Annotated in this window: 57 protein-coding genes and 2 tRNA genes (2 of these 59 cut by a window edge); 23 read left to right on the top strand and 36 right to left on the bottom strand. The window is 56.8% G+C overall.

Annotated features, from left to right (window positions below; all coding sequences use genetic code 11):
- The 9 genes from CHR62_RS13420 to CHR62_RS13460 form a co-directional block, all read left to right on the top strand.
- Window positions 1–1047 carry the 3' portion of a murein L,D-transpeptidase gene (locus tag CHR62_RS13420; protein ID WP_123661264.1) on the top strand. 786 nt of this gene lie to the left of the window's left edge, so only the last 1047 of its 1833 coding nucleotides appear in the window; the start codon falls outside the window, past its left edge; it ends in the stop codon at window positions 1045–1047.
- Window positions 1048–1127: 80 nt separating this feature from the next.
- The gene (locus CHR62_RS13425; RefSeq protein ID WP_093970325.1) at window positions 1128–1688 is read left to right on the top strand and encodes a DUF882 domain-containing protein; all 561 of its coding nucleotides are present in this window, start codon (window positions 1128–1130) and stop codon (window positions 1686–1688) included.
- A gap of 310 nt (window positions 1689–1998) precedes the next feature.
- The gene (locus CHR62_RS13430) at window positions 1999–4941 is read left to right on the top strand and encodes a monovalent cation/H+ antiporter subunit A (protein WP_123661265.1); all 2943 of its coding nucleotides are present in this window, start codon (window positions 1999–2001) and stop codon (window positions 4939–4941) included.
- Window positions 4941–5285 carry a Na+/H+ antiporter subunit C gene (locus CHR62_RS13435; RefSeq protein ID WP_093970327.1) on the top strand — a complete coding sequence of 115 codons (345 nt, stop codon included), beginning with the start codon at window positions 4941–4943 and terminating at the stop codon, window positions 5283–5285. The genes CHR62_RS13430 and CHR62_RS13435 overlap by 1 nt, the downstream gene beginning before the upstream one ends.
- Complete coding sequence (locus tag CHR62_RS13440; protein WP_123661266.1) at window positions 5282–6916, top strand: monovalent cation/H+ antiporter subunit D; 1635 nt, start codon at window positions 5282–5284, stop codon at window positions 6914–6916. The genes CHR62_RS13435 and CHR62_RS13440 overlap by 4 nt, the downstream gene beginning before the upstream one ends.
- The gene (locus tag CHR62_RS13445; protein WP_093970329.1) at window positions 6913–7407 is read left to right on the top strand and encodes a Na+/H+ antiporter subunit E; all 495 of its coding nucleotides are present in this window, start codon (window positions 6913–6915) and stop codon (window positions 7405–7407) included. The genes CHR62_RS13440 and CHR62_RS13445 overlap by 4 nt, the downstream gene beginning before the upstream one ends.
- Window positions 7404–7688 (top strand): K+/H+ antiporter subunit F, encoded by a 285-nt coding sequence (locus tag CHR62_RS13450; RefSeq protein WP_173862518.1) that lies wholly within the window; start codon window positions 7404–7406, stop codon window positions 7686–7688. Before CHR62_RS13445 ends, CHR62_RS13450 begins: the two co-directional genes overlap by 4 nt.
- Entirely contained in the window at window positions 7685–8008 is a 324-nt protein-coding gene (gene mnhG, locus CHR62_RS13455; RefSeq protein ID WP_093970330.1) for a monovalent cation/H(+) antiporter subunit G, read from the top strand. Before CHR62_RS13450 ends, mnhG begins: the two co-directional genes overlap by 4 nt.
- A gap of 112 nt (window positions 8009–8120) precedes the next feature.
- Complete coding sequence (locus CHR62_RS13460; protein ID WP_123661267.1) at window positions 8121–8573, top strand: hypothetical protein; 453 nt, start codon at window positions 8121–8123, stop codon at window positions 8571–8573.
- 47 nt (window positions 8574–8620) lie between these two features.
- On the opposite strand, the gene CHR62_RS13465 is transcribed toward CHR62_RS13460, so the two are convergent.
- From CHR62_RS13465 to CHR62_RS13495, 7 genes are all read right to left on the bottom strand, one after another.
- Window positions 8621–10522, bottom strand: coding sequence for a potassium transporter Kup (locus CHR62_RS13465; protein ID WP_123661268.1), 1902 nt, complete (start codon window positions 10520–10522; stop codon window positions 8621–8623).
- A gap of 10 nt (window positions 10523–10532) precedes the next feature.
- Window positions 10533–11537: a HAMP domain-containing sensor histidine kinase gene (locus CHR62_RS13470; RefSeq protein ID WP_233575016.1), complete on the bottom strand. Its 1005-nt coding sequence runs from the start codon at window positions 11535–11537 to the stop codon at window positions 10533–10535.
- 76 nt (window positions 11538–11613) lie between these two features.
- On the bottom strand, window positions 11614–12285 hold the full coding sequence (locus CHR62_RS13475; protein WP_093970334.1) for a response regulator transcription factor: 672 nt from the start codon (window positions 12283–12285) through the stop codon (window positions 11614–11616).
- Window positions 12266–12718 carry a biopolymer transporter ExbD gene (locus CHR62_RS13480; RefSeq protein ID WP_093970335.1) on the bottom strand — a complete coding sequence of 151 codons (453 nt, stop codon included), beginning with the start codon at window positions 12716–12718 and terminating at the stop codon, window positions 12266–12268. Before CHR62_RS13480 ends, CHR62_RS13475 begins: the two co-directional genes overlap by 20 nt.
- A 46-nt stretch (window positions 12719–12764) precedes the next feature.
- The gene (locus CHR62_RS13485; protein WP_093970336.1) at window positions 12765–13613 is read right to left on the bottom strand and encodes a MotA/TolQ/ExbB proton channel family protein; all 849 of its coding nucleotides are present in this window, start codon (window positions 13611–13613) and stop codon (window positions 12765–12767) included.
- Window positions 13614–13621: 8 nt separating this feature from the next.
- Entirely contained in the window at window positions 13622–14434 is an 813-nt protein-coding gene (locus CHR62_RS13490; RefSeq protein ID WP_233575003.1) for an energy transducer TonB, read from the bottom strand.
- A gap of 271 nt (window positions 14435–14705) precedes the next feature.
- The gene (locus CHR62_RS13495; RefSeq protein ID WP_123661269.1) at window positions 14706–15164 is read right to left on the bottom strand and encodes a MarR family winged helix-turn-helix transcriptional regulator; all 459 of its coding nucleotides are present in this window, start codon (window positions 15162–15164) and stop codon (window positions 14706–14708) included.
- 170 nt (window positions 15165–15334) lie between these two features.
- Between CHR62_RS13495 and CHR62_RS13500 the strand changes: the two genes are divergently transcribed.
- The gene (locus CHR62_RS13500) at window positions 15335–16480 is read left to right on the top strand and encodes an ABC transporter substrate-binding protein (protein ID WP_123661270.1); all 1146 of its coding nucleotides are present in this window, start codon (window positions 15335–15337) and stop codon (window positions 16478–16480) included.
- 129 nt (window positions 16481–16609) lie between these two features.
- Here CHR62_RS13500 and CHR62_RS13505 read toward each other — a convergent pair whose 3' ends face one another.
- The 6 genes from CHR62_RS13505 to rnr form a co-directional block, all read right to left on the bottom strand.
- A complete protein-coding gene (locus CHR62_RS13505) occupies window positions 16610–17308 on the bottom strand; it encodes a potassium channel family protein (RefSeq protein WP_233575004.1) in 699 nt (232 codons plus the stop codon).
- Between the two features lie 126 nt (window positions 17309–17434).
- A tRNA-Val gene (locus CHR62_RS13510) sits at window positions 17435–17510 on the bottom strand.
- A gap of 138 nt (window positions 17511–17648) precedes the next feature.
- Window positions 17649–17921: an HU family DNA-binding protein gene (locus tag CHR62_RS13515; protein ID WP_093970339.1), complete on the bottom strand. Its 273-nt coding sequence runs from the start codon at window positions 17919–17921 to the stop codon at window positions 17649–17651.
- A 301-nt stretch (window positions 17922–18222) separates the two neighbouring features.
- Window positions 18223–19461 carry a cystathionine gamma-synthase family protein gene (locus tag CHR62_RS13520; protein ID WP_123661271.1) on the bottom strand — a complete coding sequence of 413 codons (1239 nt, stop codon included), beginning with the start codon at window positions 19459–19461 and terminating at the stop codon, window positions 18223–18225.
- A 24-nt stretch (window positions 19462–19485) separates the two neighbouring features.
- On the bottom strand, window positions 19486–20232 hold the full coding sequence (rlmB, locus tag CHR62_RS13525) for a 23S rRNA (guanosine(2251)-2'-O)-methyltransferase RlmB (RefSeq protein WP_123661272.1): 747 nt from the start codon (window positions 20230–20232) through the stop codon (window positions 19486–19488).
- Window positions 20233–20263: 31 nt separating this feature from the next.
- Window positions 20264–22717, bottom strand: coding sequence for a ribonuclease R (gene rnr / locus CHR62_RS13530; RefSeq protein ID WP_233575005.1), 2454 nt, complete (start codon window positions 22715–22717; stop codon window positions 20264–20266).
- Window positions 22718–22870: 153 nt separating this feature from the next.
- Here rnr and CHR62_RS13535 point away from each other — a divergent pair.
- Window positions 22871–22955, top strand: a tRNA-Leu gene (locus tag CHR62_RS13535).
- 127 nt (window positions 22956–23082) lie between these two features.
- Here CHR62_RS13535 and gspF read toward each other — a convergent pair.
- From gspF to gspG, 11 genes are read right to left on the bottom strand one after another with little or no spacing between them, the layout of a single operon-like run.
- The gene (gspF, locus tag CHR62_RS13540; RefSeq protein ID WP_123661273.1) at window positions 23083–24288 is read right to left on the bottom strand and encodes a type II secretion system inner membrane protein GspF; all 1206 of its coding nucleotides are present in this window, start codon (window positions 24286–24288) and stop codon (window positions 23083–23085) included.
- A gap of 37 nt (window positions 24289–24325) precedes the next feature.
- Window positions 24326–25747, bottom strand: a complete 1422-nt coding sequence (gspE, locus tag CHR62_RS13545; RefSeq protein ID WP_123661274.1) for a type II secretion system ATPase GspE — start codon at window positions 25745–25747, stop codon at window positions 24326–24328.
- Window positions 25744–28143 carry a type II secretion system secretin GspD gene (gene gspD / locus CHR62_RS13550; RefSeq protein WP_123661275.1) on the bottom strand — a complete coding sequence of 800 codons (2400 nt, stop codon included), beginning with the start codon at window positions 28141–28143 and terminating at the stop codon, window positions 25744–25746. Before gspD ends, gspE begins: the two co-directional genes overlap by 4 nt.
- 31 nt (window positions 28144–28174) lie before the next feature.
- Window positions 28175–28942, bottom strand: a complete 768-nt coding sequence (gspN, locus tag CHR62_RS13555; RefSeq protein ID WP_123661276.1) for a type II secretion system protein N — start codon at window positions 28940–28942, stop codon at window positions 28175–28177.
- On the bottom strand, window positions 28939–29535 hold the full coding sequence (gene gspM / locus CHR62_RS13560; protein ID WP_123661277.1) for a type II secretion system protein GspM: 597 nt from the start codon (window positions 29533–29535) through the stop codon (window positions 28939–28941). Before gspM ends, gspN begins: the two co-directional genes overlap by 4 nt.
- On the bottom strand, window positions 29532–30557 hold the full coding sequence (locus tag CHR62_RS13565; RefSeq protein ID WP_123661278.1) for a type II secretion system protein GspL: 1026 nt from the start codon (window positions 30555–30557) through the stop codon (window positions 29532–29534). The genes gspM and CHR62_RS13565 overlap by 4 nt, the downstream gene beginning before the upstream one ends.
- Before the next feature lie 2 nt (window positions 30558–30559).
- Window positions 30560–31462 carry a type II secretion system minor pseudopilin GspK gene (gspK, locus tag CHR62_RS13570; protein ID WP_233575006.1) on the bottom strand — a complete coding sequence of 301 codons (903 nt, stop codon included), beginning with the start codon at window positions 31460–31462 and terminating at the stop codon, window positions 30560–30562.
- The gene (locus tag CHR62_RS13575; protein WP_123661279.1) at window positions 31459–32094 is read right to left on the bottom strand and encodes a type II secretion system protein J; all 636 of its coding nucleotides are present in this window, start codon (window positions 32092–32094) and stop codon (window positions 31459–31461) included. Before CHR62_RS13575 ends, gspK begins: the two co-directional genes overlap by 4 nt.
- Entirely contained in the window at window positions 32091–32462 is a 372-nt protein-coding gene (gene gspI, locus CHR62_RS13580) for a type II secretion system minor pseudopilin GspI (RefSeq protein ID WP_123661280.1), read from the bottom strand. Before gspI ends, CHR62_RS13575 begins: the two co-directional genes overlap by 4 nt.
- Window positions 32459–32974, bottom strand: coding sequence for a type II secretion system minor pseudopilin GspH (gene gspH, locus CHR62_RS13585; protein ID WP_158609133.1), 516 nt, complete (start codon window positions 32972–32974; stop codon window positions 32459–32461). Before gspH ends, gspI begins: the two co-directional genes overlap by 4 nt.
- Entirely contained in the window at window positions 32946–33386 is a 441-nt protein-coding gene (gene gspG / locus CHR62_RS13590; RefSeq protein ID WP_123661320.1) for a type II secretion system major pseudopilin GspG, read from the bottom strand. The genes gspH and gspG overlap by 29 nt, the downstream gene beginning before the upstream one ends.
- 198 nt (window positions 33387–33584) lie before the next feature.
- Here gspG and CHR62_RS13595 point away from each other — a divergent pair, with 198 nt between their 5' ends.
- Window positions 33585–34049 (top strand): type II secretion system protein N, encoded by a 465-nt coding sequence (locus CHR62_RS13595; RefSeq protein WP_123661282.1) that lies wholly within the window; start codon window positions 33585–33587, stop codon window positions 34047–34049.
- An 84-nt stretch (window positions 34050–34133) separates the two neighbouring features.
- Here the strand turns inward: CHR62_RS13595 and CHR62_RS13600 are convergent, their stop codons facing one another.
- From CHR62_RS13600 to CHR62_RS13620, 5 genes are all read right to left on the bottom strand, one after another.
- A complete protein-coding gene (locus CHR62_RS13600; protein ID WP_123661283.1) occupies window positions 34134–34808 on the bottom strand; it encodes an A24 family peptidase in 675 nt (224 codons plus the stop codon).
- A gap of 53 nt (window positions 34809–34861) precedes the next feature.
- Window positions 34862–36001 carry a formylglycine-generating enzyme family protein gene (locus CHR62_RS13605; protein ID WP_123661284.1) on the bottom strand — a complete coding sequence of 380 codons (1140 nt, stop codon included), beginning with the start codon at window positions 35999–36001 and terminating at the stop codon, window positions 34862–34864.
- The gene (locus CHR62_RS13610) at window positions 35988–38219 is read right to left on the bottom strand and encodes a sulfatase-like hydrolase/transferase (RefSeq protein WP_233575007.1); all 2232 of its coding nucleotides are present in this window, start codon (window positions 38217–38219) and stop codon (window positions 35988–35990) included. The genes CHR62_RS13605 and CHR62_RS13610 overlap by 14 nt, the downstream gene beginning before the upstream one ends.
- 223 nt (window positions 38220–38442) lie before the next feature.
- Window positions 38443–38751 (bottom strand): hypothetical protein, encoded by a 309-nt coding sequence (locus CHR62_RS13615; RefSeq protein ID WP_123661286.1) that lies wholly within the window; start codon window positions 38749–38751, stop codon window positions 38443–38445.
- Between the two features lie 39 nt (window positions 38752–38790).
- On the bottom strand, window positions 38791–39705 hold the full coding sequence (locus CHR62_RS13620) for a pirin family protein (protein ID WP_123661287.1): 915 nt from the start codon (window positions 39703–39705) through the stop codon (window positions 38791–38793).
- A gap of 375 nt (window positions 39706–40080) precedes the next feature.
- On the opposite strand from CHR62_RS13620, the gene CHR62_RS13625 reads away from it, so the two are divergent.
- On the top strand, window positions 40081–42915 hold the full coding sequence (locus tag CHR62_RS13625) for an MHYT domain-containing protein (RefSeq protein WP_123661288.1): 2835 nt from the start codon (window positions 40081–40083) through the stop codon (window positions 42913–42915).
- 2 nt (window positions 42916–42917) lie between these two features.
- Window positions 42918–43916: a two-component system response regulator gene (locus CHR62_RS13630; RefSeq protein WP_093970344.1), complete on the top strand. Its 999-nt coding sequence runs from the start codon at window positions 42918–42920 to the stop codon at window positions 43914–43916.
- On the opposite strand, the gene CHR62_RS13635 is transcribed toward CHR62_RS13630, so the two are convergent.
- A complete protein-coding gene (locus CHR62_RS13635) occupies window positions 43917–44786 on the bottom strand; it encodes a LysR substrate-binding domain-containing protein (RefSeq protein ID WP_123661289.1) in 870 nt (289 codons plus the stop codon).
- A gap of 111 nt (window positions 44787–44897) precedes the next feature.
- Between CHR62_RS13635 and CHR62_RS13640 the strand changes: the two genes are divergently transcribed.
- The 5 genes from CHR62_RS13640 (at window position 44898) to CHR62_RS13660 (ending at window position 47253) form a co-directional block, all read left to right on the top strand.
- The gene (locus CHR62_RS13640) at window positions 44898–45602 is read left to right on the top strand and encodes an SDR family oxidoreductase (RefSeq protein WP_123661290.1); all 705 of its coding nucleotides are present in this window, start codon (window positions 44898–44900) and stop codon (window positions 45600–45602) included.
- A 91-nt stretch (window positions 45603–45693) separates the two neighbouring features.
- On the top strand, window positions 45694–45903 hold the full coding sequence (locus tag CHR62_RS13645; protein ID WP_093970346.1) for a cold-shock protein: 210 nt from the start codon (window positions 45694–45696) through the stop codon (window positions 45901–45903).
- A gap of 181 nt (window positions 45904–46084) precedes the next feature.
- Window positions 46085–46405 (top strand): multidrug efflux SMR transporter, encoded by a 321-nt coding sequence (locus CHR62_RS13650; protein ID WP_093970347.1) that lies wholly within the window; start codon window positions 46085–46087, stop codon window positions 46403–46405.
- Between the two features lie 31 nt (window positions 46406–46436).
- Complete coding sequence (locus CHR62_RS13655) at window positions 46437–46775, top strand: hypothetical protein (RefSeq protein ID WP_093970348.1); 339 nt, start codon at window positions 46437–46439, stop codon at window positions 46773–46775.
- Window positions 46776–46848: 73 nt separating this feature from the next.
- On the top strand, window positions 46849–47253 hold the full coding sequence (locus tag CHR62_RS13660; RefSeq protein ID WP_093970349.1) for a group II truncated hemoglobin: 405 nt from the start codon (window positions 46849–46851) through the stop codon (window positions 47251–47253).
- 22 nt (window positions 47254–47275) lie between these two features.
- Here the strand turns inward: CHR62_RS13660 and CHR62_RS13665 are convergent, their stop codons facing one another.
- Both CHR62_RS13665 and CHR62_RS13670 read right to left on the bottom strand, forming a co-directional pair.
- Entirely contained in the window at window positions 47276–48115 is an 840-nt protein-coding gene (locus tag CHR62_RS13665; RefSeq protein WP_123661291.1) for a DMT family transporter, read from the bottom strand.
- Complete coding sequence (locus tag CHR62_RS13670; RefSeq protein ID WP_093970350.1) at window positions 48112–48777, bottom strand: cupin domain-containing protein; 666 nt, start codon at window positions 48775–48777, stop codon at window positions 48112–48114. Before CHR62_RS13670 ends, CHR62_RS13665 begins: the two co-directional genes overlap by 4 nt.
- A 283-nt stretch (window positions 48778–49060) precedes the next feature.
- On the opposite strand from CHR62_RS13670, the gene CHR62_RS13675 reads away from it, so the two are divergent.
- From CHR62_RS13675 to rsuA, 3 genes are read left to right on the top strand one after another with little or no spacing between them, the layout of a single operon-like run.
- A complete protein-coding gene (locus tag CHR62_RS13675; protein ID WP_093970352.1) occupies window positions 49061–50704 on the top strand; it encodes a diguanylate cyclase domain-containing protein in 1644 nt (547 codons plus the stop codon).
- A 53-nt stretch (window positions 50705–50757) separates the two neighbouring features.
- On the top strand, window positions 50758–51597 hold the full coding sequence (locus tag CHR62_RS13680) for an SAM-dependent methyltransferase (RefSeq protein ID WP_123661292.1): 840 nt from the start codon (window positions 50758–50760) through the stop codon (window positions 51595–51597).
- Window positions 51598–51606: 9 nt separating this feature from the next.
- Window positions 51607–52302 carry a 16S rRNA pseudouridine(516) synthase RsuA gene (gene rsuA, locus CHR62_RS13685; protein WP_093970354.1) on the top strand — a complete coding sequence of 232 codons (696 nt, stop codon included), beginning with the start codon at window positions 51607–51609 and terminating at the stop codon, window positions 52300–52302.
- On the opposite strand, the gene CHR62_RS13690 is transcribed toward rsuA, so the two are convergent.
- Both CHR62_RS13690 and CHR62_RS13695 read right to left on the bottom strand, forming a co-directional pair.
- A complete protein-coding gene (locus CHR62_RS13690) occupies window positions 52299–52760 on the bottom strand; it encodes a GNAT family N-acetyltransferase (RefSeq protein ID WP_233575009.1) in 462 nt (153 codons plus the stop codon). The genes rsuA and CHR62_RS13690 overlap by 4 nt on opposite strands.
- Window positions 52761–52821: 61 nt before the next feature.
- Entirely contained in the window at window positions 52822–53019 is a 198-nt protein-coding gene (locus CHR62_RS13695; RefSeq protein WP_123661293.1) for a hypothetical protein, read from the bottom strand.
- 164 nt (window positions 53020–53183) lie between these two features.
- On the opposite strand from CHR62_RS13695, the gene CHR62_RS13700 reads away from it, so the two are divergent.
- Window positions 53184–54836 (top strand): FMN-binding glutamate synthase family protein, encoded by a 1653-nt coding sequence (locus CHR62_RS13700; RefSeq protein WP_123661294.1) that lies wholly within the window; start codon window positions 53184–53186, stop codon window positions 54834–54836.
- A gap of 219 nt (window positions 54837–55055) precedes the next feature.
- Here CHR62_RS13700 and CHR62_RS13705 read toward each other — a convergent pair whose 3' ends face one another.
- Window positions 55056–56255: an acetate/propionate family kinase gene (locus CHR62_RS13705; protein WP_123661295.1), complete on the bottom strand. Its 1200-nt coding sequence runs from the start codon at window positions 56253–56255 to the stop codon at window positions 55056–55058.
- Window positions 56256–56323: 68 nt separating this feature from the next.
- Window positions 56324–56665, bottom strand: the final stretch of a protein-coding gene (locus tag CHR62_RS13710; protein WP_123661296.1) for a bifunctional enoyl-CoA hydratase/phosphate acetyltransferase. The gene runs 1089 nt beyond the window's last position; 342 of the gene's 1431 nt are visible here — the last part of the coding sequence; its start codon lies beyond the right edge, outside the window; the stop codon is at window positions 56324–56326.

Genomic DNA, 56665 nt, shown 5'->3' on the forward strand with positions numbered 1-56665 from the left:
GGCGCCCCGCTATTGGCCCAACGTTTAACGTTACTGGGCGACATGCCTGCGAGCAATACCGCCGCGGCGCAAGCGCCTCAAGCCATAAGTAACGCGTCGGCCTCCAACGCGTTGCCGGGCTCGGGCCCGGCAACCACCGGCCCAAATACACCCGCTTTATACGACACGGCGCTTGAAGCCGCGGTCAAGGCCTTTCAGAAGCGTCATGGCCTAACTGACGACGGCATCATCGGGCCGGCAACATTGGCCCAGCTTAACGTCACACCCGCCCAACGCGTCAAACAAATGGCGCTGACGCTAGAACGACTGCGCTGGACACCGCTGGTCAGCGCACCACGCATGATCGTGGTCAACATCCCCGAATTCATGCTGCGCGCGTACGACGTCATGCCGGACGGCAATATCGATATCAGTTTGCAAATGCGCGTCATCGTGGGTCGCGCCCTTGACACCAGCACCCCGCTGTTCGACGAGAACATGCGGTTTATTGAATTCAGCCCCTACTGGAACATACCGCCGTCGATTGCGCGTGGCGAAACACTGCCGCGCCTGCGCCGCGACCCAGCCTATTTCGACCGCCAGGGTTTCGAGTTTGTCTTGAAAGACGGTTCTGTATCTACCCAGCTTACGCCGGCCAACCTCGAGGCCGTGCAAAAAGGCGCTGCGCGCATTCGACAACGCCCTGGCCCGCAAAATGCACTGGGCGACATCAAGTTCATCTTCCCCAATAACACCAACATCTATCTGCATCACACGCCATCGCCGCAATTATTTGAACGTAGCCGACGCGATTTCAGTCACGGCTGCATCCGTGTCGAAGCCCCAGTGGCGCTGGCGCAGTTTGTGCTTAAAAATGAGCCCCAATGGACGCAATCGCGCATAGAAGCCGCCATGACCGCCGGAAAATCGCAAACCATCCGGCTGGCTGCTCCCATTCCTGTGGTGCTGGCCTACAGTACTGTCGTCGTGCTTGACGGCACGGTCTATTTTTATGACGATCTTTACGGACACGACAAGACGCTGGCAAAAGCACTGAAAATGGGGTAAAAATACCGCCACGTTTAACGCTTTTAAACGAAATTTTCTTATAGGCCGTATTCCTACGGCCCAGTTTCAGGTTTTTGCCTATGACCGCACCACCACAGCCCGCGCGCCGCAGTTTTTTGCGTCGTGCGGCATCAATCGCCTTGGCCACCGGCCTGCCCGCTTTATCTGCACCCGCACTGGCCGGCATCCGTATCTACCCCCGCCACGTCGCTTTTAACCATACCCACCGCGACGACCGTCTGTCGCTGGTATATGCCAACGGCGACCGCTACCTGCCCCCCGCCCTTGAGCGCCTGAACGTATTTTTGCGCGACCACTATACGCAGGCGGTTGGCACGATGGACCCGCTGCTGTACGACCAGCTTGACCGCATCCGTAAGCTGCTGAACACCGACATCCCTTACGATGTGATTTCCGCCTACCGCGACCCGCAAACCAACGAGCGCTTGCGCACGACGCGGGGCGGCGGCGTGGCCAAGCGCAGTCTGCACATGGACGGCAAGGCTATCGACATCCGTCTACCCGGCATTCCACTGGCCGAAGTGCGCGACGCCGCGCTGTCGCTCAACGCAGGCGGTGTAGGCTTCTATCCGCGCGACCAATTCGTCCATATCGACACGGGCCGGGTTCGAAGCTGGTAATAAGTCGTCGACACCAAGCCGCAGCACAACACACAAGTCTCATCAAATACAGATCTAGCCGCCTGATTTATTTAAGGTTTTTGTCAGGTTAGGCCTGTGCAAGCTCCCCAGATCCGGTTCGCTAGTCGCGAACCGGCGTACAAAATCATCGCCTGCGGTCAGCTGCCATGATTTAAAAATCTGGCCCACCCTGTTCATTTTTTTACACAAAAAAGCGGCTAAGTTCGGCCTTTTTTGCGTTTCTGTCCCAAAAAGCGACACAAAGTATCGTATTATTTAATGCAATAAAACAACACTTTGGCCAGACTTGATGTCGCTTCTCCTGATCCTAGCCCTGCCGTTTCTTGGAAGCATTGTTGCAGCACTGCTGCCTAGTAACGCGCGTAACCTTGAAGCCTGGCTGGCCGGGCTGGTTGCGCTTGGCTGTGCCGTCATGCTGGCGTCGTACTACCCCGCCATCAGTTCGGGGCTGGTCATCAAAGAAGTCATGCCCTGGATCCCAGCGGCCATGGAAATCGACTTCACCTTGCGTATCGACGGCTATGCCTGGCTGTTTGCCATGCTGGTGTCCGTCATGGGCGCTCTGGTCGTGCTGTACGCCCGGTACTACATGTCACCCGAAGACCCGGTACCGCGCTTTTTCTCGTTCTTCCAACTCTTCATGGGCTCGATGCTCGGCGTCGTCATGTCGGGCAACCTGGTGCAACTGGTCGTTTTCTGGGAACTGACCAGCTTGTCCTCGTTCATGCTCATTGCATACTGGAACCACCGGCTCGACGCACGGCGAGGCGCGCGCATGGCCTTTACCATTACGGGGGCGGGTGGCCTGTGCTTGCTGGCGGGCATGCTCATGATGGGCCACATTGCCGGCAGCTACGATATCGACGATGTTTTGCACTCGGGTGAAATCATTCGCAATCACCCGTGGTACACCGCAACGCTGGTGCTTATCGCCTTGGGGGCGCTGACCAAAAGCGCGCAGTTCCCCTTCCATATCTGGCTCCCCAACGCCATGGCGGCGCCAACGCCCGTATCGGCTTACCTGCATTCGGCCACGATGGTCAAGGCCGGCGTGTTCTTACTGGCACGCTTCTGGCCCGTGCTGGCCGGCACCGAAGAATGGTTCTGGATCATCAGCTCGGCCGGCCTTATCACCCTGCTACTTGGCTCATACGCAGCCATTTTTCAGCAAGATCTCAAAGGTGTCTTGGCCTACTCCACCATCGGTCACCTCGGCCTGATCACGCTGCTGCTGGGCATGAACAGCGCGCTGGCGCTCGTGGCTGCCGTGTTTCACATGATGAACCACGCCACGTTCAAGGCTTCGCTGTTCATGGCGGCGGGTATTGTCGACCACGAAACCGGCACACGCGACATGAGCCGGCTGTCGGGGTTGCGGCACGCCATGCCCATCACCACCACGCTGGCTATAGTCGCAGCGGCCTCGATGGCCGGCGTACCGCTGCTTAACGGCTTTTTGTCCAAAGAAATGTTCTTTGCCGAGGCCGTTGTGGCCGACCAGGATCGCTTTGTCGAAATTGTATTGCCATTGGCCGCCGTCATGGCCGGCGCATTGGCGGTCGCTTATTCGCTACGGCTGGTCATGACCGTATTTTTCGGGCCGCCAGCTACCGACTTGCCTCAAAAGCCCCACGAGCCACCGTTTTGGATGCTGGTGCCCAGCGGCTTGCTGGTACTCACGTGCTTGGTCGTCGGCATTTTCCCGCGCTACACCCTGGGCCCGCTGCTGCACTCGGCCAGCTTGTCTTTACTGGGGCCCAACAACCCCGAATACAGCCTGAAGATCTGGCACGGGTTCAACATGCCCCTGGTCATGAGCCTGGTGGCGCTGGCTGGCGGCGTCTTGCTATGGCATTTGCTCGGCCCCAACCACAACAAGCCGGTCGACCCCGACACCATAGAAGAAAAACCGCTGATTTTCCGGCTTAATGGTCGTCACACCTTCGAGACCTTGCTCGAAAAACTGGATGCCGGCGCGTCGTACGCCATGGAATGGATCGCGACGACCCGATTACAACTTCAGATGCTGCTGATAGTAGCTGTATCGATTGCGGTTGCCGCCCTGCCCTTAATGGCGCCGGGCTGGTTCGACCCGCAGTTGTCGACCCCGCTCAACCTGTTCTTCCTGATGCTTTGGGTAGCCGGCGGGGCCTGTGCCATTGGCACGGCCATTCAGGCAAAATATCACCGGCCAGCCGCGCTGGCCATGTCGGGCGGCGCCGGGCTGACAACCGCCATGACCTTTGCTTGGTTCTCTGCACCCGATCTGGCCTTAACCCAACTGGCTGTCGAAGTCGTCACTGTCGTGCTTATTCTGCTGGGCCTGCGCTGGCTGCCACCACGCATCCGGGCCGAAGAAAACTACGTCATCGACAAGTTCAAAGCCACGACACGACGCGCACGAGACTTGATCGTTGCCGTGTTGGGCGGATTGGGCATGACGGCGCTGTCATACGCCGTCATGACGCGCGGTTTCGACAACGAAATTGCGCGCTTCTTCGTTGAGAACGCCCTGCCGGAAGGCGACGGCAGCAACGTGGTAAACGTCATTCTGGTCGACTTCCGGGCCTTCGACACGATGGGCGAAGTCGTGGTGCTGGGCATCGTGGCGCTGACTGTATTTGCCTTGCTCCGGCGCTTCCGTCCGCCACCAGAAACCATCAAAGACGGCCCGCTGCGTCGACAAAAAGGGGCCGGCCCGAACATCCCTGCCGACGTCGAACAGCCCGACCCCAAGACAGCGCTGGTGCCCACCGGGGCCTTAAAAGTACCCGCCGTACTGGCACGCCTGCTGCTTCCCATGGCCGCGCTGGTATCCGTCTTCTTCTTGCTGCGCGGCCACAACCTGCCGGGCGGGGGCTTTATCGCAGGGCTTATTTTTGCCACGGCCATTATTTTGCAATACGTCGTCGGCGGCGTCTTGTGGGTCGAAGCGCGCCAAAATATCAAGCCCCAGTACTGGTTGGCCTTGGGCATGCTTATCGCCGGCGGCGCAGCACTGTCCGCCTGGTGGATGTCGCGCCCCTTCTTGGCCGCCTTCAAGTTTGAAGTCGCCCTGCCTTTATTGGGCACGATCAAACTGTCTACCGTCCTGATTTTCGATATTGGCGTTTACATGCTGGTTATTGGCTCAACCGTTCTGATTCTGGTCGCGCTGGCTCACCAATCGCTGCGCTTCCGTCGCAAACCGGCAGCGCAACGCACTGAACCCGCCACCGAGGGAGCTCTCTGATGGAAATCGTGTTGTCTCTGGCCATCGGCGTACTGGCAGGCTCCGGCATCTGGCTGCTGCTGCGTCCACGCACCTTCCAGGTCATCATGGGCTTGTCGTTACTGGCATATGCCGTCAATTTGTTTATTTTCTCCATGGGACGTCTGACCATCGGTGCTCCACCGGTCATCGACGCGGCCAAAGGCTCCGACCCATCGCTTTACGCCGATCCAGTCCCGCAAGCATTGGTGCTTACCGCTATTGTCATCAGTTTTGCCACTACAGCGCTCTTTCTGGTCGTTTTATTGGCGTCACGCGGCCTGGCCGGCAATGACCACGTCGATGGGCGGGAGGCCGACCTGTGATTGACTGGATGGTCCACCTCCCTATTTTGCCGGTCGTCATTCCGCTGTTCGCGGGCGGCCTGCTCATTCTCATCAAAGAATCGCATCGCCGCCTCAGGCTGACCATCGCGTTCGCCTCTGTCTTGTTGCAACTGTTCGTCGCCATCAAATTGTTGTCGGTAACGGCCGGCGCCGAACCCGATCTCTGGCCCAACCAGATTGCCGTTTACCTGCTGGGCGACTGGCCAGCGCCCTTTGGCATCGTCGCGGTAGCCGATCGACTGTCGGCCATCATGCTCACGCTCAGTGCGTTCCTGGGCCTGACAACCCTCATGTATTCGACGGCGCGCTGGGAGCGTGCAGGCGTCTACTTTTTGCCCTTGTTCCAGTTCTTGCTTATGGGGCTGAACGGCGCCTTCCTTACCGGCGATCTGTTCAACCTCTTCGTGTTCTTCGAAGTCTTGCTGGCCGCATCCTACGGGCTCATGCTGCATGGCTCGGGCGAAAACCGTGTGACCTCCGGCATGCACTACATCGCCGTCAATTTGGTGGCGTCACTGCTGTTGCTCATTGCCATTGCACTTATTTATGGCGTTACCGGCACGCTTAATATGGCCGACCTGGCCGCACGGGCGGGCCATCTGGGCGGCGGTGATCGTCGCCTATTTGAGGCGGCGGCAGCTATTCTGGGCGTCGCCTTCCTTATCAAAGCCGCCGCGTGGCCGCTCAACTTCTGGCTGGCGCCTGCGTACGCCAACGCTTGCCCCCCAGTTGCTGCCGTATTTGCCATCATGACCAAGGTCGGCATCTATGCCCTGGTGCGGCTGGGTTCGCTGCTATTGCCCACAGGCGCCCCGGCTGCCTTCGGCGGCGACTGGATGTTTCCGGTCGGGCTGGCCACCTTGCTGTTCGGCACCATCGCCCTGGTGGCCGCCTACCAAACCGAGCGCATTGTTGCCTATTGCGTCATTATTTCGTCCGGCACACTGCTATCGGCACTAGGCATGCCAGGCGTTACCATGACCGGCCCGGCACTGTTTTACCTGGTCAACTCGGTACTGGCCACAGGCGCCTTCTTTTTATTGATTGAAATGGTTGAGCGCACCCGCAGCTTTGGGGCCGACGTACTCGCCGTCAGTATGGACTTGTTCGACCTGGACGACCCCGAAGAGTCATTTACCGAAACACAAACGCCTGTCGGGGTGGCTATCCCAGCGGCCATGGCCTTTTTGGGCATGAGCTTTATCGCCTGTGCCTTGCTGATCACCGGGTTGCCACCGCTGTCGGGTTTCGTCGCCAAGTTCTCATTGCTGTCGGCCGCACTGCAAACTTCTGAAACCACCCCTGATATCGAAGCCTGGCTGTTGATGTCAGTCGTGTTGTTATCTAGCCTGGCCGGTATTATTGCGCTGGGCCGCACCGGCATCAGGTTGTTTTGGGCCAACGAAACCCAAACACCACGGCTGCGCATCAGCGAGGCCACACCGGTTGCCGCGCTTATTCTCGCCTGCGTCGGGCTTGCGATATGGGCCGGCCCAGTGCTTAATTTCATGAACGACACGGCTGTGTCGCTCAGCGTGCCCGAAAGCTATATCAATGCCGTACTTAACCACGACACGGTGCGTACGCTAGGCAACGGAGGCAAACCATGAAGCGCATCAAACGCGTCGTCAACTGGTTGATGCTGCCGACCTTGCTGCTGGTGCTGTGGCTGCTGCTCAACCAAACCCTTGCATCGTCGCAAATTGTATTGGGTGCGGTGGTATCGCTTTTACTGGCCTGGGCCGCCATGCGCTTGCGCCCGTTGCGCTCGACCCCGAAAAAGCCGTTAACCATTATCCGGCTCTTCTTCAGCGTGGTCGCCGACATCACCCTGTCCAATATCGAAGTCTTCAAAATCATCTGGTTCAAGCCACAAAGCCACACGCCGGGGTTTATCCGCATCCCCCTCGACATGAAAGACCCGCATGGCCTGGCTGCATTGGCGTGTATCCTGACCTACACCCCAGGCACAGTGTGGTCCGGGTACTCCGACGAAAGCGGCGTACTGACCCTTCACGTACTTGACCTTGAAGACGCGCAACACTGGATCGACCTGGTTAAAAACCGCTACGAACGCCCTCTCATGGAGATTTTCGAATGATGGACACCGTACTGATTTGGGCCGGCACTTTTGCCCTGTTCTGTTTTGCGCTGGCATTTGCCGCCGCCACGCTACGCCTGATGCTGGGGCCGACACCGCAAGACCGCGTTCTGGCCGTCGACACCATGTTCATTAACGGCATTTCAATTGTCTTGGTGCTGGGGGTCCATTTTGCGACCAGCGTGTATTTCGATATCGCCCTGCTGATGGCGCTGTTCGGTTTCATCAGCTCAACGGTCATGGCTAAATTCCTGTTTAAAGGCGAGGTCATCCAACCATGAATTCTTTACCTTTATGGGCCTCTATCCCGGCCACCTTGTTATTGATTGTCAGCGGTGTGCTTACCCTGTCCGGGTCGTTGGGTCTGCTTCGCTTCAAGCGGTTTTATTCACGCATGCATGCGCCCACGCTTGGCAATACGCTTGGCATTACGTTTGTGTTGTGCGCCTCGGCACTTGTGTCCAGTGCGTTACAACAGCGTCCGGTTATTCACGAATTGTTAATCACCTTCTTCCTTATCGTGACTTCGCCCATTACCGCTATCGTGCTTATGCAAGCCGGTGTGCGGCGCGATCCACGTCAACCGGTATCTGAAGAATAGGTTTCAGGCTGCCTTCCAGGTAGTAGGGCACCCACGTTCGGTTACATTTTTGCTTTACGAGGCGCAAGCCATGTGCAAAGATCAATACCGTGTTCAACTTGCGGAGACACCCATGCGTATCAAACGCCTTTTGCTGATTATGCTGACAGCCGCCGCTGGTAGCGCCCTTAACCCGGCCGCTGCACAGGGCCTTAGCCCCGAGGCGCAATATCAGCAAGATCTGCTGCGTTGCGAACAAGAACAGTCAATGGTCGACATTGAAGCCTGCAAAAAAGAAGCGGGTGCGGCGTTGCAAGCGACGAAAACCAATGCACTAGGCAACGGCCAAGGCGCCAACTATCAGGCCAACGAGCGTGCCCGCTGCATGGCGCTACCCGAAAGCCAGCGCCAAGACTGCCTGTTGTTGTTATCGGGGCAAAACACGCAGGTTAAAGGCAGTGTGACCGGGGGTGGCGTACTGCGGGAAACCACCATTACGATTCCGGCCCAGCCTTCAACGCCCACGCAGGCCCCCATGCCGCCTGCCGCTCCCGAAGCGGCCACGCCCAGCGCTATCCGGCCTTAATACAGTACAACCCAAGTAAATGGGCGGGGGCCTGCATGCGCAGGCCCTTATAGTTCCAGCTGCATACCCATTTCAACCACCTGGTTGGGCGGGATTTTATAAAACCGGGTACTGCGCGCGGCATTGCGCGCCATCAGTGCGAACAACAGTTGGCGCCAGCGTGCATACAGTGGCTGCTTGCGCACCACAATAACCGTCTGGCGCGACAAGAAATACGACGTCAGCATGGGCTCGAGCTGGATTTCGGGGTGTTCGCCGGCCAACTGGGCCAATAACTGGGGCACATTGGGCTCTTGCTTAAAGCCCCAGCGTGCAATCACCTCGTACGAACTGCGACTCAGCTTGTTCAGGGTGTAGCGTTCGGTATACGACACGTACGGCACATCGGCGGCGGCTACGGTAACAAACAACACTTGCTCGTGCAGCACTTTATTATGCTTAAGGTTGTGCAACAGTGCCGGTGGCACCGTATTCACAATCATGCTCATGAACACTGCGGTGCCCGGCACACGCGTGGGTGGGTACTGCTCCAACCCTTCCATAAAAGCTTTCAGGGGCTGCTGATCACCGGCCAAAGTCCGATGAATCTGGTCTCGTCCGGTTTTCCAGGTCAGCATCAAGGTCAGCAATACCAACGCCACGCCCAGCGGCAACCATCCACCGTCAAAGATTTTCTGAGTGTTCGCGGTAAACAGCAAAATATCAAGCAACAAGAACAGCGTCAGCAATACCAGCCACAACACACGCCGACCACCGCTGGCTTTACCTGGCAACACCGCAAAAGCAAGCAACGACGTCACCAGCATGGTTGCGGTGACAGCAAAACCGTAAGCACTGGCCAGGCTGGCCGACGAGCCAAACCCAATAATCAGTACCAGCACAGCAAGAAATAGGGCCTGATTAACGCGAGGCAGATAGATCTGCCCTTCTTCTCGGGCCGAGGTGTGCAAAATTTCCATGCGCGGCCAGAAACCCAGCTGAATCGCTTGGCGCGTGACAGAAAAAGCACCCGAAATCACCGCCTGCGAAGCAATGACGGTCGCCGCCGTTGCCAAAACCACTAACGGAATCAGCGCCCAGGACGGCGCCATCAGGAAGAAAGGATTACGAATGGCTTCGGGCTGGGCAATAAGCAAGGCACCTTGCCCAAAGTAGCACAGCAAAAGCCCGGGCAACACCACCATAAACCAGGCGCGCCGTATGGCCGGCCGCCCATAATGGCCCATGTCGGCGTACAGAGTTTCGGACCCTGTCAGGGCCAGCACAACGGCTCCCAGCAACAAGTAGGTGGCCAACGGAGCCTCGCCAATCAGATTCCAGGCATAAATCGGGTTGATGGCCAGCAATATTTCGGGGGTTTGTGCAATACGCCAGGCGCCCATCGTGCCCAATACCGTAAACCAGAACAGCATGATGGGCCCGAAAAACTTGCCTATAGCGCCAGTGCCGCGACGTTGCACCATGAACAAGCCCACAATAAGGCCGACAGAAATGGGTACAACCCAATCGTCGAGTGTGTGTGACACAACCCCCACGCCTTCGATAGCGGAAAGTACCGAAATGGCAGGCGTGACGATGCTATCGCCATAAAAAAGACAGGCGCCGAACAAACCCATGACCGTCAATACCCAGCGCTTTCGCCCGGTGGCGCCGCGCAAGGCCAGTTCCATCAGGGCCAGCGTACCGCCCTCACCCCGGTTATCGGCCCGCAGCATCAGCGTGACATACTTAAGCGACACCACGAACATCAACAGCCAGAACAACAGCGACAGGACACCCAGGACTTCAGTAGCGCCAAAACGGTCAAACCGCGAAACGGATTCGCGAATGGTATATAACGGGCTGGTGCCAATATCACCATAGACAACGCCGAGGGCGCCAATAATAAGCGCGGCGCCCGGCGAGTGCTTGCCTTGAGACAAACTTTCTTCTTGAATTGGCTGAGTCATAAATTAAAAACTAGTCGTGACGGCTTAAGTTGGCCCCTTTGCGCGGCCCAGGAAAGACGACCCCGATCCGCGTGCCCGCAAAGTCGGGGCGACTGCTCAGGCTCAGCCAGGCGCCGTGCGCAGAAGCAATTTCTCGCACGATGGCCAACCCCAGGCCGGAGCCCTCGGTGGTGGCACTATCAGACCGATAAAACGCCTCGAACACTCTGGCCTGATCGACGAGGGCGATCCCGGGGCCGTCGTCTTCGACAGAAAAAGACGGTGGGTTTGCCGTAACGTGCAAAGTAATCTGGGTTGCCCCTTTGCCATACCGTAAGGCATTATCGATCAGATTCCCCAGCAGCTCTTCAAGCAACAGCGGGTCACCATCAATCCATACCGGTGTATCCGGTGCGTGTAAGTTTAATTCAATTTTATGTTGCAGTGCAGCAGGAACCCATTCGCCCGCCGTTTCACGCACCCACTCGGCCAGGTTAATGCGCTGAAAAGACTCGTGCACGGCCAGCGTCGAATCGGCTCGCGCCAGCACCAGCAACTGTTGACCCAACCGAATCATGCGGTCGGTAACGGCTTTGATGCGTTCGGCGCGCTGGCGAACATCAGGCGGCAATTCTCCCGCCAGCATCAGTTCACATTCGAGTTTAAGCCCACTGAGCGGCGTTCGCAGCTGATGCGCAGCCGAACCAATGAACCGCTTTTGCGCCTGCATCGACGCATTCAACCGCAACAACAAATCGTTAATGTGATTGACGACGGGCGCAATCTCGGTGGCCACCCCGTCTACCCGTAAGGGCTGCAAGTCGTCTATTGAGCGTTCGCGAATTTCTTCGGACAATGCATTAAATGAGCGCAACCCGCTTCGGACACCCGACACCAGCACCCACGCAATAAGCGCAACCAGCAACACCTGGCCGGCCAGCATCATCCAGAAAATGTCGCGCAAGACCCAGACCGCCAGATTGATGCGGCTGGTAATCACCCAGGTTACGGTAAGGTCGACGGCCACCAGGGCCATGATAGGCGGGAGCAGCCTGAGAGTAAGGTGCCGCGCCAGCGAACCGCGCGGCAAAATACGACGAAAGAGAAGCTGTTCAGGCCGCTTCAACGTCAAGCAGATAGCCGAAGCCGCGTACCGTCTGGATACTGACGCCTGTACCCTCGAAGCGCTTACGCAGACGGTAAATATAGACTTCGACAGCATTCTCGCTGAAATCGGCATCCCAGGCCGACAGCGAATTGACGATCTGGCGCTTGGTCACAACACGGCCGGCACGCGCCATCAGCATTTCGAGTACGGAAAGCTCGCGTACCGACAGGTTAATTCGGTCGCCACGGATGCGTACTTCGCGCCCCACCGTGTCGAACGTCATGGGCCCAACCTCGAGCTGAGGCTGCGCCTGCCCGGTACGACGCCGCGCAAAAGCCCTGACGCGTGCGGCCAGTTCAGCCAGCTCGAAGGGCTTGGTCACGTAATCGTCGGCGCCGGCGTCCAGGCCGGCGACCCGGTCTTCAAGGCCGTCTCGGGCCGTAAGAATAAGCACCGACACCTGGTTGCCGCGCGCCCTTAACTGACGTAAAACGTCGAGCCCGCTGATATCGGGCAAATTCAGGTCAAGCAGCAGCAAGTCGTAATCTTGCTTGTCTAGGGTTTCGAGTACCGTACCGCCGGCCGAAAGCCAGTCAACGGCATAACCCTGCCCTGCCAAAAACTCGTGCAGGGCATGACCTAATGTGGTGTCGTCTTCAATTACCAGAACTCGCATGCGCAGATTCTAGCCCTTTTTCGGATGGACGGGTAACGAAACCGACCTTTTGAAGACCTGCTTGCTTGGCGCCCGCCATTACTTTGGCCAGCACTTCGTAGCGTGTGTCAAGGTCGGCGCGGATGTGCAGATTGGGCTGCGGATCTTTGCGCGCCTGCTCGGCCATCAGCTCGGGCAGGGCCTCGAGGCCAACGGGCGACTCGTTCCAGAACACCTGACCGACACCATCAATGGCCAGGTCAATAGCGTCTGGACGCTGCTCTACCGGTTGCGACGACGCCTGCGGTACGTTGATTTTGATCGAGTGACTGAGCAATGGCGCGGTCACGATAAAAATTACCAGCAACACCAGCATGACGTCGATCAACGGCACCATATTGATTTCGGACAGCGTTTGCCCACCACCCTTGTTGTCGAAACTGCCAAACGCCATGATCAGGCTCCTTGGTGACCAGAATGAGAACTGACGAGCGCCATACTTAGATACCCTTGCCCTTGACCTGCTGCCCTGTCGACAGGAATGTGAACAGATCATGTGCGAAAGCGTCGAGCTGTGCCAGATACACCCGATTAGTGCGCACAAATGCGTTATAGGCCAACACAGCAGGGATCGCCACCGCCAGGCCCAGGCCTGTCATGACCAGCGCCTCGCCCACCGGGCCTGCGATACGATTCACCGACACGCCATCAGACAAGCCAATGCCAATCAAGGCGTGGTACACGCCCCATACCGTACCAAACAGGCCAACAAACGGCGCGGTTGAGCCAATCGAGGCCAGAACAGTCAGACCGTTTTCCAGTTTGGCGGTCTCTTCGTCGATGACTTTGCGTATGGTACGCGTGACAAATGCGCTGGTCGAACCCTTTTCTTCGAGCCGAACCGCACCGTATTTAACGTGGTGATTACGTGCATGAATGGCATGGCTGGCCAAATGCGAAAACGGCTCGGCGGCACCATGCGTGGCGATCTCGTTTTCGACTTGCTCTAGCGAACTGGCAGCCCAGAACTGTTGCAGGAACCGGCTGGACAACCGACGAATGCGCCAGTTAGACAGCGACTTCACAAAAATAAGATACCAGCTGACCAAGGACATCAACACCAGAATGGCAAACAGCGTCTTGCCGACGACGTCGGTTTGCGCCACAAAATGCAGCATGCCTGGCGGCTCGGCGGCGACCGGCGCTGCGCCGCCGCTTTGCAAAAGTTGCGCGGTGCCCTCAATGATAGCGGCCCCTTCTTGTGCCGCCTGGCCCGCACCGGTCACGGTCGCAGCGTCTTGCGCCACCTGCGCAAGCAGTACCCATGCGGTTTGCAGTAAATCAGACATACGTGTTCCTATAGGACAAAATCAAAAGGGATATCGGCCAGCGCCGGCAAAGCAACGCCGTTTTCTTTGTAGGGTTTGAAGCGTGCTGACTTGGCGGCTTGCAAGGCCGCATCGTCAAGCCGGCTATGACCGGAGGACTTCCGCACACTGACCTGATCGACACTGCCGGACGGCGAAATCAGCACCCGAACAATGACGCGCCCCGTTTCACCCCGGCGCACAGAAAGGCGCGGGTAATCGGGAACAGGCCGGCGCCCGGCGTAATCGACCTGGCTGACAAAGCGAGGACGATCTGGATCGACAGGTGCAGCAGGCGCTTTGGGGGCTGCGGCATCGGGCGCTTTGCCTGTGGCAGGCGCAGGGGCTGCGGGCTCAGCCACCGGCTTGGGTTGTGGCTTGGGCTGTGGTTTAGGTTGCGGCTTGGGCTCGGGTTTAGGCTTGGGCTTTGGTTTAGGTTCGGGCGCGACCATTTCAGGCTCAGGAACCGGCTCGGGCTCGGGCTCTGGAATAGGTTCTGGCTCCGGCTCTGGAATAGGCTCCGGTTCTGGTTCTGGTTCTGGAATAGGCTCGGGCTCTGGCTCGACAACGGGCTCTTGCACCGGTTCGGTCATAGCGACGTCTGTGGGTGCCGGCTCGACAAACTCTTCGGCAATTTCAACAAACTGAATCGCTGCCGTATCAGGCAGCTCGATGTCGGGCTCGTGATCGGATGACAGCCATATGGCCGCAGCAACAGCCAAATGCACGCCCACCATACCGCCAATGGCAGCGACTTTCAGGAAAGCGGAGTGATATTCAGGACCAGCGGAACGCAGCGGCATTGGCGACAACAACGGTAAACGAAATAGGAACAACCTGAAAAGTACAACAGGTTAAATCGACGAAAACACGACGATTCGCACACAAGCCAATAACAATAACAAAAATGCGAATTATTCGCAATAAAAATATTGGCAAATTCCTGTGATCAACAACGCTTTCAATTCATCTTTGACATGGCGCTATTTTGCACTAACGACCAAGGCAATCCCTTGCGGGCGTCTCTTCACCTGCCAAACGGGAAACCTGCACCGCCGTACTGAACCAACCCGGTCAACCGCTTGACGTCGTCTTCAACACACGCACCAAACCTTTCAGTTGCGTTTGCAGATGTGCGACCTCTTCGTCGCTAAAACCATCCAACATTTCGGCCTCGATACGCGCAACGTCATGGTCGCACTGCCGCATCAAGGCCAACCCAGCGTCGGTCAGGCCAATAGGTATCACCCGCCCCTGCACGGCTTCGGCCTGGCGTGCGATCCAACCTTTATTGACCATGACATTGACCATTTCGTTAGCAGACTGCGGCGAGACCAGCGACCGCTCGGCCAACTGCGCGTTAGACAAATGGCCATGCGTGCGAAACACAGAAAGCGCCGTATATTGAGCAGCGGTGATGCCATGGTCTGCCAGACGCTCACGAATTTTCCGACTGAGCATGCGATCGAGACGGCCGATTAAATAAGCAATGCCGGTGGGCCGCTCTGCAGCCCCCAATTTATTTGTACTCATTATTGTTCTTCTGCTGGTTAATGAGAGTTGCCGGTTGGATTAACAAAATGTAGTATAAGACCTATGTCAGGTAATCTGATATACCGCCAACTGGTTTACGCACTAAAAATCAGTTGGCAAGACATCATAAAGCACAGGGACAACCCTGCTCATCCTCGAGGAGACACAACATGAAACGTATGCTTAAAGGCACCCTGCTGGCTACCGCACTGGGTATGGCATTGGCCACTGGCCCCGCACTGGCCGAAATTAAAATTGGCGTCGTATTGTCGCTCACAGGCCCAGCCTCTGGCCTGGGCATCCCCGTAAATACGGGCTTTGCGCTCTGGCCTGACAACATTGCCGGCGAAAAAATCAACTTTATCACCCTGGACGACGGCAGCGACCCAGCCAAAGCCCAGAAAAACGCCGAAAAACTCATCACCGAAGATAAAGTCGACCTGATCATCGGCTCCAGCACAACCACACCAGCCATTGCCATGGGCGAAGTCGCTGCAGCCGGTAAAACGGTTCAGCTGGCAGCTGCGCCTGCCGAATTCCCCGAAGGCAAAGGCAGCTGGACATTCCGCCTGCCCCAATCAACCTCCGTCATGGCGGGTGGCGTCATCGAGCACATGAAAGCCAATGGGGTTAAATCATTTGCGTTCATTGGCTACAACGACGCTTATGGCGACCTGTGGCTGCGCGACTTAAGCCGCCTGGCCGAACAAGCCGGCATCAAAATCACCACAGCCGAGCGCTACGCCCGCGCCGACACCAGCGTTACCGCGCAAGCACTTAAGGCTATTGGCACGAAACCCGACGCCATTCTTATTGTGGCCTCGGGTAGCGGTGCAGCCATGCCCCACACCACTGTGGTCGACCGCGGCTTTAAAGGCAAGGTCTACCAAACCCATAGCGCGGCCTCGCGCGACCTGATCCGTCTGGGCGGTAAAGCTGTCGAAGGCTCTTTCGTAGTGTCGGGCTTGGCAGTACTGCCCGAAGGCTTGCCCGCAGACCACCCTTCCAAGAAATTGGCCACTGACTTTGTCAACGCCTACGAGGCCAAGAACGGCCCCGGCACACGCAACCAGTTTGCAGCGCACGCCTACGACGCTTATCTCGTCTTGGATAAAGTCGTACCCGTTGCAATGAAAAAGGCCAAACCAGGCACGCCAGAGTTCCGTACGGCACTCAAAGACGCACTTGAAAACTACGGCAGCATTCCGGTTACTCAAGGTGTACTTACTTACACCAAAAACGACCACTTTGGCTTTGACGACAAAGCCCAAATGATGCTGACCATCAAAGACGGCGCCTATGCCGCAGCCAAGTAAGGCGTGCTGGCTTTGCAATGCCAGAATCACTCCTGGCAACTTGCGGGCGGTAGTTAAAACCGCCCGGCTTTAAAAGGTGCGCTTCGCGCGGCCTAACCACCCCATAAGCTAATAGCTTATGGGGTTTTTTCATGGCCTCACGCGTTTCTTTTCACGCTCGTTGAAGTTATGCACCAACGCCGTAATATAGGCCGTAAAGATCGGAAACGTCGTCATGCCCACGACCGCCAACACGGCAGTGCAAATCTTGCCAATCGTTGTGACTGGAATAATATTTGAGCCCACCGTAGTCACGGTCATAGACGCCCACCACAAGGCGTCAGGATACGACTTGACCAATGGGTTAACCCGGGCCTCGAACACATAAAATATAAGCGTCTGGAAGTAGCTGATGGCAAAAAACAAGGCCAGGTACACAATGAACAGGCCAGAAATACGGTTGCTGACCACCATTTTCACCAATACCGCCAACGCAATCCCGCCCCGCACTATCGGCAGGAAGTGGATCACATACAGGGTTTCGCTCGAAAAATCGAACGCAAAGTAATCCACCAGCCATGCATAAGGCACCGACAACAAGATAAGTATGAAATTTCTGGAGAAAAACCGCCACCGATCGCGTGCCGTGACCAGCAACAATAAAAAATCAAGCAGGAAGTAAAGACACACCCCCAACTGAATACGGGTGTAAATAGTCTCCCCCGAGAAGGTGGCATTGGTCAGCGCCTCGAACGAAATACTGGTAATCAAGATCAGCGAGGCCGCCACACCCAGTAAATTCAACACCTTGGTCATGACGGTTTTCCAGCGAGGTTCTGTGACGTTCATGGCAAGATAAATTTCAAGCGCAAAACAAGCCAAACCGAAAAGCAGCCCATGGCTTTGTTGCAAATTAAACGGGCATAAAAAAACCACTTGGTAACCCAAGTGGTTTTATTTTTTACAACGAAGTATTGGTGGGTGCTACAGGGGTCGAACCTGTGACCTACGCCTTGTAAGGGCGCCGCTCTACCAACTGAGCTAAGCACCCCTTTGTGCCTGCCAACCTGCTCAAACTTTACTGCCTGAACCTGCTGGCCTTGGGGCCACTTCACTTCGTGTAACGCGAAAAGAATTATAGCCAACTTTTTTTTGTTTTGCAAATGACTTTGCTGGCTATTTTCAACAATTAGTTGACGGCGTCTTTAAGCGCTTTACCAGGACGGAACTTAGGCACGCGAGCTTTCTTGATTTTGATGGCTTCGCCAGTGCGGGGGTTGCGGCCTGTGCGCGCAGCGCGCTCGGAAACAGCAAAAGTACCGAAACCAACCAACGTAACGGTGCCCTTCTTTTTGAGCGTAGTTTTTACCGCACCAATAAAGGCCTCAAGTGCGCGGCCGGCGTCGGCTTTGGACAGGTCGGCTTTGGTGGAAATGTGCTCGATAAGCTCTGTTTTGTTCATTAAGGAGTACCCCTGAAAATTATTATCGCCGGGCGGCAAAATGTCCTGCCCGACACCCCGTTGAAGAAGACAGCACCTGGGCGCTGTTTACCGCATCTGCGTACTGCCAGACACCAAAGCGCAAGGCTTTGGCAAGACCAAACTGCATTAGGCCTTTGAAAAATAGGCATGTCAAGAAGAAAATACCCGAAAACCCGCACGGACATTGACTTTCAGGACAGTATTTATGCACCGTAATATAAAACCAGCCTTCGCCAAATACAAGACCTGAAACGGCCCATACGCATAAAAATTTTCGCAGTTACTTGCCGGCCAATGCCTGTTCGAAATCCTGAATCAGATCGGCAGTATCTTCAATACCCACCGAAATACGCAACAGGTTGTCTGCGATGCCCATCAAGGCGCGCCGCTCCGGCCCCATCTCGTAGTAAATGGTGTGCGCCACGGGCAAAACCAGCGTACGGGTATCGCCCAAGTGGGTTGCCAGAACAAGTACACGCAACCTGTTCAAAAACTCGAACACATCCAGATCATCTGATAATTCGACGGCAAGCAACGCCCCAAAGTGCTTGCCACCGAATAGATCGGCGGCCCGATTATGCTGGGCATGCGAGGCCAGCCCGGGGTATTGCACGCGATTGACGAGCGCATGCCCTTCTAAATAGGACGCCAGCGCCATGGCATTGGCACTGGCTTTTTCCATACGCAACGCCAGGGTTTCAGCGCCCACCGCAATACGGTGCGCCGCATCGGACGACAATGTCGCACCCATATCGCGCAAACCCTTTTTCTTGATTTGCGTCAGGCCCCACGAGGTAGGGTTACCTTTGCGATAGGGCTCGGCGATGTTGGGGTAGGCAGACCAATCGAACAACCCGGTGTCGGTAACAGCACCACCCAAGGCGTTACCGTGGCCACCGGTGTATTTGGACAACGAGTTCACCACCAGCGACGCGCCAACATCAATACCTCGGCACAGCCAGGGCGTTGACAGGGTACTGTCGAGCACGTACACCAAATTCTGTTCGCGACACCACTGCCCAACCCCCCTAAGATCGGCAATTTGAGTGCCCGGGTTGGCAATAGACTCGGTGAACACCATTCGGGTCTCGGGGCGGCGCGCGGCCTTGACCTGTTCAATATCGGTAGCGTCAACCAGCGTCACGATGACACCGAGGTCAGACAGCGTCCCCAGCAAGCTGTTGGTATTGCCGAAAATATACTGGCTGGAAATAAGGTGATCGCCCTTTTTAAGCAACGTAAAAAAAGTAGCTGTCAGTGCCGCCATGCCTGTGGCAAACGAAACACTGTTGACTCCACCTTCCATTTGCGTCACTTTGGCTTCAAGCGCTGCGGTCGTGGGCGTACCCTGCCGGGCATACGTGAACCCCGGCTTACCCTGAAATACAGCCGCCAACTCGCGTGAATCGGCATAAGCGTATTCAGACGACGGGTGTAGCGGCTTGTGCACCCCGCCGTGCTCGACGCCACCGCGTCGGTCGGAGTGCAATATGGTGGTGGTGAATCCGTTGCTAGACATGAAAAACACTAAAAAAATAAAAAATTATGCGGTGCGCTGGCGTACGGTTTCGTAAAGGCAGACCGCGCTGGCCACACTGACGTTCAGGCTTTCTACCGAACCGGCCATCGGTATGGTGACCAGTTCGTCGCAGGTTTCGCGCGTCAGGCGGCGCATGCCCTCGCCTTCGGCACCCATGACCCAGGCCATGGGGCGACGCGCATCGACAGCGTATAAATTGCTGCTGGCCTGATCATCGGTACCCACAACCCAGATATCGCGATCTTTTAATTGCCGAAGCGTACGAGCAAGATTAGTCACCATCAAGTAAGGCACCGTTTCTGCACCACCACAAGCCACCCGCTGTACCGTTGCATTGAGCCCAACCGCGCGATCTTTGGGTGCAATGATGGCATGAACCCCTGCCGCATCGGCTGTGCGCAGACACGCCCCCAGGTTGTGCGGGTCGGTCACGCCATCAAGCACCAGAAACAATGGCGTTTCTCCGCGGTCTTCCAGAAGATCGAGCACTTCGTCGATATCGACGGCCAATGGGTTGTCTTCGGCTAGCGCCACAACCCCCTGATGACGCGTACCTTTGGCCAGGCCATCAAGACGCTCGGCAGGCACAGACACCAGCTTGATTTTTGCAGCCTGCACCTGATCGATAAATGACTGCATGCGCTTGTCGCGCCGAGACGCCTCGATGTAGATTTCTTTGATGGTGGCGGGCGCGTGGCGCAACCGCGCCACGACTGCGTGAAAACCCGCCAAAACCTGATGGGACGCCATAGTATTCCTTGAGTTAGCGACTCAGAACATGTCAGCGTCGGCGACCGGTTTTCTTGGCCGGCGCAGCCGCTTTACGCGCATTTCGTTTGGCGGCGTCGCGGCGCTGGCGGGACGTTGTACCGCGCAACTCGACAGGCTTTGCCGGTGCTGCCTTTTTGGCTCGCCGGGTTTCGGTGCGCGGTTCAGCCGCCTTCTGCAGCTCTTTGAACGTTGTACCTTTAACCAGACGAAACTCAATGCGTCGCGCTTCGAGATCGACCCGCGCCACCTGCACCTGCACTGCGTCGGTCAGACGATACCGGATACCGGTACGCTCTCCTCGCAACTCGTGCATGGCCTCGTTGTACTGGAAGTAGTCGGACCCTAACTCGGAAACATGCACCAGCCCCTCGACAAACAAAGTGTCGAGCGTGATGAACACCCCAAAAGTCGCCACACCGGTAATACGACCGCTGAAAACTTCGCCAACATGTTCTTTGACAAACCAGCATTTTAGCCATGCTTCGACATCGCGCGAGGCTTCATCGGCCCGACGTTCGCGCGCTGACAACAAAACACCGAGTTTTTCCCAAATGCCATGCTCGCGATCTTTTTGTGGCAACGAGAGCGCTGCGGACACATCGTCGAGGTCGGGAACATAACGCTTGCCCTGCATGATCGACTTGATGACACGGTGCGTCAGCAAGTCGGGGTAGCGGCGAATCGGCGACGTAAAGTGCGCGTAATGTTCGTAGGCCAGGCCAAAGTGCCCGGACTCTTCGGGGCTGTATATGGCCTGTTGCATCGAACGCAAACACATGGTCTGAATGACTTCGTAATCGGGGCGCCCCCGCGCGGCTACTAAAAGCCGGGCGTAATCATTGGTTGAAGGGTCGCTACCGCCATCAAGTGCAAGGCCGACATTGCGTAAATAATCGCGCAAGGCCTGAAGTTTTTCGGGCGTGGGGCCCTCGTGAACACGGTATAGCCCAATACGCTTGTTGCGCTTGATGAAATCGGCAGCGCAGGTATTGGCCGCCAACATGCACTCTTCAATCAATTTGTGCGCATCGTTGCGCTCGTAGGCCACAATTTTTTCTATACGACCCAACGGGTTGCAAATGATCTTGGTCTCGACCGTATCAAAGTCGATGGCCCCACGCTTGACGCGCGAATCGGACAGCAGATGATAAAGATCATACAAATGGCGCACATGAGGGTAAATGTCGCCTAACGCTTGTGCCGCTGGCCCCGAGGGCTGCTGCAAAGATTCCCAGATATTGGTATAGGTAGTTCGGGCGTGCGAGTGGATAACGGCATCGTAAAACTGATAGGCCGACACTGTGCCCGCCTTGGCCCCGCTGGCCACAATGACCATGTCACAAACCAGCACCAGACGATCTACCTGCGGGTTAAGCGAACAAATACCGTTAGACAGCGACTCGGGCAGCATAGGTATTACGCGCCGCGGGAAGTAAACACTCGTCCCCCGTTCGAGCGCGTCGTCGTCAAGCGGATCGCCCGGACGCACGTAATGACTGACGTCGGCAATGGCGACCAACAAACGCCAGCCCGGCTTGCGACGTTTTTCGGTACCCAGGTCGACAGGCTCGCAATATACCGCGTCGTCAAAGTCGCGAGCGTCTTCGCCGTCGATGGTAATAAAAGGCACATCGCGCAAATCGACGCGGCCTTTCAGTTCTTTGCGCTGAACAGCAGAGGGCAAATTGCTGGCCTGCTTCACAGTGGCGTCAGAGAACTCGTGCGGCACATCAAACTTGCGCACAGCAATTTCAATCTCCATGCCAGGGTCGTCGATTTCACCGAGCACCTCGACAATGCGCCCCAAAGGCTGACTGTGTCGGGTGGGCTGCTGAATGATTTCTACCGTCACCACCTGGCCTGATTCAGCGCCACCGGTTTCACCCGCCGGTATAAGCACGTCGTGTTTAATGCGCTGGTCTTCAGGCACAACGATGTGCGCACCGCGCTCGTACAAAAAGCGGCCGACCAAACGGTTGGTGCGGCGTTCGACAACCTCGACAATACTGGCCTGAGCACGACCGCGATATTCGCCATCGGATTTGGCCAAAACGCGGTCGCCATGCAACACTTTCAGCATCTCGCGCGGCGATAGAAACAGGTCTGGACCGCCGTCGTCGCGCAACAAAAAGCCAAAGCCGTCGCGGTGCCCCTGCACGCGCCCAGCAATAAAGTCCATTTCGTTGTTAACCAGCAACTTCCCATGGGTGTTGTACAACAACTGCCCGTCGCGCTCCATAGCACGAATGCGCCGGTCGAAACCGGTAGATACAGGCACCTGAACACCCATGCCTCTCGCTAGGTCTTCCAGGCCAATAGGTTTTGCAACCCCTCGTAAATATTTAAGAATTTCTTCGCGACTGGGTACTTCGGGATCAAAATCCGGCGGCAATTCTGGCGCATCGCCCATCCCGATTGGAGGGGCGACAGTATCCGGACTTTCGATTTTTTTTCGTTTACTCAAAGGAAAATTTCCCTTTTTAAAATTTTTGAGATATAATTTTGGTCTTGGTTGATTACAACTAACCGCTTGATACCGCAAAGCGCTGCACACCGTAAGGTTAACAGTTCCTGACTTGCAGTAACGAACTCAAGTACGTTAGCATACAACCATTAAGCCCAGATGGCGGAATTGGTAGACGCGCATGGTTCAGGTCCATGTGCCGCAAGGTGTGGAGGTTCGAGTCCTCTTCTGGGCACCACCGCTTTACAGAATACCCAGCTAAGCATTTTTGTTTAGCTGGGTTTTTTGTTTTCGGGCTGCGTACGACAGCGCAGCGCCCACAGTGTCAGCATAGTTGCCCTAATCAAAGTCACAAAACCACCCGGTCATTTCACGAGCTGATTGATTTCTATGATGGGCATCATCACAGCCAGCACAATAACCAGCACAATGCTCCCCATAATCAATATCATCGCCGGCTCAAGAATGGCAGTCATCGTCATAGCGCGCCTTTCCAGCTCGATTGACAGGACATTGGCCGAACGGTCCAGCATGGCGCTCAAGTCGCCTGTGCGCTCGCCGCTATCTACAAGATGGATCAATATCGGCGGGAAAATCCTTTGGGCCTGCAAAGCTTGCGCCAGCGTGCTGCCCTCACGAATACGCGAGGTGGCTTCGTCAACGGCGGCCTGCAGCTTGCGATTTTTCAGTGTGCGCCGGGCCGCATCCAGGGCAACCAGCAGCGGCACATTACTCCCCGTCAGGATAGCCAGCGTAGCAGAAAAGCGCGCCACGTCCACGCCCATTGCGTAGCGGCCCAACACCGGCAACTTAAGCATGCGGGCGTGCCACGCCAAGCGGGCCGATGGATTACGCAACCGCAGACGCCACAATGCAAACAGCACGGCTAGGCCAACAATCAAAAGCAGGCCCCACTGGCTGACAAAATCGCTGGCAGACAGCATCACACGCGTCAGCAAAGGTAAAGTCTGATGCGCTTGTGAAAATGCACCTACCACCTGCGGCACCACATAACTAAGCAGAAAGATGACAATACAGATAGACACCACGGTGACGACAACGGGGTAGATAAACGCCGTCAGCACTTTGTTGCGAAGCGCACCTCGCGACTCGATGTAGTCGGCCAGCCGTTCAAGCACTTGCGCCAAGTCGCCTGATTGCTCGCCGGCATTGACCAGGGCTTGGTAAATTTCGGGAAAATCTCTCGGGTGGGCCGCCAGGGCCTCGGCTAGGCGATGCCCGGCGCGCACATCGTCGCGCACAGCAGCCAAAATACGGCTCACATGCCTGCGCTCTGCTTGTTCCAGAGTGGCGCGCAATGCGGCCTCTAGTGGCAACCGGGCGGCCAGCAAACTGGCAAGCTGACGGGTCAGCCAGCCCAGGTCAGCGTCGCTAATTCTTGCTCCGCCTCCCCCCACTCTGCCTGCGCGTTTACGCGTTTCGCGCACGGTCAAGGGCAACAGGCCACGCGCGCGCAAGGCATGGCGGGCACTGCGTTCGTTGTCGGCGTCGATCATGCCCTGGTCGCTGCGGCCCATGGCATCTACGGCTTCGTACTGGTATGAGGGCATGATGTGATCTTATTTGGCGTCAGAGGTTAGTCAGGCATCAGGCGTCGCGAATGACACGCGCAATTTCCTCGCGCGAGGTAATGCCCTGCTGAACCCAGCGCTCGGCGTCATGCCACAGACTGCGCATACCGCCTTGCTGGGCTGCGCGACGCAAGGCCTGCTCACCGGCGTCGGCATGAATGCTGGCGCGCAAGGTGTCGTCCAGTACAAAGAGTTCGTGCACACCGGTACGTCCGCTATAGCCGGTATGGCCGCAGACTGGACACCCTTCGGATGCCCAAGCCGATGTACCATCGGCGTTGGGCACCTTGCAATGAGCGCACAGTTTTCGCACAAGGCGTTGAGCCAGCACACCTTGTAGCGTGGACGCCAGCAGAAAAGGCTCGATACCCATATCGACAAGACGTGTCACGGCCGAAACTGCGTCGTTTGTATGCAATGTGGCCAGTACCAAGTGCCCCGTCAGTGAGGCTTGCACGGCAATCTGCGCCGTTTCCAGATCGCGAATTTCGCCGATCATGATGACATCGGGGTCCTGCCGCAAAATGGCGCGCAACGCTGCGGCAAACGTCAGATTGATACGGGCATTGACCTGCGTCTGACCGATGCCCGGCAGGTCGTACTCAATCGGGTCTTCGACAGTAAGGATATTGGTGGTCGTAGCATCAAGACGACCAAGCGCCGCATATAGCGTGGTGGACTTTCCGCTACCGGTGGGGCCGGTGACCAGGAATATGCCGTGCGGCCGACGAATCAACGCATCCAGTTGTCCCTGGACATCGGCAGCCATGCCCAAATTTTCAAGTTGCAACCGCCCAGCCTCTTTATCGAGCAGGCGCAACACCGCGCGCTCACCATGGCCCGTTGGCAAGGTCGAGACCCTGACATCGATTGGCCGGCCGCCAACCCGCAGGGCAATCCGGCCATCCTGGGGCAGGCGTTTTTCGGCAATATCCAGACTGGCCATGATCTTGATACGTGACACCAGCGCGTTATGCAGTGCCCGGCGCGGACTGACGATATCGCGCAAGGTGCCATCGACCCGGTAGCGCACAATAGAATGTGTTTCGAACGGCTCGATGTGAATGTCGCTGGCACCGTCGCGCGCCGCCTGAGTAAACAGCGCGTTGATCATGCGGATAATGGGTGCATCGTCATGAGTTTCAAGCAGGTCTTCGATTTCGGGCATGTCCTGCATCAGACGATCCAGATCAATCTCGCTGGCGGCGGCATCCACAATATCCGCGGCGTCGCCTGTCTGCGCGTAGGCTGCGGCCAGCAATGTATCGAGCTCCTCATCATCCACTTCCTTTATCGGCATAGGGCCGTGTTGGCGACGGATTTCGGCCAGCGCCCAGGCGGGTGTACGCGGCGAGATGACAAGGGCGGCGCCACCCCTGCCGGTGCGAATAAGCGCGCGATGTGCACGCGCCCAGGCATAGGGCAAACGGACAATCATGGCTTTTCAGGCGTATCGGGCGGTGAATCGTTTTTTTCCAGGCTGCGCAAATCCAGCAAGCCCGTAGAGGCATCACGCTGAATGGCGGGCAAGGTCGCGGCTGCAGCGTCCGGCACTAGCCATGACGCCGCCCTGACTGGCACCCCAGCCTGCGCAGCCCGCATATAGTTGTAGCGGTCCAGCGTCAAGCCAGCACTATCTTCGGCGTTGCGCACAATGTGCGGCCGCAAGAAGACCATAAGATTCGTTTTACTGCGACCACGTTTCTGGTATTTGAACAAGTTGCCTAGCACGGGAATGTCTCCTAACAAAGGTACGGACACGACGCTGTCGTCGATGACCTCCTCGAGCAGACCGCCCAGCACGATAATTTGCCCATCATCGACCAGCACGTTGGTTTCCAGGGCTCGCTTGCGCGTAATGATAGACCCGCCTGAAGTCTCGCTCGGCAGCGTCGACGACGGGTCTATGCTGCTGACCTCTTGGTATAGCGACAGCTTGACGGTTCCGCCTTCCGAGATTTGCGGCCGGATCCGCAACGTCAGGCCCACGTCTTCGCGTTGCACGGTCTGGAAGGGGTTGCTGGCACCATCGCCAGTGGTGGTATATGTACCTGTCACAAACGGTACCGTCCGACCAACAACGATACTGGCCTGCTCGTTATCGAGCGTCATGAGGTTAGGCGTGGAAAGGATGTTGACGCCACCCTGCTTTTGCATTGCACGTGCCAGCACCCCCAGATTCAGCAATTGCGTGCCCAAAACGTCGACAGTGCCTCTGACAACCCCCAGGCTCATGCCCGCCGCCAGTGCATCGACGGTCGTGCCTGCAGCGGAAAGATTTCCACCAATGCCGCTACCACCCAGGTTAGATCCGCCAAAAAACGCGGTGCCTCCGTTGCTGATACTGTTGGCCCCTGCAGTCCATTGAACCCCGAACTCTGCAGCGTCTTCGGCATTGACTTCGACAATCAGGCTCTCGATCAGTACTTGTGCCCGCCGTTGGTCGAGCAGGTCGATCACCTCGCGCAGGCTACGATACAGTGGGTCAGGGGCTGAGATGATCAAGGTGTTGGTCGTCGGGTCGGCTTGCACGGTAGCCCCGCCCGCAGAAAATACGACTGTATTGGTGTTGCTGCCCGTCATGTCGAACATGGCCGCGCCAGCGTTCGCCCTCACCGTAGCCGCGCCACTGACTTGCGTGGCAAAAGCCCCTTCCAAGGGGGAAGGGGCGCTGCTTCCCTCAGAATTTCCGCCGGATAGTGGCACACTGGCCGGGTTGGCAGAACTGGCACCGCCGCTACCTTTGAGCACGCCGCGAAGTACGTCGGCCAGATGAGTGGCGTGTGCGTTGCGTAAATAAACCACATGAAGATTACCCGCACGCGATTCAGGGCTGTCAATGCGCAGAATCAGGTCGCGCGCCAGCTTCAGGCGCTCGGGCGTGCTAGCCCGCACCAGTACCGAATTGCTGCGCGGGTCTGCCACAATATTGACTTGCTTGATCTGGTCGCCGCCACCAGCATGCAGCAACTGTTGTGTCAGTGCCGCCACGTCCAGCGCGACGCCATATCGAATGGGAATCACATCGGTGCTGACAGAGGTTGGCGTATCAATACGTGCGATGACCTCGGCCACGCGATTAAGGTTATCGGCGTAGTCTGTAATGACCAAGGTGTTATTGCCCGCGTGCGCGGCAATAGTGTTGTTCGGGGCGACCATGGGCCGCAGAATCGGTACAAGTGTCGCTGCACTTTCATAGCGCAATGGAAACACCCGCGTAACTAACTCACCGCCACGAGCGGACTGACTGCGCGATACGACAGGGCCACCCTGGAGCTTGGCATCGGCTTCAGGCACGACGCGACTGACGCCGTCAACGTCGATGACAGCGAAACCCTGCATGCGCAGTGCACCCAATAGCATGGAGTAAGCAGTGTCAACGTCTACCGGGCCCTCGGATACCAGAGTCAACTGACCCCGTACACGCGGGTCTACCACGAAGTTACGCCCCATGAACTGAGCCAGGGCTCGCATGACCCCATTCAATTCGGCGTCATTGAAATTCAGTGTAGTCCGCCCGGCGGACGCCGGGTTGCCCTGTTGCGAGGCCAGTACGGTTTCGTCTTCGTACTTTGCGCGCTCGCGTATTGGCGACAGGTTTCGCCCTCTGGACTGCGGCGATTCGGCTTCGACGGTAAAGGGCTGCGCTTTTTGGGGTTGGCCTGAACCCACGGTTGTGTAAGCCACCAGCGGTGCACTACTGGCCGTTTGGCGCTCGGACTCTGTAGCGGCACAGCCACCCAGTGCGATGGCCAGCATTAACACAGGCGTGCTCGGGCGCCACGGGGCTCGCTCTGCATACAAACATTCAAGCAATGTGTTTAAACGGGGCATTGTCAAAAGACTCATAGAAAGAAAGTGTGCGCTAGCGAATTGTCATCAGGGTATGGCCATCGGGGCCTGAGCGGGGGCCGATCGCGTCGAGAAGGTCTTGCAGGGCTGTGCGGGTATCGCCACTGGCCGATTCGTGTACCCATGCCTTGCCGTCGAATTGCGCCCTGCCCAAGGGTGACAGGGTACCCGACCCTTGCATCATCCAGGGCCCCCGGGTGGTATTCAGCGCCAAAGTCATAGTGTTGCTGGCGCCCTGGCTCAGGATGAGGGTGTATTCCCCCATGGGTTGTATGCGGGTCAGCGAGGAAGACGCGTTGCGCCATTGCACAAACAGCATCGGGCCGCCGTCCTTGGCGGCAACAACGCTTCTTCCCAGATAGAGTTCGGGCCAATTAAGCAGCACTTCGCCCCCCGGGTCGAGCGTATTGAACAGGCCATGTACAGTGGTCAGCACTGACGCGGGTAACTGGAGCGACTGGGCCGACATCCGCAAGCCCTGCCACGACGGCGCCAGCTTCAGTGGCCCGCGCAACCAGGGGTGAGTCACGATCAGTTGCGGCCCGCCCTCAAAATGAAGACGCCACTGCAGCGGATCGGGCAAGCTGCGTAGCAAACCGCCAACACCAACGGCGACCGTTGCGCTGGCATCCCATAACGTGCCCGACGCGTCAATAACGCGCACCGGGGATGACTCGGGTATCCAGGCGATTGCCCAGCGGGCAGGCAACACCCGGAGTGCAGCCGATAACGCCACAACCAGCAACAGTACCAGCCACACGACCTTGACGGCGCGCGTCATGGCGACTTCCCCGGCTGTCGGGTCGGGGCCAATACAATTACCCCGTCAAGTTGGCCCGGCCGATCGCGGCCATTCAGGGTGCTGCGCGCCAGGTCCACTCGCAGAGCCTGCATCTGTGTCACGAAAGGTAAATTGCTCATCCATTCCATGATTCGACCGGCAGGAGCATTGGCAAACTGTACCTGCCACTGCATTTCTTTGGCTGCCACGCCGACTGGCCGGCTCAGGATACTGACGGTATCCAACCCAGCAGACCGCAAGCTGGATAGCAGCGCGGGCTCGATATCGCCGGCAGGTATGGCACCAGAGCGGCTTTGAGTCAACGCCTGTGCCTCAAGGATAACTGCACCAAGTCTCGCGCTCTGGGCCCGCAGTACCGGTAATTGCTGGCGTGCCGTCTGAACGGTTTGTAATGCAGGGCTTAGCGCAACCCCCCAAACCAGCACAGCAGCAATCATCCCTACCCCGACCCGCAAAAAATTTTGTTCGCGCGGAGTTCTGTTTTGCCAAGCAGTTCGGGCCTGATGGGCAAGTGGCTGCAGTCGCGCGCGCACTGTTTCGTCGAGTTCCGCCAATCGGGTCGCAAGTGTCATGGTCGCCTTGTCTTAGTCTGGGCAAGAGCAGGACGTTGTACGTGCCACACATGGGGTCGGTCCTCGTCTTTCTGCAGCTGCAGCTGATGTATCGCCGCCGCCTGCGCCAGGACGGCCTCACTGCCAGGCGGCACATAACCCTCTGCCAACGTCAAGGTCAGCACACCCTTGTCGTAGTGCAGGCCACGCACGTGGCTTTGGGCAAAATCAAGCACTTTTGCAGTCGCGAGTACCAGCGGCATAAAGTCATCCTCTGCTGCAGCACCGTGTGCAAGTCGTTGTGCATCGAGTTGACGTTGGGCCTGCCGGACGGGGTCAATGACGACTGGAATGTGCGGGAAGGCCTGCACCACCGTCGACTGCATGCCCTGCTGCAGGGACTCGACCTCGTTGGCAAGCTGCGCGGCATACCAGTTCAGGCCCGCAGCCCAGACCACTACCGCAGCGGCAGACCAGTAGATTGGTTTACGCCATTGGCCTTTGGCCGATAGTGGCCGCAGTTCGTCTTGTGCCAACGACCAGCTCGGCAAGGGTGCCAGCCAACGCGGCCCGGCCGGTAACCCCAGTGGTTCGGCAGGCGCGGGGTCGTCGGCAGGCAGCGCCAGCGACTGTGGAATGAAGGCCGCAATATTCAGGCCTGCTTCTGCAAGCAGGGCCCACGCTTTTACCAACGGCAGGCGTGCCGACCATGCGACGGTAACGTTGCCGTCGGCGGCCCTTGCACTGTGCGCCACGCACAGTTGGCTGACGTCTGACAAGGCCATGGGCTCGATGCTGCCTGCAACCGCCGTACCCAGCCTGCGGTTGGACACGGGAGGAACAGTGATATCAGCCACAACAGCATCATCGGGGTGCAAAATGGCGCAAACAGCCAAAGCCCCTGCCTCTGCACCTAATTCGGCCAAAGGCAGTTGTCCGGAGCGCGCCGCGCGCCCATCCCGACCGACCAGGACAAAAGCAATGTTCGTGTCGGACGTCAGGTCGGAGAGTAACGGCAAGGCCAGCCGTAAATGTTGTCTCATTATTATTGGTATGTAGCCCAGCGAATTGTCGGTAAACGACTGTCGCTTCGATGTACGAGCGCCCGCAAGCCGGCCATCGTATCACCAACAGTCACTTCACCGGTGACACGAAACCAGTCGCTGCTGACACTAATTCGCCGTCCCGCGTCGGCGCCCTGGCTACGCAAGCGATTAACAAAATCCGCCCGATTTGAAAACCAAAGACCTTTATCTCGCTGAACGATCAGGTCACGTGCACTGGCCAGACCAAGATCATCGACAACGGCGCCAAGCACTTCGGGCGTAGCGGTGTTGGCGTTGACCTTGGTAACTGCCGGCAAGACCGTGAGGTAAGGCTGCAAGGCGTCGATTGCCTGCGCGGTAACACCGTGTACAACACGCAGATCATCAAGGCTGCGCAGCCCCACCGCCGCGGCCCTCCCTTCTTTACCAAACTGCGCGTCAGCGACCCGTTGCGCTATGAGCGAGGCCAGCGAGGCATCAAACCCCAGCCACCCCAAAAGACGCTCCAGCACCAAAACCTCTTCCCGATTAATGCTGGCGTTATCGGCCAGATTGCGCAGATTGTATTTGCCTTGCTCGTCTTCAATCTGCCCCGAAAACAAGGCGTACTCGGGGTCATCGGCACTACCGACGGGGAGACCGATAACGGGGCGCGCCCAGATTGCATCCGGCCGGGTGGTCGGGTTGTCGCGGGCATCCATTTGCAGCACAAAACGTGCCCAGTCCAGCCCCCCTCGCAACATCAAGGCGGCCTGGCTTCGGTCACCTTCTGTAATGAGGATATTAGCCAAAAGCCCTTGGCGCTCGATGATGGAAGCCGCTAGTGTCGACGCGGCAACGACAACAACCAGGGCGGCGATAATGGCCATGCCGCGTTGGCGAACGGCGTTATATCGGATCATGGCAGCAGCACCACTTTGCGGTAGGGCTTGTCGGCGGCCGGCCCCTGGCGATACAGGGCAATTTCGAGACCGATCGGGCCAACCACACCACTACGCAAGCGTGGATTGGCCGCCAAGCTTTGCGTCGGGTTAACCCAACCCTGACCCGGATGCCATACCCTTACAGTCAGGGCGCGAACCTGCTCAAGGACAATAACGCTGTTTTCAGCTAGAGGCAGCGGCAAACGATGGGAAGGCGCACCTGTTGCCCGCAACAGCCTGCCATCTTCGAGATGCCAGCGCAATTGCTGCCAATTGCCATTGCCTGCTTCGCGCACCAGGCCCAAACCGGTATTGACATCCCAGACAATGCCTGACGGCATCCCGATGTTTGCCTGCACGTTGTCTGTCAACCCCATCACCGACCCCGGCAAGATATCCGGACCTGCGTGCAGCAAAACATCACGTTCGATCTGGTTCAGCACCCTCAGCAGCGACAGCGTTTCCTCGGCGCGCCCATCAAGGTGTTCGCCCGCATTGTGCACCGTTTCCAGACCCCGCCAGGAAATAAGACTAACCAGCGCCATCAGGGTGAGCGCAACCAATACTTCGATGAGGGTGAAGCCTTGCTGGCTGTTGTGAGCAACCCTCATCGCAACCTCGGCATCAGTGCATCGAGCCGTGCCAATATCGGCCCGTTGCCCAGGGTCACACGTACTGTAACGCGCCTGAAGTTATTGTTCGGCGTCTCTTGCACCTCCTGTTCACACGCAAGCGCCAGTGTGCCTTGGGGGCATGGCTGGGCGCGTCGGCCCAAGGCTGGGAAAACGGCCTGGAGCCGCATTTCCGCCAAGAAGTTCTGTGCCGCTTGCTGTGCCAGGCTGCGTTCTTGCATGTTGCGCACGCCGTTAACACCTACACCCAAGGCACGTACGCACGCAGCCAGAGCAACGCCAACAATCGCAAGCGCGATCAAAACCTCGATGAGCGTAAAGCCGCTTTGGCGAGCCACCGCCATCATGGATCGACCACGAAACGACCGTTACCCAACCGGGACAAGACAACCATATTGCCTCCAGCCTCAAGCGTCATTTGAAACGGGGCCGGTATCCAGTCGGCACCAAACAGCAGACCACTGTCGGGTTCGATGCGCACCGCCACTGCTTCGGATGAAATCCATTCGCGTGGGCGTAAGGCCGTGTCACCACCAATGGCTGAGTCGGTAACAGACTGCGCGCGCACAGCCATTCGAACCGGCAAGACAAGAGACCGTGGCTGACGGACAAAATAAAAGCCATCGGTGTCGTAGGCCCAGACGATGGCTTGCCCGCTGCCGTGGGCCTCGGCCTGTGCTGCGGTGAATAAATAAGCAAGCCTTTGGGCATCTTGACGCAGCGTGCGGGCGCCATCTCTGCCAGGCGCCGATACGCTGGCCATAGCGGTGGCTACGCCAATGATGACCAGGACGATCATCATTTCAAGCAATGTAAACCCATATTGGCGATTAACGGGCCCAGGAGCCAATATCGGCATCAACGCCCTCGCCTCCGGGCTTGCCGTCAGCGCCCAATGAAAACACATCGATTTCGCCATATACACCGGGATTCAAATATTGATACGGTGTATTCCAGGGATCGTTCGGCAAGCGATCCAGGTAACGTGAAGCCTTGCCTTGCTCGACCACGAAGGCGTTTAACCCTTCGGTGGACGTCGGGTAGCGGCCATGATCAAGCCTGTAGAGCTTAAGGGCCTGCATGATCGCACCGATATCTTGCTTCGCCGCAATGATACGCGCCTGATCGGGACGATCCATGACTTTGGGTACGACCAGCGCCGCAAGCACGCCCATGATGACCACGACCACCATGATCTCAATAAGCGAGAACCCTTGCTGACGCGCAGACTTGTGTGCGTTGGCGTTGAATGGGTGAAAGTCACCTGTCATTACGAGATGAGCCAATATTTTTCAAGAAATGGTTTGATTCAATTGAATACATTGAGTAAGCATTGATGTTACCCGATAAAACCCTGCCGTCACAACAAGATCGACAATGATGAAAAATTATGCTCGACAACAATGAATAAAGAGCATTTCTGATTTTTTTGAGGCATGATCCAAACTTGACCAATTTTGTGCAAAATCATGTTCCCACGTTCTACCCTCGCAGCTTGGCCAAATAATGTCCCGCTTATCGTTCAGTTGCTGGCTGTCTTGGCCGTGGCGATTGGCCTCGGAGTCTGGAGCGCACTGCTGCTTGCCCCTAGGCCTGTGGCGGCTCCACCCGTTCTGGCTTCTGGCCCGGCGCCGGGCCAGGATATTTCGCCGCTGGTCAATTGGTTCGGTGGCAATAGCGCTCGCTTGCGCATCGCGGTTTTGGGGTTGCTGTCTTCCGGCGAGCGCGGCACAGCCCTGCTTTCTGTAAACGGTGGGCCAGCCAAAGCATATAGCGTGGGGCACACGCTGGCCCAGGGCGTTACGCTGGCGGCTGTAACGCCCCAAGGAGTATCTATAGATCAGGACGGTATCATCGAAGACATTAGGATGGCTAGCCAGGCAACACCGCCGCAGGGGTTTTCTTCAGCCGACCTGCCAGGCCATAGGCGATGACAAATGGTCGGTCACTAAAATAGCCCGCGCGCGTTAACCTATTTTGTCGTCGCGGCGCGCCTTTACAGTCTTTCTGTGAGCACCTTACAGCCTTAGCAGGGCGGCAATGCCGACAACAGCAAGGTAAGGGCCAAAGCTAAATGGCTGGCCGGCCGTCAGGCGCCCTGACATGAGGCGCAACAGCGCAATGCTTAACGCCAACAGTGACGAGACCAATAATACCCAGGGCAATGACGCCCAACCCAGCCACGCACCCAGCGCACCGAGCAGTTTGAAGTCACCGTAGCCCATGCCCTGGCGACCAGTCACCCACGTGAAGCCGCCGCAAATGACCCAGAGCACCATGTACCCCCCTGCTGCACCCAGCACTGCGTCTGGCAACATGGAAAAAGTGTCACCCAAGTTGACCAGTAAACCAAGCCACAATAACGGGATGGTCAACATATCGGGCAAGAAGCCCGTTTCGGCATCGACCCAGGCCAGCGCCAGCAGCATGACAACAAAAACGATGGCTGCAACGGTGGCCAGCGTCGCCCCGTAGCGCCAGCTGCATACCAGGCCCAAAATCGGGGCGACGACCCAAAACCCGGCACGATAGCGCTTATGGCTGGGCGAGGGCTCGGACGGAATGCCGGCATCAAGAAGGCGCGGCATGAGATAGGCCGCGCGGGCCAAGGGCACCGACAAAACAAACGCTACTGCAAGCGCTACCACTGCCGCGGTTGCAGGCCCAATATCCCAGACCGTCCATAAGCCCATGTTAGTTTCCTTGCTGGCATTAAGCCACGTACGACAGCAGCAGAATGACGGCCTTATCGGGTCGACATAATAGCCGTCGGTGCAGGCGCATCCTTAACCAAGCGAAACCCAACATGAGACATGGGGCTGTAGGGGTCTGAACCACGTCGCGCACTGGGACGGTACGACAGACAATAGCTTTCGTTGCAAAGGAACGAACCGCCCCTTATCACGCGCTTTGGCGCATCGACCGGAACACCAGGGTCGGATGGATCGAACGCCTTCGCCGGGCCTTTCGGGTCGTTGAGCGGCCCTTTGGCGGCCGCTTGCTGGCGAAAATAATCGGCGCTGTACCAGTCGGCCACCCATTGCCACGCGTTACCAGTCATATCATGAAGACCATAACCGTTGGGCGGAAAAGTTTTGGCTGGCAAGGTGCCCTCGGCGCCGCCGGCCTTGGGGCTGACCACCGGGAATCGGCCCTGTCTTTCGTCCCAATAATTGGCCATAGGCTGACCATCGGGCATCAGTTCGTCGCCCCATACATAAGTAGCCTGTTCCAGACCACCACGCGCGGCATATTCCCATTCGGCCTCGGTGGGCAGGCGCTTGCCCGCCCATGCCGCATAGGCCTGCGCGTCTTCATAGCTGACTTGCACGACGGGGTGATCGCCCTTGCCTTCGATTGAACTGCCTGGCCCTTGCGGATGCCGCCAATTGGCACCTGGCACATAACGCCACCATTGCGAATAATCATTCAGATTGACCGGCCCCTTGGTACCGACGAAGACCATGGCACCCGCCACCAGTACATCGTCAGGTGGCCGTGGAATGCCCGGGGGCAACTGCACGCGTATTGTTTCCCAGTCGGGTTTCTTTTCGGCGGTCGTGACATAGTTCGTGTCACGCTGAAACTTATCGAATTGGTCGTTGGTGACATGGGCTATGTCCATCCAGAAACCCTTCACCCTCACGACGTGGGCGGGCCTTTCGTTGGGCTGAGCCAACTTGCTGTCGCTACCCATCTGAAAGGCGCCGGGAGGCACCCAAACCATATCCGCAGGCGTAGACACGCCATCGCCAACAACAACCACTGGCTTGGCCAGCGGCCTCGACGAAGGGCTTTGCCAGAGAACAGCGGTGGCAACGAGAAAACCCAGCGTCGCAACCGCAACCCAGAGCCGCTTGCGATACAAGAGTTTAATAGAGGCCATATGTGGGTGCGCAGGTTTTGTTTAAATTGGCCTGAATGACTGCTTCGTCGGTGTTGTTCGTCTTACCGTCGCGAAAGTCACCGGTTAAGGTCACAAAATCGTAAACGCTGGATAAACCCCAGGCCTTGGCGATTCGGGCCCAATTACTAAGGTCTTCGGCGTTGACGACGCCATCCATGTTGCCATCGCCCGGGCAATCAGGGTTAGAGGCCAGGATATCCCCGAGCTTGGCAAACAATTCGTTGTAGGCGGCTTGCGTTTCGGCGTTTGCAGACGGGTCGAGCTTGCGATCAGCGGTATCAAGCAACGGTTTGGGCTTGGCCTGATTGATCTCGTATAACTCGTAGACAGTCTTTTTTTCGAACTTGTCTGTGGGGGGGGGCACATAGTCTTCGCTGACGTTTCGTACAAGCTTGAAGCGGTCGTTGCGGATGGCCAGCGACGACTCAGGCACAATGTCCAATACCGAAGTGGGGTCGTTCTTGTAACGTGCCTCATTAACCGCCGCACATGTGGCATAACCTTTAATTGGGTCGGGGGCCGGCAACACCGAAATGTCATTGTATCCAGCCCCCCACCATACGCCCTGGTTATCCTCACAAACGCCTTTCGATATGGGAATAATGGTGCACGACGTTCCAATGACGCAAGGCCCGTTTTTGGCCCCATCGGCTTGCTGGTTCAAGCCGCCCATGGCGAAGTTAATCGTGCGCAAGCTGCCTTGGCCGGGGTTTGTCAGGTAAGGCAAAATCCCCACTGAGTCAATGGTACGCGGCACTTCTTTGTGTGCATCCAGGCCGGCCAGCTCGCCAAAGAATTGAAATAAATCTACCGTGTTAACCATATGATCGACTTCCCGGTCAGGCTCAACAACTTGCGGCCCCGCAATAATCAGCGGGTCCCAGACGCCCGTCTGGTAAGCGGTGCCCTTCGCCCTTGTCGGATCAAACGGCAACTTCACCGAAGAGCCCAGTGTGCCATTGTCGCCCACGATCACAATGACAGTGTTCGATGCCTTGGGGTCGTAGTTCAGACTGCCGTCGGGCTTGCGCGTGGCCAGACCAGTTTCGACCAGCAGCCGGCCAAACTCGGTGTCCATGGCTTCTGTCATGCGATCTTGAAGAAAACGTCCCTCGACAGGCTTTCCGGTACAGCTCAGGTTATCTAGCGCGCCGGTATGCCCCGGCACCAAAGATTTCGGAGGTTGTTGCAATGGCGTATGAGGCGCGCTGTAGCTGACCGTGGCCATCCAGGCCCTGTCGGCAGAACGAGTGTTGATCCAGTCAATGGCTGCATCAGTCTCGATGCGGGTGCGATACCCACGTGCGCGTGGATCAGTCAGCTTGACTACTTCGACATCACCGTTTTTTATGATAACGAGCGGTGAGACGTAGTAGGCATTTTGGCGCGTAAAGTCGAGCGATGCCGGAGGAGTGCCACACGTAGCTTCGGGGACGAAGATGCCGCCAGAATCCAGACATTGCAGACCGGGTACATCTTGCGACGGCGATGCCGGGGGAATGACCGTGCAACTGCCATTGGGCTGGTAGCAGGCGCCTTTCTCGGCGCCACCGACGACCGACTTGCCGGGAACGAAACCGCACACATGCGTGCCCGACGCTGTGGCGTTATCGCCCGCCGTAGTATCGATAGAGCTGGGCAGCCCGCCTACCCACCCGTAGAAATAATCCCATCCGAGCACGCTGGGTGTGGCGTTCTCGGCTTCGTTGTTTTCCGGGCCGGCCAAGTGAAACTTGCCGAACATTCCGCTTTCGTAGTTGGCCCGCTTAAGTAGCTTGGGCGCGGTCATATCGTAGGGCGATATTTGAGACGTGGCCAGGTCGTTGGGACCGATGGCCTGTTGTATGCCGGTGCGCAACGGGAAACGACCCAAAAAGAATGCGGCGCGACCTGGGGAGCACTCGGGCATGGACCAGGTATTGCGAAAGCGAACCCCTGCGCGAGCAACGGCATCTATATTGGGCAAATTGGGCCCCAAACCCCTACCCACATTTTCGCCCGCGATGGGGTTGTCGATCCCGCCATAGCCAAAGACCTTCATCTGGTCGATGCCGACGTCATCCATGATTACGAAAAGGATGTTCGGACCTTGCGTGCCTTTAACAGAATCGCCCGAAGGTGAGTTACCGCTGTTGCAGCCCGCGAGCACAGCTGTAGCCAGGCCTGCAGCAAGCAAGGCTGAAAATTTCTTGTTCAATTCGGTCTCCGGGGCTGCTTTGGCTGACACAGCAACATCTGTTAAAAGGCAATTCAAATCGCCACAAATCGTAACATCTTTGCATTCGAAAGGCGACAGATAAATAGCAGACACGCCATGAATTGGCGTGGCCTTACGCACCATGTCTGCAGGTCAAATTTACGTTTTGATACGGCCACCGGTCCGGGTACAACGTGTGACAAACTCTGGATCAACGTCGCCGTCATTCAGACGCGCCACCTTCGACCCCTTCGAGCGCCGCTTTTTCGGCGCGGTCTATCAGCCCATAAACATCGGCGATGCGATTACTGTAGCTAATCGTCGCAAGCTCGCCGGCATCGGCAACGCTACCCAACACTTCGCGCTCCATTTTGGCAATAAGGCCGCGCATGGGGCCGATAATCTGCGGGTTGGTGGACAGCATCGCTAAAACCAGAGCATCGAGTGTGACCTGGTTGGCGGCCTGAAGCCCCTCAAGCACGGCATTGATATCACTGACCTTACCTGCGAAACGCTCTACTTCCTTTTCCATGTCACTTCCTTCGGTTTTTGGCAAAAGTCCGATGGTAATTCATTCGGGCAACGGGATGAACTCGAGATCGTCGCCGGGAATCGCGGCAAAGCGTTGTTCTTTCCAGTCGGCCCTGGCCTGTGCAATACGATCTTTGCGGCTGGACACAAAATTCCAGTCGATGAAACGAGCGGACATGGTTTGGCCACCAATAATGGCGATGCGCGACTCGGCGAGTGCCGTCAACACAATGCCGGGCTCTGCCGAAAACACAGCCATGGCATGTTCAGCAATATGCGTGTCCCCGGCCTTCAGACCGCCTTGCGCCACATACACAGCACGCTCTTGAGCCTGGGGTAAAACGAGCGCTTGACCTGCTTGCATATGCGCCTCGACGTAAAGCGTCTGGGCAAAAGTTTTGACCGGCGACGTCACCCCGTAGGCCTCCCCCATCATGACCCGCAGCAACACACCTTCGACAGTAACCGAAGGGATATCTGCAGCCGGATAATGATAAAACGCAGGGTTTATCTCTTCATCGGCCTCGGGTAGGGCCAGCCATAATTGCAGACCATGAAGATTGTGCGCGACCGCTGTCACCTCTGGCCGCTCTCGTTCTGAATGCACAATACCCCGGCCGGCCACCATCAAGTTGATGTCGCCGGGCCGAATAAGCTGTACGCTGCCCACTGAGTCGCGATGGAGAATTTCACCCTCGAATAGATAAGTGACTGTCGCAAGATTGATATGCGGATGCGGCCTGACATTAATACCCTGCCCCGCCGGAAACCTGACCGGCCCCATATGATCGAAAAAGATCCATGGGCCAACCATTTTGCGCTTGGCCGTGGGCAATACACGTCGCACAGAAAAGCCACCCAGGTCTTTATCGCGAGACGGTATGACCAATTCGACCGCATCACAACCGGCCGAACTCTCGTCATCGGGCTCGTCTCTGTTGGTTTCGATATTCATGCGCCTCCCCTTTAATTGCCCCTAACACCAGAAGATCCAAAGCCCGTTCTGGCCATTTTTTCATCAAACTTAACTGAACGGCTATTTTGCAGCAATACGTCATCGCTGAGGCAAATGACACATAACGCAAAGAAGCGCCTAACTGCCCCCGCTGGGCTCGTCGGAAGGCAAATCGTTCATCGGCTTAAAATATGCTGCACCTAATGTCGACAAGACATCGATAACCCAAACGCATTAAGTACGAGCTTCCCCAGTTCACCGGAGCAACTCATCTTTTTTCTCGACCCCAATACCCCACATCAGGCCTTCGTACACGGTTCACACGATATCGGCCTGGTGCTACTCGCCGTCGTTGTTTCAGTCTTTTCAGCCACCATGGCGCTACAAACCGCCAGCATGGCGGCCAGCACACAAAGCCGGCTGTATCGGCATATCGGCCTTGGCGCAGGTGCCATCGCGCTGGGTGGCGGCATCTGGACCATGCACTTCATTGGCATGCTTGCTTTCGAATTGCCTGCGCCGGTGCGCTACGACACCACCATTACGTTGCTTTCTGTCGTACCTGCCCTGCTTGCGTCGTGGTGGGCGCTGCACTTGCTGAGCCAGTCGTACGTTTCGCGCTCGCGACTGATTGCTGGCGGCGTACTGGTCGGTGCAGGCATAGGCGCCATGCACTACACCGGTATGGCAGCCATGCAAACGCCATTACAAATGCGTTACGACCCGGCCATGTTCGGGCTATCGATTGTGGTGGCGGTCGGTATGGCCATGCTGGCGTTATGGGTCAGGTATGGTTTGCGACGCACTTCGCTTGGCCGCACACCGCGCCTGATAATTAGCGGCTTGGTCATGGGCCTAGCCATTGCAGCCATGCACTTTACCGGTATGGTGGCCGTGCGGTTCATTGGCGACCCAATGCCCACCCAGGGCGGTATCCTGCTCAATACGACCTATGCGTCGTTGGCCTTATCGTCATTTACCATTACCGTAACGGTCATGGTCGTAGCCGTCAACGGACTCATTCGCGCATACGATCTGAACCGTCGCATACAAGAAGGCAGCTCCCGTCTACAAGCCACGCTCGACACCGCCGTTGACGGCATTATCACCATCGACAGCAAAGGGATTATTCACGACTTCAACCACTCGGCCGAGCGCCTGTTTGGCTGGCGTGCAGACGAAGTCATTGGCAGCAACATCAAAATGCTGATGCCCGAGCCTTATCAGTCGGCTCACGATGGCTATCTGCACAACTATCAATCTACCGGACAGGCCAAGGTTATCGGTGTAGGGCGCGAAGTCGTGGGGCTGCGTCGTGACGGCTCTCATGTACCGTTGCGCCTGGCCGTCGGTCGCGTCGACCTGCCCGGCCAGTTGCTGTTTGTAGGCTTTGTCACCGACATCAGCGATCGCCACACGCTTGAGTCTTCGCTACGCGAAGCGGCGCAGCGCGCCGAACAAGCCGCTGCGGCAAAAAGCACGTTTCTGGCCACCATGAGCCACGAAATCCGCACGCCCATGAACGCCATTATTGGCTTCACCGATTTATTGCTGCAAACCAGGCTCGACGCGATACAACGCAGCCACCTCAATACGGTACGCGACTCCTCACGCTCGCTGTTAAGACTGCTTAACGACATTCTGGACACAACCAAAATGGAAAAGGGCCGTCTGGAGCTGGAGCACACCGACTTTTCGCTCAGAGCGCTGGCAATGCAGATCGAATCATCTTTACGACTGAGTGCTACCGCCAAGAAGCTTGCGCTGCACACGCAAATCCAAGATGACATGCCGGAGTACTATCGCGGCGACCCATTACGCGTACTTCAAATCCTGACCAATCTTGTCGGTAACGCCATCAAATTCACTGAAACGGGCCGAGTCGATATCGCGTTCTCCTCAGCGGCGGGGCAAATCCACATCACAGTCAGCGATACAGGTATCGGCATGACGCCAGAACAGGTTGGACGGCTCTTCCAGCCATTCACGCAGGCCGATGCATCCATCAGCCGCCGCTTTGGCGGCACAGGCCTAGGGACAGCTATTTCGCGGCAACTGGTCGAGCTGATGAACGGTACCATCAGCGTCGAAAGCGAACTAGGCAAGGGAAGTACATTTCACGTCACGCTTCCCCTACCGGTAGGGCAGGCACCCCATTTGGCCGACGAACCGCGCCCCGCCCCAACGCTGCCTAAACTGCATATCCTGATTGCAGACGATGTCCCGCAAAACCTCCAGTTGCTCGGTCTGGTCCTAGAAAATGCGGGACATAGTACGCGTCGGGCCGTCGACGGCAACGACGCCGTCGAGCAATACCGAAGCAACAGCTTCGACATCGTGTTAATGGATGTGCACATGCCTGGCGCCGATGGTCTTCAGGCCACCCGCCTGATTCGTCAGCACGAGCGCGAAACCGGGCAAACCAGGACACCCATCATCGCCCTGACGGCAAGTGTAATGGCCGACGACCGGGAAGCAGCCGCCAAAGCCGGCATGGACGGTTTCGCACTAAAGCCGCTCGACCCGCCCCGCTTGTTTACCGAAATAGCGCGTGTGCTCGGCACCAAACCAGCGCACGACGTCGCCAGCGCCACATTGCAAAAACCGACCACAAAAGCTGTTATTGATACCCAAGCCGGTATAAAGCTGTGGGGTACGCCAGCAGACTATGAGCTCGCCCTTCACAACTTTGTGCGCAATCTGACTCAAACCGAACCGCTGCCTCAAGAAATACCTGAAAACGCAGACTGGGATGCACTACGGTTCCATCTGCACCGCCTGAGGGGTGTTGCCGCTAATCTGGCGCTGCCCGCATTGTCGACCCTGTACGGCCAACTCGAAGACCTGATAGTTCAGCAACAGCATGCCGTTGTTCGACAACGCTTTTCTGAGGTCCACAGTGCGCTTGAACAGCTACGGTCCCAATTGCCCAAAGCCCCCGAGCAAGCCGACAACCACACCAACCTCGCCGCATCGTCAAAAGACATGCAACAAGCCCTCATGCGCTTGCACGGTGTCGCAATGCGCTGCGAGTTCGACGACGCCCTGCTAGGCTTGGTCTGCTCGCACCTTGAGCAGCGCGGTGCCCGCGACGATGCCGGCGCATTGCGAGATGCCATGAACGCCTTCGAATTTACACAAGCCACCGAAATTATCCAAAGACACCTTGGCGCATCGTCCCTCGACGACAAGAACATAGCGGAAACATAAGTATGCAAGACAGCCAAGACCAACGCCCCACCCTGCTTCTGGTTGACGACGAACCAGCCAACTTGCAGGTTTTGCGTCACACCCTACAAGCCGATTACAGGCTTTTATTTGCCCGCGACGGGAAAGCCGCCCTTGATCGCGTGCACGCCGACCGCCCCGACCTTGTGCTGCTTGACGTCATGATGCCCGGAATAACGGGCTATGAAGTATGCACAACACTTAAACAAGACCCCCGGACAACAAACATACCCGTCATTTTCGTAACGGCACTGGCCGATGCCGAAAACGAACAAAACGGCCTGGACATCGGCGCCGTCGACTACATCAGCAAGCCGTTTAACCCGTCGGTGGTGCGCGCCCGGGTTCGCACCCACCTTTCTTTGGTGCAGGCTCAAGAGCTAATGACGACTCGCCTGCAAATCGTGCAATGCCTGGGGCGTGCTGCCGAATATAAAGACAACGAAACGGGCATGCATGTTGTCCGGATGAGCCAATATGCACGCACGCTTGCAAAAGCCATGGGCTTTCCCGATAAAGAGGCCGACGAGTTGCTGCACGCCGCACCCATGCACGACGTTGGCAAAATCGGCATCCCCGATGCCATCCTGACCAAACCCGGAAAACTGTCGGACGACGAATGGGCCGTCATGAAGCAGCACACCATCATTGGTGCCGAAATCTTGGGCCAACACCCTTCGGGTCTGCTTAATCTGGCCGCTACCATTGCGCGCAGTCATCACGAACGCTGGGACGGCACCGGCTATCCTGACGGCCTCAAGGGTGAAGATATCCCGGTGGCCGCGCGCATTGTTGCGGTCGCCGACGTTTTCGATGCGCTGACCAGCGAAAGACCATACAAACACGCGTGGTCAGTCGACGATGCCCTGGACTTTATGCGCCAACAAAGCGGTCAACACTTCGACCCAACGGTGGTCGAAGTCTTTATCAGGAATTTGCCGGAAATTCTGGCTATACGACAGAGATGGGCAGATACGGCCTGACTATTGGCTTAGATGTGTGGCACACCAATCCCATACAGCGCTAGCGGCACTGTTTACATGCATATCACGCTTGCGCACCAGGTAAAAATCGGGCGCGACGGTTTTCGTGACGTCGGTCATTTGCAACAAGCGGCCCGCCGCCAGATCGGCGGCGACAAATGCCCTGCAGGCCAACGCCACCCCTTGCCCCGCCATCGCAGCATCCAGCGCGAGTGCGGTCTGGTTAAAGACCAGGCCCGGTAACTTTTCTGAAACGCCAAGAAATTTCGGCCAATGATTATGTGCGTCGTGCAACAAGGGCAACGACCGCAAGCGAGCAGCCTCAAGCGGCAACCGCAACCCTGTTGCCAGATGCGGGCTGGCCACTGCCACCAGCGATTGCCGGAAGAGCAACCTGGCCTCAAGGTCGGGCGCAAATGGTGGCCTCGTCAAACGCACCGCCAAATCAACTTGATCGCGGTCGAAATCTGACAATGACTCTGTCGCCAGCGTACGCAAATCAATACCAGGCAGGGCCGCATTCAGTTCAGCCAAACGCGGAATAAGCAATTTGGTAGCCACGGTAGGCGTAACACTGATAGTGACCGTGTCGGGCCTGGCCTGCAACTGCTGGGTTGATTCGGCCAACGTGTCGAACGCCCGCGTGACCTCGGCCAGATAGCCTGCCCCTGACGGCGTCAGCGCCAACCCCCGAGGCAAGCGCCGAAACAGCACAACACCCAAATGCGCCTCGAGGCCCCGTACCTGCTGCGCCACCGCGCCCTGTGTGACGCCGAGCTCGTCGGCAGCCGCACGAAAGCTGAGTCGCCGACCCGATACCTCAAAGGCCCTCAGCGCATTCAGCGGAGGCAACTTTCGACGTGATTGCATAACAATCTCTGGGAGTAGTTTTTCTACACTTTATTGCGTTTATTCTTCGCGCGCAAATTAACGTCATTACACCCATAATTAAAAGGTAAACACATACTGATGGAGAACAAAATGTCTGTAGAAAAAGTAGCAGTAATTACAGCCGGTGGGTCTGGTATGGGCGCTGCGGCTGCCCGCAAGCTGGCGCAAGACGGCTACCGGGTAGCGATCTTGTCGTCGTCGGGCAAGGGTGAGGCGCTGGCACAAGAGCTCGGCGGCATCGGCGTAACTGGCTCAAACCAAAACAACGAAGATGTACAACGCGTCGTCGACCAAGCCATGGCGCGCTGGGGACGCATCGACGCTCTGGTCAACTCTGCAGGGCATGGCCCACGCGGGCCCATTCTTGATATCTCCGATGACGACTGGCACAGCGGCATGGAGGTTTACTTTTTGAGTGCGGTCAGGCCTGCAAGGCTCGTCGCCCCAATCATGGCCGCACAAGGCGGCGGCGCCATTGTCAATATTTCTACAGCCTGGGCTTTTGAACCTGCTGACATGTTCCCGACATCAACCGTCTTTAGGGCCGGGTTGGCCAGTTTCACCAAGATTTTTGCCGACACCTATGCCGCCAAGAATGTGCGTATGAACAACGTACTACCCGGCTGGATCGACAGTCTGCCCACAACTGATGCGCGACGAACCAGCGTACCCATGCAGCGCTATGGCAAGGCTGAAGAAATTGCGGCCACCATTGCCTTCCTGCTTTCAGACGGCGCAGGCTACATTACCGGCCAAAATATCCGCGTCGACGGCGGCATCTCGCGCTCAGTTTAATTGAAACCAAAAGTAACTTAAGTGGCTTTATATCCTTATACAGTCCACAGTGTTCGAGGGGATACTTTTCCCTTTTAACTAGGAAATTCAATTGACTACAGAAATCGGTATCGTGAAATGGTTCAACAACGAGAAAGGGTTCGGCTTCATCATGCCTGAATCCGGTGGCAAGGACCTCTTCGCTCACTACAGCGAAATTCAAGGTTCAGGCCACAAATCGCTCGAAGAGAACCAGCGCGTGTCTTTCGTTGCAACGCAGGGCCAAAAAGGTCCTCAAGCGTCGAACATCCAGATTCTCTAATTACCCCCCGCGTCTTAACGGGCGCATTGCGGTAATTATGCAGGACCCAAGCCGGCCCCATTGAAACAATCGGGCCGGCTTTTTATTTGCATGGCAAGCAAGCCGCTATAATGAAAGACGAGGACGACCTCACCCATTACGGGCACTTATACCGGGACGACCCGACACTTAAGGAGCCGCCATGGCTTGGGGTCTGTTGATTGTTGCGGGTATTTTTGAAGTCGTCTGGGCTTACTCAATGAAGCTTTCAAACGGGTTCACCAGGTTACTGCCATCTGTGGTCACTCTGGTAATGATGCTCGCCAGTTTTTCGTTATTGGCGCTATCTATGCGTACCCTGCCGCTGGGTACGGCCTACACTATCTGGACAGGCATCGGCGCCATAGGCGCATTTGTCTTGGGTATTGTTATGCTGGGGGAACAGCTCAGCGCCACACGAATTCTCGCCGCTATACTCATCGTCAGCGGCATCGTACTCATGAAGCTTTCTTCGGCCGACTAACCTGCCTTGAAAAGGCGTTTTTCTGAACCTTATGAACACACCATCGTGGGGCTATGAGCGCCCCGACTGTATTGGGGACCACGCCCTGGCCTTGTTTATCGATGATATTCAGCGCGTGCTCGATCATTACATGCAAACATCGGGCGCGCCTGAAACACGTATGTTTCAGGCGCAAGCAACAGCCAATAAATTACTTAAGGCTTACGAGAACAACGCCCGAAAAACGACGGCCTTCACTGGCCAATCTATCGAGATAAAATCGGTCAGCACCGGAGAATCCGCACCCCAATGGGTACCGCTGTTCTCGCCGGGCCTCAAACAAGCACTTAAAAAATTACTTGACCGCAGCCAGGGTACAACAACCCACTAACTCGCTCGGGGCTTAAGTAAGTGTGTATTTGGCCAAAGCCCTCACCAGTACATACGCCCCTCTTAATCTCTTTATGTCCTCAGATACAGCACCGACACAAATCAGCCCCTACGACCAATTAGGTGGTGAAGACAAAGTAAAAGAACTGGTCGAACGCTTTTACGACCTGATGGAACTGGACCCGGCCTACCTGGCGCTTCGCGCCGCGCACGGACCCGAGCTGGCTCAAGCACGTGAGCGCTTGTTCTGGTTTTTATGCGGGTGGCTGGGCGGCCCAGCGTACTACATGGAAAAAGTCGGCCACCCCATGCTGCGCGCCCGCCATTTACCGTTTTCTATCGGCATTATCGAGCGCGACCAATGGGTCGCATGTATGGCTCAGGCCATGAAAGACGTCGGCATACCCGAAACGCTTAGTGAATCACTGAAAAACGCCTTCATGAGTACGGCAGACTGGATGCGCAACCGGCCCGAGTAATAACAAGTGCCTGATATTAGATTCAACCCTTTGTGTTTCTGATCGTCAGACTAACCCAGGCCACTCCCCCTAAAGTAAGCAACGCCGACACAACGCTGTGCAGGCTCATTGTTTCATCGAGCAGTGCCACACCCATCACGGCACTGATAACGGGCACCGATAACTGCACGGCGCCTGCGCCGATCGCCGTCATCCGCACGCGAACCCAATACCAGACGGCATACCCCAACCCCGATGCCACGCACCCAGACAACAAGGCGTACACGACACCCATTGCATCGGTGTTCAATTGTTGCACTTGGGTCAGTACAAGCACGGCGGCTAGAGGCAACGCCCAGATAAAGCTGCTTGTCGTACTGATAATAGGCGCACCTTGCGAGCGCCCCAACAGCGAAAAAACGCCCCACGCCGAGCCGGCCAAAGCCATCAGCACCGCAGCCGACAAGGGAGGTGCCGATGCGGACGGCACCAGGAAAGCGACCAGCCCACCAAACGCGAGTAATAAACCAAGGACGCTGGCGCGTTCGCCTTTATAAAGCCCGTACGAAATCATCAGCAACTGCGCAGACGCGAAAAGAACCAGAGCGCCGGCACCTGTGCTGATGTCGCGATACGCAAAGGAAAACGCGGCCGCATAGATAAAAAGCGTCAGCGCGGACCATCCGCCCGACCGAAACGATGTGGGCTTACTGCCCTGCCATCGCAAAATGACGAACAAGGTCAGTGCCCCCGATGCCAAACGTATAGCCGTAAACGACGCGGGATCGATGTCTGTTGTAGAGAAAGCCGCCCGGGCCAATAAGGAATTGGCCGCAAAGGCCAACATGGCCAGCAAAGTCAATAAACCAACCAGCGGCGTCATGCGGGCTGAACAACCGTGTGCGGCCCGGTTTTTAGATATACCGTCGCACCTTCAGGGCCAGCAATGATGTCGGGGTAGCGCCCCGCCGGCAAACGCAACCAGGCGCTTTCACGATAAGTTTGGGCCCCTTCAGTCAATTCACCTTTCAGCACAAAGGCCTCGGCGCCGTCGACTTGGGCCGGTAGCAGAACCGCACCAGCATCGAGACGAAGCAACCTGACCGATTCGATGTCGTCGGCAAACAGAGGACACTCGGCACGATCCGCGCCCTGCTGCCACGCGTTCGGATCGTTGGTATTGACGCGTACAAAGCTTCGCTCAGTGGGCCGCATTTGCCACAGTTTTACAAAAATAACAGCGCCCTCGAGACTGGAGGGCTGGTGCCTGGAGCCGGGCGGGTTGCGCATATACCAGCCCGCTGGGTAGTGATCGTTGTCTTCTGAGAAAACACCGGACAGCACTAAAACCTCTTCGCCGCCCGGATGACTATGCTGAGGAAAAAAGGAGTTGGGGGCATAACGCACAATGCTGGTCGCACGGGCTTTTTCGGCACCGACTCGGTCAAGCATAATGCGTTCGACCCCGCCTTGCGGGGACGCCACCCACTGTTGCTGCTCTGGCAACACCCACGCACGGCATGAAAAATCTGCGTTTATCAGCATAGACAGCAGATTAGTCGCGTGAAAATTAATTTTTTCATCATGCGTTACCTCGAAATAAGCTGTTCGTGATTCCCGCTAATCATAGGCCGATATTTTCGAAACCTAACCATAGCGCGCAAGTTTACGGGTCATGCAAGACATGCCTACAGAATTCGATTATCGAGGATCAAACCACAATTGACCCAGAAAATTCCAGTACAAACCCTATATACTCCAAGACAAAATATATTATTGTGTTTCATTTTCTGCTAGATTGACGACCTGCAAAAATATAAAGATCACCATGGCCCTTCGTTCAGTGGCTCAAAGCATATTGTTCCGGCTGGTCGTTGTGGGCCTGAGTCTGATACTTATCGGTTCGACGGTACGTTACTTTGCCATATCCGAATTCTTGCGCGACGACATGACCGAGGTCGTTTCCTCGCAGCAAATGTCGTTGGCAACCTATGTGGCCAACGACATCGGTCATAAAATTTTGATGCGCCAGTATCGGCTGCAACAACTGGCCAATACCCTGACCCCGACCAACGTCGAACATGACGCCGATCTGGATCGCGCCTTTGGCCGGTCCGCACCCTTTGAAGCCCTGTTCTCGGCCGGGCTGCTATTAACCACCACTGACGGCCGGGTATTACGCGACACCACGACATTTAAATGGCGCGGCAGGCCTTTATCGCTCGTCCCAGACAAAGTACTTCACGGCGTATCTGAACAGGCCGCCCACATCGGCAAACCACTTGTCATCGCCGGGCAGATCAGCCCCATTTTGCCCATGACGCTGGCCCTGCTCGACCAAGACAGGGTCCCTTGGGGTTACCTGACGGGTTTCACTATTCTGAACAGCCCGGACTTTATGGGCAACCTGATGCAAGCCCGCCTGGGCAGCACGGGCAGCGGCTTTTTGCTCATTTCGCCTGACGACCAAATATTTATCGCGTCCTCCAATCCTAAAAAAGTGCTCACGGCAACACCACCGCCGGGCGTCAACCTTTTGCACGACAAGGCCATGCTCGGCTATCGGGGCACCGGCGTGACCATCAACGCCCACGGCGTCGAAGAAATATCCGCCACGGTATCCGTGCCCAATACCCCTTGGTTCGTCGTGTCGGCCATTGCCACTTCCGAAGCGCTGGACACAGTTGAGCGACTTAAAAGTTACTTGTTACGCAACACGCTTCTGACGGTTTTTTTCTTGTTTGCCTCGTTGGCCGTGGTGGTCCCTTTTACCTTGCGCCCGCTAACGCAAGCCACGCGCCAGGCCGACAAAATGTCCAAAGGGTTGGCACCGCTTGCGCCACTCTCTGGGGCCGGCAAAGGCGAGGTCGGCGTGTTGATCTCTGCCTTCAACCGCTTGCTGCTCAAGCTTCAAGACCAGCAAAATGAATTATCACGCGCAGCGCACCATGACTCGCTCACTGGGCTGCCCAACCGGCGTCTGCTGGCCGAAAACCTTAAAAATGCATTGGCGATGGCGCGCCGTAACCGTGACAGCTTGGGGCTGATCTTTATTGACCTCGATCAATTCAAACCCATCAACGACACGCTGGGTCATGAAGCCGGCGACAAAGTCTTGCAATTGGTAGCGCAACGCCTGACTGGCCTTATTCGCGAAAGCGACATCATCGCCCGGTTGGGTGGCGACGAGTTCGTTATCTTGCTTACTCAATTGGGGGCCGAAGCCCAAGCCAGGCAAGCGATAGAAAACACGGCCAACCAAGTCATCAGCACACTTAAGCAACCTTTCGATGTGGCTGGCACCCATTGCGAGCTGGGCGCGTCGTTGGGCGCAGTGATCGGCGATGGGCAAAACAAAGCCAGTGATCTGATGCGCTGGGCCGACCTGTTGATGTATCAGGCCAAGGCCAAGGGTAAAGGCCAGTACATCGTCAAATCCTCCAAAGAAATGTCAGACACCGGCTTGCTCTAAAATGGCGACGACGCCCCGCTGAGCCGGGCCTTTCGTTTACCTTTCAGACATTCATGGCCGCTTCCCACGACATCCGCCCCGACCAGTCGGTCGAGTTGCTCAAGGCGCTTCACATTTTGACGCGCGACGGCAAAATGAACCAGGACAGCCGACGCAAACTAAAACAGGTCTATCATCTGTTTCAGTTTATCGAGCCCCTTTTGAAAGACGTCAAACAGCACCACGAGACCATCAACCTGGTCGACCACGGTGCAGGCAAGTCGTACTTGGGGTTCATTTTGTATGACTTGTTTTTTAAACAGCTCAACGACACGTCTCACATTTACAGCATTGAAACCCGCGAAGACCTCGTCACCAGCGCAACCGACCTGGCGGCACGACTGGGCTTTGACGGGATGTCGTTTCTAAACCTGTCTGTCGCCGAGTCTATTTCGGCCCGTCAATTACCCGAGCGTGTCGATGTGGTTACCGCACTGCATGCCTGCAATACCGCCACTGACGACGCCATTCGATTCGCCCTCGAAAAAAAATCGCGGCACATTGTGCTGGTGCCCTGCTGCCAAGCCGAGGTCGCCAGTATCTTACGTAAAAATAAAGCGGCCATGCTGTCTTCTGGCGCACTGGCCGAACTGTGGCGCCACCCCATTCATACCCGCGAATTTGGCAGCCATACCACCAACGTACTGCGCTGCCTGCAACTGCAAGCACACGGCTACCAAGTCACCGTCACCGAACTGGTAGGCTGGGAGCATTCCATGAAAAACGAACTGATTGTCGCCAGTTACACCAACCAGCCTCGTCGAAAGCCGGCCGAGCGGCTGACGCAGTTGCTGACTACATTGGGGTTGGAAGAGCTGCACGAGCGTTTTTTTACTTCACCTATTCAACACTAAGAAGCCACCATGCGCCTGGATAAATTCCTTTGCGAAAGCACCGACCTGACCCGATCATTGGCGCGACGCGTCTTATCGTCCGGTGAGGTTACCGTTAACGGCGAAGTGGTCGACAAAGGCACTTACATTGTTAAAGAGAGTGATGTTGTTGAATGGGAAGGCGAGACGCTATCGCCTGTCGGGTTGCGTTACCTGATGCTGAACAAACCGGCTGGGTACGAATGCGTATTAAAGAACAGCCAGTACCCTTCGGTCATGGATCTGATCGACGTCGAAAAGCGCGATCGCCTGCATACTGTCGGACGCCTGGACGTCGATACAACCGGGTTAATTCTGATCACCGACGACGGGCAATGGACACACCGGATTATTTCGCCCAAGCACCAATGCGACAAGGTTTACCTGGCCACATTGGCCGAACCCCTGAGCGACGATGCCGAGCGACGCTTTGCAGAAGGCATCTTGCTTGATGGCGAAACCAAACCGACGCTGCCGGCTCAGGTCGAGCGCGTCAGCCCCACCCTGGCCCGGCTCACGATCCAGGAAGGCAAATACCACCAGGTTAAACGTATGTTTGCAGCCCTGGGCAACTTAGTTACTGCATTACACCGCGAACGCATTGGCCCGCTGGCACTCGATGCCGACCTAGCCGAAGGGGAGTCGCGGTTTTTAAGCGCCGAAGAAGTAAAGGCCTTGGCGCCCTAAGTGGTTTTTTGTAGGTCGCAGCGCATAAAGACATGGGTAATGCCCGCTTCCTGATACGGGGCGCCCTGCGGCTTAAAACCTAGACGTTCGTAGAATGCCTGAGCGTGACACTGTGCCGATAGTTCGACACTGGCATGACCACGCTCATGTGCAGCACTCATCAGTGCGCGCATCATGCGCTCCCCAATTCCATGCCCACGCAGCGGCTTTAAAACTGCAATACGGCCGATATGACCATCTGGCAGCAGCCTTCCCGTGCCAATGGCACGTCCATGGGTATCCTGCACCACCACATGAAGCGACACCGCATCGAAGGCATCGATTTCAAGAGATTCAGGAACGCTTTGCTCGATGACAAAAACAGTGTGACGCACCTCGCGAGCAAGCGTACTAAGGTCGGTCCATGTCCCCATTTTCAGCGTCAGGGACGCTTCCGGGGCTTCAATGACTATATCCAAGATTGAAAGACTTCAAAATAAAGGGACAAGCGCTCCATTGAGCAGACGGGACCTGACCGCGTTACTCACGGCTGTCATCATCGTCTGACTCATCATCGGGGCGGCGTTCTGAACCGCCGGGTTCGGGCCTAAACTGCGCGGCCTGCCCAGGCGCAGGCTGCAAACTGTCGGTCGTGTCGTCCGCAAACCCAGACAGTATAAAAAAAGCGCTACGACGTCGCTGATGGATTTGACGCATATGCAAGGGGTAACATTTCATAGGTAGCCTTTGCCCGAAATGAATCGCCTATCATCGTGCCACGTTTAACCGGCAATGACCAGCCTGGGTTAAGCTGAACCTATCCTCTTCAGTCCAGGTGCCCGCAACTGGCTCATGAAACAGCGCAGGCTGGTTTGGACTCAACGGAAACACAGGAATTATTTATGCCTCATTTGCTCACCCGTCATACCGTGTTTTATCTGGTCATTCTCGGCACGTTGATATTCAGTCTGCTGGCGCTGATGCATAACCAGGCGTGGTGGGTAGCGGCAGTCATATGCCTATGGCTAAGCCTGCTGGGCATCTACGACTTGAATCAAACCCGGCATGCCATTCGGCGCAATTATCCGGTTATCGGCAACTTGCGCTATTTCTTTGAATTCATTAGACCTGAAATCCGGCAATATTTTATTGAGAGTGACAAAGACGAACTGCCTTTCTCACGCGCTGAACGTTCGCTGGTGTATCAACGCGCCAAGCACGATATCGACAAGCGCCCCTTCGGTACGCAAAACGATGTTTACGGCAACAACTACGAGTGGATCAACCACTCAATGAACCCGGTTCATATCGACAACAGTAACTTTCGCGTCACCGTAGGCGGCCCAGACTGCAGCAAACCGTATAGCCTTTCAGCCTTCAATATTTCAGCGATGAGCTTCGGCGCTCTGTCGGGCAATGCCATACGCGCGCTCAACAAAGGCGCTCAGATGGGGCAATTCGCTCACGATACCGGCGAAGGAGGCATCAGTCTTTATCATCTCGAATACGGCGGAGATCTGATCTGGAATATCGGATCAGGCTACTTTGGTTGCCGCGATGCAGCAGGCAACTTTTCCGAAGAGGAATTCGTCAAACGCGCCACCCATGACAATGTCAAAATGATAGAGATCAAGCTGTCACAGGGGGCCAAGCCCGGTCATGGCGGTATGTTGCCTGGGGCCAAGGTCACTGCCGAAATCGCGCGTGCCCGGGGCGTACCTGTGGGGCAAGACTGCAATTCACCGGCTCGTCACAGCGCCTTCGACACGCCCACCGAGTTACTTGCATTCATTGCCCGACTGCGCCGCCTGTCGGGTGGCAAGCCCGTCGGGTTCAAACTATGCATTGGTCACCCCTGGGAATGGTTCGGCATCGCCAAGGCCATGCTCAAAACCGGCATCACGCCGGACTTCATTGTCGTCGACGGCGCCGAGGGTGGCACCGGGGCGGCGCCCATTGAATTTGTTGATCATGTCGGCACGCCGCTGCGCGAAGGCCTTCGCCTGGTTCACAACACCTTGGTCGGCATCGGGCTGCGCGACCGCATCAAACTGGGTGCTTCCGGAAAGATCATCAGCGCCTTCGATATGGCCCGCATTATGGCGCTGGGCGCCGACTGGTGTAACAGCGCTCGAGGCTTTATGTTTGCCGTCGGCTGCATTCAAGCCCAGGCGTGCCACACGGGCGCCTGCCCCACCGGGGTCGCAACGCAAGACCCAAAACGTCAAAAGGCCCTGGTCGTTGAAGACAAGTCGGTCCGCGTACAACAATTTCACGACAACACATTAAAGGCACTGGCCGAATTGCTCGGTGCGGCGGGGCTGCGCCACCCTACCGAACTGCGTCCTCACCACATCGCGCGCCGGATCTCCAGCAGTGAAGTCAAGGTTTTGTCGGCTTTGTTTCCCGACCTGGAGCCGGGAGAGATTCTCGAGGGCAAATTCCGCCAGACTATTTTTCGAGTCGCATGGCCCATGGCCCGGGAAGACTCGTTTGACCCGGCCTACAGCCTGAGTGCAGCCCTGTCTGGCAATACGGCCAACACCATTGATTGACAACACCCGCTAGCACGTCGACGCATGTCAGCATGCAGTTACATAAATCAGTAGTAATACTAGGTTGAAGCCACGTAATGACCGCAGTAAAGTGAACTCACTGCCCTCAGGGGGCAGCTTAGCCACTCTCCGAAGCGGCTCTTGAATGCACCTGTTCTATCAGGTGTCACTGCCATCGTGGCAGTAAGGCCCCGCCAGAAGGCGGGGCCTTTGCATTAGTTAGCTCAGCAAGCTTTCAGCTAGCAACAAAGCCGCCTCTGAAGCCGCGACCCGCCCCTCGTCAGTGGCTATTACCCAAACCTCAACCGAACTGTTTGCGGTATGAATTGCGCAGGCCTGGCTACCGCTGGCTTCTTGGTTAAGCGTAAGGTCAATATCAATGCCAAGCCACGCCAATCGCCCACAGACATCGGCGCGCAACGTGGCGTCGTTCTCGCCAATCCCGCCGCTAAACGCCAATACATCAAGACCACCCAAACACGCCGTAAGTCCACCCGCCTCGCGCACTATCCGATACGTAAACTGCTTTAGGGCCTGCAGCGCATTGGGTGAGCCGTTTGCCCGCAGCGTGCGCACGTCGGCCGATATACCCGATACCCCCAACAAGCCGCTTTGTCGGTACAGCAAGGTTTCAATCTGGGCGTGCGTCCAGCCCTGCTCCATCAAGTACAACAACACCCCGGCATCAAGCGAACCACTGCGAGTGCCCATCATTAAGCCGTCGAGCGCAGAAAACCCCATGGTGGTGGCAATGCTTTGCCCTTGGCGCGTTGCGCACAGGCTGGCCCCATTGCCTAAATGTGCCATGATGACACGCGCATTGGCGTGGGCCGATTGCCGCTGCAGCACCGACATAATGTACTGGTACGACAGCCCATGAAAGCCATAGCGACGCACCCCTTGATCTAAAAGCTTGCGGGGTAAGGCAAAGGCATAATCGACTTCGGGCAATGTGGCATGAAAGGCGGTATCGAAACAAGCCACCTGCGGCACTGTCGGAAACGCCTTTCGGAAACGACGGATGCCTTCAATGTTATGCGGCTGATGCAAAGGCGCCAGCGAATTGAACGAGGCCAACCTGGCCAAAATATCGTCGGTCACCAACACACTCTGGGTAAACTGCCCACCACCATGCACCACCCGATGGGCAACGGCCTCGATTGACGCGGCCTCTGCCAAACCTGACAACAGCTGACGCAAGCGTTCCAGAGCCGCCTCGAAGGGGCCGATACCCGCGGGTACGGCCAGCGGCACTTGCTCATTTTTGCCTCGATACTTCCACCGCATGCTGGGGCAGCCATCGGGCTCGAGCCCCTCGATGCAGCCCGACAACACAAAAGGCTGCACCTGACCGTCATGCAGCGGATGCAAAGAAAACTTCAACGACGACGAACCTGCATTGACCGCGAGAATGGCCATAACCCACCTTAAAGAAGCACACACTTAACCCGGTTGGTACGCAAGCACAACCAGGCGTATAAACCCGTTCAGCCAAGCTTCCAGGCATTTTCGGCCTGACGCCGCTTTATGTCGCGCGCCGCCAGTACAGCCAACACGGCGGAAGCGACCCGCGCCATCGGCCCATCGGCCCGACTGGTCAGTGCGATGGGTACACGTGCCCCGAGCACCAACCCAGACCCGCTCGCCCCCGCCAGATATTCAAGCTGCTTGGCCACCATGTTGCCGCTTTCCAGGTCGGGAACGGCCAGAATATCGGCCTGCCCCGCGACCTCTGATGCAATGCCCTTGATACGCACCGCGTCTGGCGAAATGGCGTTATCAAAAGCCAGTGGCCCGTCAAGGCGACCGCCTTTGATTTGCCCTCGATC

Origin of the sequence: Pusillimonas sp. NJUB218 (assembly GCF_003788685.1) — a bacterium.
Classification (GTDB): Bacteria; Pseudomonadota; Gammaproteobacteria; order Burkholderiales; family Burkholderiaceae_B; genus Neopusillimonas.

Excerpts from the sequence above, each read along its gene's own strand:
- CHR62_RS13435 (WP_093970327.1), top strand. The coding sequence starts at position 4,941 with ATGGAAATCGTGTTGTCTCTGGCCATCGGCGTACTGGCAGGCTCCGGC.
- CHR62_RS13460 (WP_123661267.1), top strand. The coding sequence starts at position 8,121 with ATGCGTATCAAACGCCTTTTGCTGATTATGCTGACAGCCGCCGCTGGT.
- CHR62_RS13445 (WP_093970329.1), top strand. The coding sequence starts at position 6,913 with ATGAAGCGCATCAAACGCGTCGTCAACTGGTTGATGCTGCCGACCTTG.
- CHR62_RS13640 (WP_123661290.1), top strand. The coding sequence starts at position 44,898 with ATGTCTGTAGAAAAAGTAGCAGTAATTACAGCCGGTGGGTCTGGTATG.
- gspK (WP_233575006.1), bottom strand. The coding sequence starts at position 31,462 with ATGATCCGATATAACGCCGTTCGCCAACGCGGCATGGCCATTATCGCC.
- rlmB (WP_123661272.1), bottom strand. The coding sequence starts at position 20,232 with ATGGCGTCCCATCAGGTTTTGGCGGGTTTTCACGCAGTCGTGGCGCGG.
- CHR62_RS13575 (WP_123661279.1), bottom strand. The coding sequence starts at position 32,094 with ATGAGGGTTGCTCACAACAGCCAGCAAGGCTTCACCCTCATCGAAGTA.
- CHR62_RS13500 (WP_123661270.1), top strand. The coding sequence starts at position 15,335 with ATGAAACGTATGCTTAAAGGCACCCTGCTGGCTACCGCACTGGGTATG.
- CHR62_RS13675 (WP_093970352.1), top strand. The coding sequence starts at position 49,061 with ATGGCCCTTCGTTCAGTGGCTCAAAGCATATTGTTCCGGCTGGTCGTT.
- CHR62_RS13615 (WP_123661286.1), bottom strand. The coding sequence starts at position 38,751 with ATGGAAAAGGAAGTAGAGCGTTTCGCAGGTAAGGTCAGTGATATCAAT.
- gspF (WP_123661273.1), bottom strand. The coding sequence starts at position 24,288 with ATGCCCTCATACCAGTACGAAGCCGTAGATGCCATGGGCCGCAGCGAC.
- CHR62_RS13450 (WP_173862518.1), top strand. The coding sequence starts at position 7,404 with ATGATGGACACCGTACTGATTTGGGCCGGCACTTTTGCCCTGTTCTGT.
- gspM (WP_123661277.1), bottom strand. The coding sequence starts at position 29,535 with ATGACACTTGCGACCCGATTGGCGGAACTCGACGAAACAGTGCGCGCG.
- CHR62_RS13490 (WP_233575003.1), bottom strand. The coding sequence starts at position 14,434 with ATGCCGCTGCGTTCCGCTGGTCCTGAATATCACTCCGCTTTCCTGAAA.
- CHR62_RS13625 (WP_123661288.1), top strand. The coding sequence starts at position 40,081 with ATGGCGCTACAAACCGCCAGCATGGCGGCCAGCACACAAAGCCGGCTG.
- gspG (WP_123661320.1), bottom strand. The coding sequence starts at position 33,386 with ATGACAGGTGACTTTCACCCATTCAACGCCAACGCACACAAGTCTGCG.
- gspI (WP_123661280.1), bottom strand. The coding sequence starts at position 32,462 with ATGATGGCGGTGGCTCGCCAAAGCGGCTTTACGCTCATCGAGGTTTTG.
- CHR62_RS13470 (WP_233575016.1), bottom strand. The coding sequence starts at position 11,537 with ATGGCCCTGGTGGCCGTCGACCTTACCGTAACCTGGGTGATTACCAGC.
- CHR62_RS13635 (WP_123661289.1), bottom strand. The coding sequence starts at position 44,786 with ATGCAATCACGTCGAAAGTTGCCTCCGCTGAATGCGCTGAGGGCCTTT.
- CHR62_RS13495 (WP_123661269.1), bottom strand. The coding sequence starts at position 15,164 with ATGAGTACAAATAAATTGGGGGCTGCAGAGCGGCCCACCGGCATTGCT.
- CHR62_RS13650 (WP_093970347.1), top strand. The coding sequence starts at position 46,085 with ATGGCTTGGGGTCTGTTGATTGTTGCGGGTATTTTTGAAGTCGTCTGG.
- CHR62_RS13515 (WP_093970339.1), bottom strand. The coding sequence starts at position 17,921 with ATGAACAAAACAGAGCTTATCGAGCACATTTCCACCAAAGCCGACCTG.
- CHR62_RS13605 (WP_123661284.1), bottom strand. The coding sequence starts at position 36,001 with ATGGCCTCTATTAAACTCTTGTATCGCAAGCGGCTCTGGGTTGCGGTT.
- CHR62_RS13660 (WP_093970349.1), top strand. The coding sequence starts at position 46,849 with ATGTCCTCAGATACAGCACCGACACAAATCAGCCCCTACGACCAATTA.
- gspN (WP_123661276.1), bottom strand. The coding sequence starts at position 28,942 with ATGACGCGCGCCGTCAAGGTCGTGTGGCTGGTACTGTTGCTGGTTGTG.
- CHR62_RS13595 (WP_123661282.1), top strand. The coding sequence starts at position 33,585 with ATGTTCCCACGTTCTACCCTCGCAGCTTGGCCAAATAATGTCCCGCTT.
- CHR62_RS13475 (WP_093970334.1), bottom strand. The coding sequence starts at position 12,285 with ATGCGAGTTCTGGTAATTGAAGACGACACCACATTAGGTCATGCCCTG.
- CHR62_RS13465 (WP_123661268.1), bottom strand. The coding sequence starts at position 10,522 with ATGACTCAGCCAATTCAAGAAGAAAGTTTGTCTCAAGGCAAGCACTCG.
- CHR62_RS13520 (WP_123661271.1), bottom strand. The coding sequence starts at position 19,461 with ATGTCTAGCAACGGATTCACCACCACCATATTGCACTCCGACCGACGC.
- CHR62_RS13705 (WP_123661295.1), bottom strand. The coding sequence starts at position 56,255 with ATGGCCATTCTCGCGGTCAATGCAGGTTCGTCGTCGTTGAAGTTTTCT.
- CHR62_RS13700 (WP_123661294.1), top strand. The coding sequence starts at position 53,184 with ATGCCTCATTTGCTCACCCGTCATACCGTGTTTTATCTGGTCATTCTC.
- CHR62_RS13695 (WP_123661293.1), bottom strand. The coding sequence starts at position 53,019 with ATGAAATGTTACCCCTTGCATATGCGTCAAATCCATCAGCGACGTCGT.
- gspD (WP_123661275.1), bottom strand. The coding sequence starts at position 28,143 with ATGCCCCGTTTAAACACATTGCTTGAATGTTTGTATGCAGAGCGAGCC.
- CHR62_RS13630 (WP_093970344.1), top strand. The coding sequence starts at position 42,918 with ATGCAAGACAGCCAAGACCAACGCCCCACCCTGCTTCTGGTTGACGAC.
- gspH (WP_158609133.1), bottom strand. The coding sequence starts at position 32,974 with ATGCCGATATTGGCTCCTGGGCCCGTTAATCGCCAATATGGGTTTACA.
- mnhG (WP_093970330.1), top strand. The coding sequence starts at position 7,685 with ATGAATTCTTTACCTTTATGGGCCTCTATCCCGGCCACCTTGTTATTG.
- CHR62_RS13480 (WP_093970335.1), bottom strand. The coding sequence starts at position 12,718 with ATGGCGTTTGGCAGTTTCGACAACAAGGGTGGTGGGCAAACGCTGTCC.
- CHR62_RS13600 (WP_123661283.1), bottom strand. The coding sequence starts at position 34,808 with ATGGGCTTATGGACGGTCTGGGATATTGGGCCTGCAACCGCGGCAGTG.
- CHR62_RS13665 (WP_123661291.1), bottom strand. The coding sequence starts at position 48,115 with ATGACGCCGCTGGTTGGTTTATTGACTTTGCTGGCCATGTTGGCCTTT.
- CHR62_RS13620 (WP_123661287.1), bottom strand. The coding sequence starts at position 39,705 with ATGAATATCGAAACCAACAGAGACGAGCCCGATGACGAGAGTTCGGCC.
- CHR62_RS13505 (WP_233575004.1), bottom strand. The coding sequence starts at position 17,308 with ATGAACGTCACAGAACCTCGCTGGAAAACCGTCATGACCAAGGTGTTG.
- CHR62_RS13425 (WP_093970325.1), top strand. The coding sequence starts at position 1,128 with ATGACCGCACCACCACAGCCCGCGCGCCGCAGTTTTTTGCGTCGTGCG.
- CHR62_RS13485 (WP_093970336.1), bottom strand. The coding sequence starts at position 13,613 with ATGTCTGATTTACTGCAAACCGCATGGGTACTGCTTGCGCAGGTGGCG.
- CHR62_RS13670 (WP_093970350.1), bottom strand. The coding sequence starts at position 48,777 with ATGCTGATAAACGCAGATTTTTCATGCCGTGCGTGGGTGTTGCCAGAG.
- CHR62_RS13430 (WP_123661265.1), top strand. The coding sequence starts at position 1,999 with ATGTCGCTTCTCCTGATCCTAGCCCTGCCGTTTCTTGGAAGCATTGTT.
- rsuA (WP_093970354.1), top strand. The coding sequence starts at position 51,607 with ATGCGCCTGGATAAATTCCTTTGCGAAAGCACCGACCTGACCCGATCA.
- CHR62_RS13565 (WP_123661278.1), bottom strand. The coding sequence starts at position 30,557 with ATGAGACAACATTTACGGCTGGCCTTGCCGTTACTCTCCGACCTGACG.
- CHR62_RS13680 (WP_123661292.1), top strand. The coding sequence starts at position 50,758 with ATGGCCGCTTCCCACGACATCCGCCCCGACCAGTCGGTCGAGTTGCTC.
- gspE (WP_123661274.1), bottom strand. The coding sequence starts at position 25,747 with ATGATTGTCCGTTTGCCCTATGCCTGGGCGCGTGCACATCGCGCGCTT.
- CHR62_RS13655 (WP_093970348.1), top strand. The coding sequence starts at position 46,437 with ATGAACACACCATCGTGGGGCTATGAGCGCCCCGACTGTATTGGGGAC.